The following is a 45,562-nucleotide window of genomic DNA, read 5'->3' as shown; positions in this document are numbered from 1 at the left end:
GCGCGTAACGCTCGAAGAAGGCTTCGCTGTTGTCGGGGGTGGGCGGCGTGGTGCCCGGGCCGCTTAGCGTGGCGGGCGGCGCATTGTTCTCGTCTAGCGTTTGCTGCTTGCGCTCGGTTTGTGCGAGCAAATCCATTAATGGATCAGGCGCGACAGCGGGGTACAGGTCGAACACCAGCCGGTATTTGTACGCGCCGACGGGCGGCAGCGTGAAAACCTGCGGCTTTACCGAGCCTTTCAGATCGAACACCATGCGCACGACGTGCGGCTGATACTGCCCGACGCGCACCGACTGAATCTGCGGATCGTTCGGCGTAATTTTCGACACCAGATCTTTCAGCGCCTGATCCAGATCGAGGCCACTCAGATCGACCACCAGCCGGTCCGGACTCTGCAGCAACTGCTGCGTGTTTTGCAAAGGCTGATCCGACTCGATCGTCACCCGCGTGTAATCGCGCGCCGGCCAGACCCGCACGCCCAGCACCGAGCTCGCCCATGCGAGACGCGGAGCGACAAGGCCGAGCACCAGCGTGGACGCGCCCGCGCGCAGAATCTGCCGGCGCCGCCAGTTATGCGTTGCGGTAGCCGCCGATTCGATCGAGCGGAACGGTTTGATCAACATCTTTCGAGACATGCCTTTCCTGATTCGCTATATGCCCGTGCGACGAGTACCCGGCCGTCGCCCCCGCTGTCCAGGTCGAGCGAGAAAACGAGATCCGGCACGCCGAGGAGCCGCCCGGCGCGCTGCGGCCATTCGACGAGGCAGATGGCGCCGTTGTCGAAGTACTCGCGAAAGCCCGCGTCGGCCCATTCGGCCGGATCGGTGAATCTGTACAGATCGAAATGATAGAGCACGAGTTCCCCGGCGGGCCGCTCGAGCACATAGGGTTCGACGAGTGTGTAAGTAGGACTGCGCACGCGGCCGGTGTGGCCGAGGCCACGCAAGGTCGCGCGCACGAGCGTGGTTTTGCCCGCGCCGAGGTCGCCGACGAGTTGTACTTGCAGTCCGTGGAATGCCTGATCATCCGCAGCGCCCGGCGCGCGTTGTTGCGCTTTTTGCTGCACTTCCTGCCGCGGGTTGTGCTGCAACGCGCGCACGCTTTCGATCGCCCGGGCGAAGCGCTCGCCGAATGCATGGGTGGCGGCCTCGTCCGCGAGCGCGAAGGAGCGTTCGAGCAGGACATCGGCGGGCGGTTGGATCGCGAGATCAGGATTGACGGGCATTCTCGTAAAATGGCGTGATGAACCGAAGTCCGGAGTCCCCTGTTTCCTGCACGCCTGCGTCTAACGACGATGTGCGTGCCGAGCGTCATTTCGATGAAGCGGCGCTGAATGCGCTCGCGCTCAACATCAAAAAGTGGGGCCGTGAACTGGGTTTCGGGGCGATCGGTATCAGCGACACCGATCTCTCCGCCGCCGAAGCGCCGCTTGCAGCATGGCTGGACGCGGGTTGCCACGGCGAGATGGATTATATGGCGAAACACGGTATGAAACGCGCGCGCCCCGCCGAGCTTGTGGCCGGCACGCGACGTGTGATTACCGCGCGCATCGCCTATTTGCCCGCTCAGACATTGAGTGGAAAGGCGCACGAAAGCGCTTTGCAGGACACGCCGCTCGCACCGCAAGACTGGCGCGCAGCCGAGCATGCGCGGCTCGCGGACCCGTCGGCTGCGGTGGTGTCGATCTATGCGCGGGGCCGCGATTATCACAAGGTGATGCGTAACCGTCTGCAACATCTGGCCGAGAAAATCGAGGCGGAGATCGGCGCGTTCGGCTACCGCGTATTTACCGATTCGGCGCCGGTGCTCGAAGTAGAACTGGCCCAGAAGGCCGGCATCGGCTGGCGCGGCAAGCACACGTTGCTGCTGCAGCGCGATGCCGGTTCGCTGTTTTTTCTCGGCGAAATCTATGTCGACGTGCCGTTGCCCACCGATGCCGAGACTTCGCCCAACGATGCGCCCGAAACACCGGGCTCGCATTGCGGCAGTTGCGCGCGCTGCATCGGCGCATGCCCGACGGGTGCGATCGTGGCGCCCTATAAGGTCGATGCACGCCTCTGTATTTCGTATCTGACGATCGAATTGAAGGGCAATATTCCCCTGGAAATGCGGCCGCTGATCGGTAATCGTGTGTATGGCTGCGACGATTGCCAGCTCGTCTGTCCGTGGAACAAATTTGCGCAGGCTGCGCCGGTCGTCGATTTTGACGTGCGGCACGGGCTCGATCGCGCGACGCTGGTCGAGCTGTTTGCATGGAGCGCGGAGGAGTTCGATACGCGGATGCAGGGGAGTGCGATTCGGCGCATCGGCTATGAGAGCTGGCTGCGCAATCTGGCGGTGGGGATGGGCAATGCGTTGCGGGCCTCGTCGGAAAGTTTGAGCGCGGATGCGCGCGAGGCGATTGTTCACGCGCTGAAGTTACGCGCCGAGGACCCTTCCGCCGTGGTGCGCGAGCATGTCGAGTGGGCGTTGGAAGCGGCGTAAAGTAGCGGCAATCACGGAGCAGGCAACCATGTTCAACGCAGTGATCGATGCACCGTTCGGCAAGGTCGGCATTCGCCTCGAAGGCGAGGCCGTGCGCGAAATCGTCTATCTGCCGGAGTCGATCCAGAGCGTCGCGCCGGACACGCCTCTGGCAAAGCAGGCCGTCGAGCAGATCGAGCGTTATTTCGAGCGCGCGTCCGCGAAGTTCGAATTGCCGCTGGCAGCGGTCGGCACCGCGTATCAGCGGCGCGTCTGGCAAGCGATCAGCGACATCCCGCCGGGCGTCGTACTGACCTATGGGCAACTGGCAAAACAGTTAGGTAGCGTCCCGCGTGCGGTCGGCCAGGCATGCGGCTCCAACTATTTCCCGATCGTGATCCCGTGTCATCGGGTGGTCAGTTCGAGCGGCATCGGCGGATTCGCGCATCACGCCGGAGATGGTTTCTTTCGCAACGTCAAACGCTGGCTTCTGGCGCATGAAGGCATTCCGTACGCATGAGCGATACCGTGACTGACGACGCGCCGAGCGCGTCACCTTTGTTTGTGGCGAGTTCGGCCTCGATCGATGCCTTCTGTGACGCGTTGTGGCTCGAGCACGGCTTGTCGCGCAACACGCTCGATGCGTACCGTCGCGATCTGCGGCTGTTCTGCGAATGGCTCGCGCACACCCGCAGCACGTCGCTCGATACCGCCAGCGAGGCCGATCTCAACGCCTATAGCGCGGCACGTCAGAAAGACAAATCCACCTCGGCGAACCGGCGGCTTTCGGTGTTTCGCCGCTACTACGGCTGGGCGGTGCGCGAGCATCGCACCCAGGTCGATCCGACAGTACGCGTGCGTTCCGCCAAGCAACCGCCGCGTTTTCCGTCGACGCTCACCGAAGCGCAAGTCGAAGCGCTGCTCGGTGCGCCGGATATCGACACGCCGCTGGGCCTGCGCGATCGCACCATGCTGGAATTGATGTACGCGAGCGGTTTGCGTGTCACCGAACTCGTCACGCTGAAGACGGTGGAAGTGGGCCTGAACGAAGGCGTAGTACGCGTGATGGGCAAGGGTTCGAAAGAGCGCCTGATTCCGTTCGGCGAAGAGGCGCACGGCTGGATCGAACGTTATCTGCGCGAAGCGCGTCCGGCTTTGCTAGGGGCGCGCGCGACGGATGCGCTGTTTGTCACGAGCCGCGCGGAGGGCATGACCCGCCAGCAGTTCTGGAACATCATCAAGCGTCACGCAGCAGCGGCCGATGTGCGCGCGCCGCTCTCCCCGCATACGCTGCGGCATGCGTTCGCCACGCACTTGCTGAACCATGGCGCCGATTTGCGTGTCGTGCAATTGCTGCTCGGTCATACGGATATCTCGACCACGCAGATCTATACGCACGTGGCGCGCGAACGGTTGAAGTCGCTGCATGCGCAGCATCATCCGCGGGGGTGATCTGCGTTTGCACGGGTACTCGCATTTGCCCGTGCCCTCTCGTACGCGTGATTGCGACTACCCCTGCCATGGCGTTTGTCCGGCAAGGCGAGGCCGAAGCCATTGCGGCTGCTTCGTTACATGAACTCGCGCAACCGGTGCTTGAGAAACTTGCCCGTCGACGCAGCCGGCAGCGCGGCGAGCACCTTCACTTCAGCAGGGCGCTTGTACGGCGCGAGACGCTCGCCACACCACGCGATCAGTTCAGCTGGCGACACTTTCGCGCCCGCGATCAATTCGACGAACGCGACCACTTCCTCGTTACCCTCCACGGCGCGCCCGATCACCGCCGACTGCACCACCTGCGGATGCGCGTTCAACACATCCTCGACTTCCGACGGATACACGTTGAAGCCCGAGCGAATGATCAACTCCTTGCTGCGCCCGACGATATGCAACGCGCCGTCCGCGTCTTGCCGCGCGAGATCGCCGGTCTTGAGCCAGCCGTCTTCGGTCACGGCGGCGCGGGTCTGCTCCGGGCTGCGGTAATAGCCCAGCATCACGTTCGGGCCACGCACCCACAGTTCGCCGATTTCTCCCGGTGCGGCATCCATGCCGTCGAGTCCGACGAATCGCACGTCAACGCCAGGAATGACCTCGCCGACCGAGCAATCGCTGCGCGGCGCATCGAGCATCGTGTGGGAAACGGTCGGGCTGCTCTCGGTCATGCCGTAGCCGTTGTGCAGCGGGAGGCCGTAGATGCTTTCGACGTGCGCCTTCAACGCGGCGTCGAGCGGCGAGCCGCCCGAATAGGCAAAGCGCAGATGCGGCGCGGACCATGTGTGGCCGTGCGTCTGCAGATGTTCGAGCAGTTTCGCGTGCATGGCCGGAACGCCCTGGAAGATCGACACGCGCTCTTCAGCGAGCGCACGGCGCACCGCTTCCGGCGCGAACCGCGGCGCGAGGCGCAAAGTCGCGCCGGCGTGCAGGCTGCCGAGGCAAACGGAGGCAAAGCCGTACACGTGCGAGATCGGTAGCACGGCGTACACGACGTCGTCCGGACCGACTTTGCGCAAGCGGCTCGACACGGCCGCGATGAAAAGCAGATTGCGGTGCGACAGCATCACGCCTTTCGGCGCGCCTGTGGTTCCCGTGGTGTAGATCAGCGCGGCGCATTGGCGATGATTAGCGGCTTCGACCGGTTCGGCTTTCGCGGTGATGTCGATCGTGTACGACCACGCGCCGATATCCGGCGCGATAGCAGGGGCTGTAACGGCTTGGAGTCGCTGCGCATGCTGTTGGGCGTCCGTGGAGCTTTCGACCGCGTACGCGACCACGCGAGGCTGCGCGTGCGCACGGATCGCGTCGAGTTCGGCGGCGGACAGGCGTGCATTCGACACCAGCGCCCACGCGTCGAGCTTCGCGGTCGCGAACAGCAGCACGATCTGCACGATGCTGTTCTCGGCCACGATCATCACGCGATCGCCGCCACGCACACCCCACTCGCGCAGCAGCGCGGCGGCGGCATCGACGGCCTCCAGAAGTTGCGCATTGGTGAGGCGGCGCGCATCCTCGATCAAGGCGACGTGCTGCGGATCGCGCGCGGCGGCGAGCGCCGGAATATCGGTAATACGTGCGGGCAGGCCGGCCAGCAGCGCGGGAATGTCGATCGTGGAACGGGTGGATGAATCGAGGCTCAACGCTGTCTCCTGTGTCGACCAGAGTTGGTGCTCTGCATGGGACCAGAGTAACGCGCTGAAGCGCGAACTCTGGTCCCATGCAAGATGAATGCTAAATGTGTGCCTGGCATACTATGCGCCGGAAGATTTGCGAACGATCGTGCCACAATGCCCGGACCCGCACAATTGGCGGTTCGGCAAATAGCCGTTGTGCAAAGTCGCCATTACAATGCGCCGATGAGCAAATCCAGACACGTCTCCGAAACGCCCGCGACGCAGTTTCTGCGCCGTCATGGCGTCACTTTCGGCGAACATCCTTACGATTACGTCGAGCACGGCGGCACCGAGGAATCGGCGCGCCAGCTCGGTGTGGGCGAACATCATGTCGTCAAGACGCTCGTGATGGAAGACGAGCACGCCAAGCCGCTGATCGTGTTGATGCACGGCGACCGTACCGTCAGCACCAAGAATCTGGCGCGGCAGATCGGCGTGAAGCGGGTCGAGCCGTGCAAGCCGGAGGTGGCGAACCGGCATTCGGGCTATCTGATCGGCGGTACGTCGCCGTTCGGTACGAAGAAGCAGATGCCGGTGTACGTCGAGTCGAGCGTCCTCGAGATGGACACGATCTGGTTGAACGGCGGGCGGCGCGGTTTTCTGGTCAGCATCGAGCCCAAGGTATTGACCGACTTGCTGGCGGCGAAGCCGGTTCAGTGCGCGAGCGTCGATTGATGTTTGCCTCAATGTTTCCCGGGCAGGTGGGTTCGGTAGAATGTGCGCCGCCTTGTTCCCTGTTGCGGTTGGGGTGTCGAGTTTCAGACCGCCGATCCTTATAAGAGTCCCAGATGCAAAACCTGATCGTTGCTGTCGTTGCCTACCTGATCGGCTCGGTGTCGTTTGCCGTGATCGTGAGCGCCGCGATGGGGCTGGAGGACCCGCGCTCGTACGGCTCGGGCAACCCGGGCGCCACCAACGTGCTGCGCAGCGGCAGCAAGAAGGCCGCAATACTCACCCTGATCGGCGACGCCTTCAAAGGATGGCTGCCGGTGTGGTTCGTGGTGCACTTCGGCGCGCGATTCGGCCTTGACGATACGTCGGTTGCGATTGCGTCCGTGGCCGTGTTTCTCGGCCATCTGTATCCGATCTTTTTCCGCTTCCAGGGCGGCAAGGGCGTGGCGACCGCGGCGGGCGTGCTGATCGCCATCAACCCGATCCTCGGCATCGCCACCTTGCTGACGTGGCTGATCGTGGCGTTCTTCACGCGCTATTCGTCGCTGGCGGCATTGGCCGCGGCGGTGTTCGCCCCGATCTTCGACGGCTTTCTGTTCGGGCCGCACATCATCGCGCTGGCGATCGTGGTGATGAGTTCGCTGCTGGTCTGGCGCCATCGCGGCAACATTGCCAAGCTGATGCGCGGCCAGGAAAGCCGCATCGGTGACAAGAAGAGAACCGATGCAGCGGCTGGCACGGCAGGCGGTAACGAACCTTGAGCGAGGGCCGGGGTGCCCTGGTACGTTCACGGCGTGTGCACTGAAGGCGCACTGCGTGTGCTGGTCGTTCGACACGCGCAGGGTGCTGCGTCTCAACGCAGCTAAGCGCCGGGCGCTGAGTCTCTGCGCGGCCCGTTGCCGAGAGTTCTGCACGCAGCGGTGCTGAGGCTCAACGCAGCAAAGCGCTTCGTGGTGAGCCCTATGCGACCCATTGCCGGGCGTCAACACGCGCCCGGTACTGAGCGTGTTGCGCGCTCAGTCGCGGAAGTTGTTGAAGTCGAGCGGGGTATCGGTCACGTCCTTGCGCAGCATCGCGATCACGCTTTGCAGATCGTCGCGCTTGCCGCCGGTGATGCGCACCGCGTCGCCCTGAATGCTTGCCTGGACCTTGATCTTGCTGTCCTTCACGAGGCGCACGATTTTCTTCGACAGATCGCCGGACACGCCTTTCTTGATCTTGATGACCTGCTTGACCTTGTCGCCGCCGATCTTCTCGATCTTGCCGTAGTCGAGAAAGCGCACGTCCACATTGCGCTTGGCCATTTTCGACAGCAGGACGTCTTTGACCTGTCCGAGCTTGAAGTCGTCGTCGGCGTAGGCGGTGATTTCGCTTTCCTTGTGCTCGACGCGCGCGTCTGACCCTTTGAAGTCGAAGCGGGTTGAAATTTCCTTGTTGGACTGCTCGATCGCGTTCTTGACTTCGATCATGTCTGCTTCGCAGACGACGTCAAACGATGGCATTGTTTTCTCCCAATAGTGCTGCGGTGCGTGGCGCGGCCGGTCGGCTGCTCACGGGGCACTCGCTATAATCACGAACCGGACGTCATTTTACCGACGCCACTCCCTTTTGCCTAAGGCTGCCGCGCATTGTCGGGGGGCCGGGGCCAGATGCCGATTCGTTCGTTGTTCCATTCTTCTCATTCTGATGTCCCAATCCAACTCCGTCACGTTCATTGCCGGCTATCCGCTCAAGGCGCATAACACCTTCGGTTTCGATGTTCGCGCGCAGTTTGCGTGCCGGATCGAGCGCGAGGCGCAACTGATGACTGCGGTGCGCGATCCGCGTGCCGCCGGCTTGCCGCGACTGGTGCTGGGCGGCGGCAGCAATGTCGTGCTGACAGGGGACTTCGCCGGACTGGTGCTGCTGGTGGCGCTACAAGGCCGCCGCATTGTGCGCGAGGACGATGACGCATGGTACGTCGAGGCGGCAGCCGGCGAGCCGTGGCATGACTTTGTCGCATGGACTTTGGCGCAAGGGCTGCCTGGGCTGGAGAACCTCGCGTTGATTCCGGGCACGGTGGGCGCGGCGCCGATTCAGAACATCGGCGCGTATGGGCTGGAGATGTGCGAGCGGTTTGCGTCGTTGCGGGCGGTCGAGCTGGAAACGGGCGCCGTGGTTGAACTCGATGCCGGCGCTTGCCGATTCGGCTACCGCGACAGTTTCTTCAAGCGGGAAGGGCGTGACCGTTTTGTGATTACGTCGGTCACTTTCCGCTTGCCGAAGGTTTGGCAGCCGCGGGCTGGTTATGCGGATCTTGCGCGTGAGTTGGCGGCGAGTGGACACGCCGATGCGCCGCCGAGCGCGCAGGCGATTTTCGACGCGGTGGTCGCGGTGCGGCGCGCCAAGCTGCCTGATCCGCTTCGGCTCGGTAACGCGGGGAGTTTCTTCAAGAATCCGGTTGTGGAGGCGACGCAGTTCGACGCGCTGAAGGTTAAGGAGCCCGAGGTCGTGTCTTACCTTCAACCGGACGGCCGGGTAAAGCTTGCGGCGGGCTGGTTGATCGACCGATGTGGCTGGAAAGGCCGCGCGATGGGTGCCGCGGCCGTGCATGAGCGGCAGGCACTCGTGCTGGTGAATCGCGGTGGAGCAAGCGGCGCGGAGGTGTTGGCGCTCGCGAAGGCGGTTCAGCAGGATGTGCTGGTGCGGTTTGGGGTGGAGTTGGAGGCTGAACCGGTTTGCCTGTGACCGCGTAAGTGGTTTGCAACAATGAAAAAAGGCGCCGGGAGTTTCCTCCCGGCGCCTTTTTCGCGTCTGCGCTTCAGTTTCAGCTACGCTGACTTGGCATTTTGGCTCCGGCCGCACCTTGCGGCGCTTAACTTCGCTTGCGCGAAGTTAGCCTTCACCGAAACGCACGTCCTCAGCTCCGCTGACGACGTGCGTTTTCAGCAATCCGCATACGCAGCGCGTTCAGCTTGATGAACCCGCCAGCGTCGGCCTGGTTGTATGCACCGCCGTCGTCGTCGAACGTGGCGATGGTCTTGTCGAACAGCGTTTCCTTCGAATCGCGCGCGACAACCGAGACGCTGCCCTTGTACAGCTTCACACGCACCCAGCCGTTGACCTTCTCTTGCGTGTGGTCGATCAGCACCTGGATTGCACGGCGCTCCGGGCTCCACCAGTAGCCGTTATAAATCAGCGCGGCGTAACGCGCCATCAGGTCGTCTTTCAGGTGGGCCACTTCGCGGTCGAGCGTAATCGACTCGATGCCACGGTGCGCCTTCAGCATGATCGTGCCGCCCGGCGTTTCATAGCAGCCGCGCGACTTCATGCCGACGTAACGGTTTTCAACCAGATCCAGACGGCCGATACCGTGCTTGCCGCCCAAACGGTTCAGTTCAGTCAGCATTTCCGCTGCCGACAGACGCTTGCCGTTGATCGCCACCGGGTCGCCGTGTTCGTATTCGATGTCGAGGTACTCAGCCTGGTCGGGCGCCTGTTCCGGCGACACCGTCCAGCGCCACATATCGGCTTCGGCTTCGGCCTTCGGGTCTTCCAGGTGACGGCCTTCGAACGAGATGTGCAGCAGGTTCGCGTCCATCGAATACGGCGCGCCACCTTGCTTGTGCTTCATTTCGATCGGAATGCCGGCTTTTTCGGCGTACGCGAGCAGCTTTTCGCGCGACAGCAGATCCCATTCGCGCCACGGTGCGATCACCTTGATGCCCGGTTCCAGCGCGTAGTAACCGAGTTCGAAGCGAACCTGGTCGTTGCCCTTGCCGGTTGCGCCGTGCGAGACCGCTTGCGCGCCGGTTGCGCGAGCGATTTCGATCTGACGCTTGGCGATCAGCGGACGCGCGATCGACGTGCCCAGCAGGTATTCGCCTTCATAGATCGTGTTGGCGCGGAACATCGGGAACACGTAGTCGCGCACGAATTCTTCGCGCAGGTCTTCGATGAAGATGTTGTCCTGCTTGATGCCGAGTTGCAGGGCTTTTTTGCGCGCCGGTTCCAGCTCTTCGCCCTGGCCGATGTCGGCCGTAAACGTGACGACTTCGGCGTCGTAGTTGTCCTGCAACCACTTCAGGATGACGGAGGTGTCGAGGCCGCCCGAATAGGCGAGCACGACTTTCTTGATATCGCTCATGGTGAACTCGTAGCTGGAGAAAGCTGGAAAACAAGGCGCACCGGCGGTTCCGGAGCGCGGAAAACCACTATTTTGACACTAAACCGCCGCTTGCCCGCGTTTTTGGGACAGTGCGGTGGGTGAGCCGGGTCCGCTTATAACCGTGGACGCCGGCTCGATGCGTGGCGCTAACGTGGTGCCTTGCCTCGTATTCAAGGCCCCGTCGCGTTTCACGCAGGTGTTGCGTAGCCGTTCGCTCAGTGATTGAGCTTGCCGAGCAGCAGATATTCCATCAACGCTTTTTGCACGTGCAGACGATTTTCCGCTTCGTCCCACACGACGCTTTGCGGGCCGTCGATCACTTCCGCGCTGACTTCCTCGCCGCGGTGGGCGGGCAGGCAGTGCATGAACAGGGCATCAGAATTGGCGCAGGCCATCATGTCAGCGTCTACGCACCAGTCTGCAAAGGCTTTCTTGCGTGCTTCGTTTTCCGCTTCGAAGCCCATGCTGGTCCACACATCCGTGGTAACCAGATCGGCGCCCGCGCAGGCTTCGTTCGGATCGTCGAATTCCTGATAGAACGGTGCGCTTTCCGCGGCGACCATGGCGGGGTCGAGCTTGTAGCCGGGTGGCGTGGACAGGCGCAGCTTGAAGCCGAGAATCTGGGCGGCTTCGATCCACGTGTACAGCATGTTGTTCGCGTCACCGACCCACGCCACCGTCTTGTCGCGAATCGGACCGCGATGCTCGAAGTACGTGAAGATGTCCGCCAGCACCTGGCACGGGTGATATTCGTTGGTCAGCCCGTTGATCACCGGCACGCGCGAATTCTCGGCGAAGCGCTGAAGGATGTCCTGGCCGAACGTGCGGATCATGATGATGTCGACCATGCGCGAGATCACTTGCGCTGCGTCTTCGATCGGTTCGCCGCGGCCGAGCTGCGTGTCGCGCGTGCTCATGAAAACGGCGTGGCCGCCCAGCTGGAAGATGCCGGCTTCGAACGACAGGCGCGTGCGCGTCGAGTTTTTCTCGAAGATCATCGCCAGCGTGCGGTCGTGCAGCGGGTGGTAGGTCTCGTAGTTCTTGAATTTGCGTTTCAGAATGCGCGCGCGTTCCAGTACGTACTCGTAGTCTTCCAGCGAGAAATCCTTGAACTGCAGGTAGTGGCGAATTTTCTTGGCGGTCATGAAACAAATACGGCGGTCTCACCCGGCAGGATTGCCGGACGGCGCCGCCGTCGTTTGTGGTAACTCAATGCAGCATAAAGGATTTTGCCTGGTTTGACGAGTCGGCCAAAAGGCTGGCCAAGCTGTCTGAAAGCCTTTCGCAACCCTCAAACGAGGCTTGTGTGCGCTGCGGAAAAAGGTCCGCTGCGCTATAATCTGCCGGTTATCCCTAAGCCCAGCAGGCCGGTATTGAGCTTGCGGGACACGGCTCGCGCGCTCCGGAAAGTTTCCTCGCGGTGCGCCGTCATGATGAGCGCCGAGGCGGCTTGTCCGGCCCTTTCTGGCGGCGCAGTTCGCCATTCAGGCGTGGTCGACGTGTTCAGGCATCCCAAAGCCGCTTTGCAGTCAGCTTTGCCGTCATCCCGCTGGGCAGTCACACAGGTATTCCTACATGGCCGAAGCAGCTCCAACCGAATATTTCATTCAGGGCATCACGTCGAACGGGAAAAAATTTCGGCCGAGCGACTGGTCGGAGCGGCTCGCAGGCGTGATGTCATGTTTCGGGCCCAGGGCGGGCGGCAGGGGGCCGAACGCTTATCTGCAGTACTCGTTGTACGTCCGGCCCACCTTGATCGGCGACCTCAAATGCGTGATTCTCGATTCGCGCTTGCGCGACATCGAGCCGATGGCCTTCGACTTCGTCCTGAACTTCGCGAAAGACAATGACCTCCTTGTGACCGAGGCGTGCGAATTGGAACTTGAGCATGCTACGCCGCAAGAAAAAAAGCACGTGCTGTAGCGCAAGCCAGTCAGAGTTGGATCGGCAAAAAGTAAAAAACCCGCAAGCAGCGGGTTTTTTTATGGCTGAGGCGAGGCCTCGGTCGGCATTCCGCCAATGACAAGCGCGACGCGACAAGTCGCGCGGTACGGTGCGGATCAGCCAGTTCCAAGCAAAAAAGCCCGCCGAAGCGAGCCTTTCTGTTGCAGCGGAAACAGGAGGTAGCCCACCGAAGCGGGCTGACCGAATTTACTGCGCTGCGGGCGCTTGCAGACCCTTGAGGGCTGCAGCGAGACGGCTCTTGTTGCGAGCTGCCTTGTTCTTGTGAACGATTTTCTTGTCGGCGATGATGTCGATGGTCTTCGACGATGCCTGGAAGATCTCAACGGCCTTAGCCTTGTCGCCGGCTTCGATTGCCTTGCGGACAGCCTTGATAGCCGTGCGGAACTTCGAGCGCAGTGCCGAGTTGTGCGAGTTAGCCTTGGCGGCCTGGCGGGCGCGCTTGCGTGCTTGTGCGGTGTTAGCCATGACGGTTCCTTATCCTGTTCCTGTTTCCAGTACCTGACCTTCAAGTGGTAGGTGCTGCTTTTAGATCGAACTCTTGGAAGCGATTGCCCAAGAGCGCAAAAAGTGTCGAAAAAATCGATCGGCCTACGCGAAGGCGGGCCCGTGTTCCGGTGTTTTTCGAGGCTGGTTGGCGCGCCGATACAGCTTGCGTGCCGCTTGAGCGATGCTCGCGCCCGGCTTGCGCCCGCTTACTGCGGCGTGCCCGAATCTGTGCCCGATTCTCATCCGGAAGCCATCCGAAAACCCGTCCGAAAATTGAGCGAGCTTCGAAACCGGCGATTATAGCAACAAAATCAGGCACGTGGCAACGGGGAATCGCCAATCCTGATAGGGCGGGCTGCCGCGCATCGCGCTGGATTCTGTCGGTTTCAGCGGTTCGCGAGTGTCTCGGTGCCGTCGCGACGGGTGAGTGGCCGAGGAGCGTGCGGCTCGCGGAGCCCAGGGCAAGCAACAAAAAACGGCCTGATCCGCCCATTCGACCGAACGTCTGCGCGACAAATCGGTCCGATTCGCGTTCCGGCTCGTCGTCCGCACCTGCGGCACCCGTATAATAAGCGCCCCATGAATCTATTCCGAGCCCTGCTGACGGTCAGCGGCTTCACGCTGCTGTCGCGCGTGACCGGACTGGCCCGCGAAACGCTGATCGCCCGCGCGTTCGGTGCCAGTCAATATACTGACGCGTTCTACGTCGCCTTCCGCATTCCGAACCTGCTGCGCCGCATCTCCGCCGAGGGGGCGTTCTCGCAGGCCTTCGTGCCGATCCTCGCCGAGTTCAAGAACCAGCAAGGACACGACGCCACCAAGGCGCTCGTCGACGCCACGTCGACCGTGCTTGCCTGGGCGCTCGCGATTCTCTCGCTGATCGGCGTGGTGGGGGCGTCGGGCGTGGTGTTCATTGTCGCGTCAGGGCTCGCGCATGAAGGCCAGGCGTACGCGCTCGCGGTCACGATGACGCGCATCATGTTCCCGTACATCATTTTCATCTCGCTGACGTCGCTGGCGTCCGGCGTGCTGAATACGTACAAGAACTTTTCGCTGCCTGCGTTCGCGCCGGTGCTGCTGAATGTCGCCTTCATCGCCGCGGCGGTGTTTGTCGCGCCGCGCCTGCAAACGCCGGTTTATGCGCTCGCGTGGGCGGTGATCGCCGGCGGTGTGCTGCAATTCATCGTGCAACTGCCGGGTCTGAAGAAGATCGACATGCTGCCGCGCATCGGCCTGAATCCGCTGAAGGCGCTCGCGCACCGCGGCGTGAAGCGGGTGCTGTCGAAGATGGTGCCGGCGATGTTCGCCGTGTCAGTCGCGCAGATCAGCCTGATCATCAACACCAATATTGCGTCGCGCATCGGTCCGGGCGCCGTCTCCTGGATCAACTACGCCGACCGGCTGATGGAGTTTCCGACCGCGCTGCTCGGCGTCGCGCTCGGCACGATCCTGCTGCCGAGCCTGTCGAAGGCGCACGTCGACGCCGACCCGCACGAGTATTCGTCGCTGCTCGACTGGGGTTTGCGCGTCACCTTCCTGCTGGCCGCGCCGAGCGCCGTCGCGCTGTTTTTCTTCGCCCAGCCGCTCACCGCGACGCTGTTTCACTACGGCAAGTTCGACGGCAACTCGGTGGTCATGGTTGGCCGTGCGCTGTCGGCCTACGGCATCGGCCTGATCGGTCTGATTCTCATCAAGATCCTCGCGCCCGGTTTTTACGCGAAGCAGGACATCAAGACGCCGGTGAAGATCGGCGTCGGCGTGCTGATCGTCACGCAGTTGAGCAACTACCTGTTCGTGCCGATTTTCGCGCATGCGGGCCTCACGCTGAGCGTCGGGCTTGGCGCTTGCGTCAATGCGCTGTTCCTGTTCCTCGGCCTGCGCAAGCGCGGCATCTACATGCCGTCGAAGGGCTGGCTGAAGTTCTTTGTGCAGTTGCTCGGCGCCTGCCTGGTGCTGGCCGGCACGATGCATTGGCTTGCGATCAGCTTCGACTGGATCGGTATGCATAGCCGGCCGGTCGACCGCATCGTGTTGTTGGGGGCGTGCCTCGTTCTGTTTGCCGCGCTATATTTCGGTATGCTTTGGCTGATGGGCTTCAAGTACGCGTATTTCAAAAGGCGAGTGAAGTGATCACGATGACGCGAGTTCTCGACTATTTCAGCACGCTGGTTGCCGAAGATGACAGCCTGCCGCTGACCGAGGCGGCGCTCTCGCTCGCGCAGGACGCTTATCCCGATCTCGATTTGCAAGGCACGCTGGCCGAGATCGACGAGTTGGTCGTGCGTTTGCAGCGCCGCATGCCGGACGATGCCGACATCAGGCAGAAGGTCGGCATTCTGAACCGGTTCTTCTTCCGTGAACTGGGTTTCGCCAGCAACCTCAACGATTATTACGATCCCGACAACAGCCATCTGAATGTGGTGCTCAAGCGGCGCCGCGGCATTCCGATTTCGCTGGCGGTGCTGTATCTGGAGATGGCCGAGCAGATCGGCATTCCGGCGCGCGGCGTGTCGTTTCCGGGCCACTTCCTGTTGCGCGTCACGACGCCGGATGGCGACGTCATGCTCGATCCGACCAGCGGGCATTCGTTGTCTGAATCGCAGATGGTGGACATGCTGGAGCCGTATGTGGCGTCGGCGGGCGAGTCGGTCAGCAGGGCGCTGCGCATGTTGCTGCAACCGGCCACGCGCCGCGAGATCATCGCTCGCATGCTGCGCAATCTGAAGTCCACTTATCTTCAGACGGAACGCTGGCAGCGTCTGCTGGCGGTGCAGCAGCGTCTCGTGATTTTGCTGCCCGACAGTATCGAAGAAGTGCGCGATCGCGGTTTCGCCTATGCGCGGCTCGATTATCTGCGCCCGGCGCTCGAGGATCTCGAACGATATCTCGGTGACCGGCCGGATGCCGAGGACGCGACGGTGGTGGAGTCGCAGTTGCATGAACTGCGTCAACGCACCCAGTACGACGACCGCGACTGAGAGCGCTTCCAGCCTGCCGGTCAAAACAGAACGCCTGCACATGACTCATGCGCAGGCGTTTTTTATTGGCACGGCCGCGTCAAGCGGCGCGCGGGATACATCGTTACTTCGGCTGCATCCGGATCGCGCCGTCGAGACGAATCACTTCGCCGTTGAGCATCGGATTGTCGAAGATCTGCTTAGCCAGCATCGCGTACTCTGCCGGTTTGCCGAGGCGCGGCGGGAACGGCACCATTGCACCGAGCGCGTCCTGCACTTCCTGCGGCATGCCGAGCAGCATCGGCGTTTCGAAGATGCCCGGTGCAATCGTCATGACACGGATCGCGTTGCGCGAGAGGTCGCGTGCGATCGGCAGCGTCATACCGACCACGCCGCTCTTGGACGCAGCATAAGCGGCCTGACCGATCTGGCCGTCAAACGCGGCCACCGATGCCGTGTTGATGATCACGCCACGCTCGCCATTCGCATTCGGCTCGTTCTTCGACATCGCCGCGGCGGCGAGCCGGATCATGTTGAAGGTGCCGATCAGATTGATGGAGATGGTGCGCGCGAACGACTCGAGCGGATGCGGGCCGTCCTTGCCGACCGTCTTGATGGCGGGCGCAACGCCCGCGCAATTGACGAGGCCGCGTAGCGTGCCGAGCTTCGTGGCGGCTTCGACGGCTTGCGTAGCGTCGTCTTCGCGGCTCACGTCGCACTTGACGAACACGCCGCCGAGTTCCTTCGCGAGCGCTTCACCTGCGTCGACATTCAGATCGGCGAGTACCACCTTGCCGCCGTTCTCGACGAAAAGGCGCGCTGTGGCCGCGCCGAGGCCCGATGCACCGCCGGTGATCAGGAATACGTTGTCACGAATCTCCATGTCTTCTCCTTTGCTTCAGTTCAGTAATGTCTAGATCGAATATTTTCTCGATGATCGATTGTAACGGCTGTGCTGCAATGCGGAAAGTGAAGTGGGGCAACGGCGCTATGGGGCGCCTGTCGGAGACCCACAGCGCCGCCAAACTGCTACGGATGGCTAATTAATACGAGTCTTGGCGGACAACGGAGATCGCGGGAACGTGCTCGCCACGCCACGTGGCGAGCAACAAAAAACCCGCCGGAATGGGCGGGTTTTTCGAGCGGCAAACGCAGAGGCGAGATTACTTCAACGCATCGAACGCGCGGTTGCGAATTTCGTCGACCGTGCCGAGGCCCAAAATGCGGCGATATTGGGGCGCCTGCAGCGGGGTCGACGGATCGCCGTTTTGCGCCCAGTTGTTGTAGTACTCGATCAGCGGCTTGGTTTGCGCAACGTACACGTCGAGGCGCTTTTTGACCGTTTCTTCCTTGTCGTCGTCACGCTGGATCAGCGGTTCGCCCGTCACGTCGTCGATACCGTCAACCTTCGGCGGGTTGAACTTGACGTGGTACGTACGGCCCGACGCCGCGTGCGAGCGGCGGCCGCTCATGCGCACGACGATCTCGTCGAACGGCACGTCGATTTCCAGCACGTAGTCGATCGCGACACCCGCCTGCTTCATGGCTTCAGCTTGCGGAATGGTGCGCGGGAAACCGTCGAACAGGTAACCGTTCGCGCAATCCGGCTGCTGCAGGCGTTCCTTCACCAGGTTGATGATCAGCTCGTCCGTGACCAGTTCGCCGGCATCCATGAAGCGCTTGGCTTCAAGGCCAAGCGGCGTGCCTGCCTTAACGGCCGCGCGCAGCATGTCACCGGTGGAAATTTGCGGAATGCCGAACTTTTCCTTGATGAAGGTGGCTTGAGTGCCTTTACCCGCGCCGGGCGCACCCAAAAGGATCAAACGCATGTGATATCTCCAGATCTATGTGAATTCTTTGGCGGCGCTGCAGCCATCCCACGATTCGTCGAGGGACCCGCATCGGCTGCCGTTTCGCGTCTCGCGCAGCACGTCGACAACGACGGCGCTGCAAGACAAATACGGCGCGACCGGGGCAAACCCTGACGCTCGCTCCTAATGGGAGGCGCGCACATCCGTCTGATTATGCCATGGGTTTTTACGCTCAAGCCCTGAATAAAGCCTGCACGCGCGCGAGATCGGCGGGCGTGTCGACGCCGGGCAGCGGCGCATTCTGAGTGACGAGCACCGCGATTCGCTCGCCGTGCCACATCGCACGCAGTTGTTCGAGCGCTTCGACCTGCTCGATCGGCGAGATCGGGAGACTCGGATAGGTGCGCAGGAATTGGGCGCGATACGCGTACAGGCCGATATGCCGATGGACGACTGTGGGGGCCGGTGGCGTGGGCATTGACGCCACGTCGGGCCAATGCGGCTGATACGCGTCGCGTGCCCACGGAATCGGCGCGCGCGAGAAGTACAGCGCGACGCCGCGCGCGTCGAGCACGACCTTGACGACGTTCGGATTGAAAATTTCCGCGGGGTCGGTGATCGGATGTGCGGCGGTGGCGATCGCGCATCCACGGCTCGAAGCCAGGTGCGACGCCACGCCGCACACGAGCGCCGGGTCGATCAGCGGCTCGTCGCCCTGAACGTTCACCACGATCGTGTCGTCGCTCCAGCCGAACTGCGCCGCAACTTCCGCGAGACGGTCGGTGCCCGACGGATGATCGGCGCGCGTCAGCACGGCGTCGAAACCGTGTTCGCGGGCCACCTCCAGCACCGCTTGCGCGTCGGAGGCGATCAGCACCTGCTGCGCGCCCGATTCGCGCGCGCGTTCGGCGACCCGCACCACCATCGGTTTGCCGCCGATGTCGGCGAGCGGCTTGTTGGGCAGACGCGTCGAGGCGAGCCGGGCCGGCACGACGGCGATGAACGGGGGAGTGGTGGCGTTAGCGTTGGTCATCGGAAGGACGGGCGGCGATGAAACCGGAAGAAAGCGCTCGCAAGTGCACCGCGGGCGTTGATGGGAAAGACGGCAAATGCAGCTGGCAAAGGCGGCAATTGCGGATCCGACACGCGGGGGCGCGCAGAACGCGCCCCCGCGTCGGGCAAAGCTGACTCAGGCGACGGAGCCCGGATTCAGATCGACCGGCGTGCCTTCCACGGTCTGACGCGCTTCGTCGACCAGCATCACGGGAATGCCGTCGCGGATCGGATAGGCAACCTTGTCCGCGTTGCAGATCAGTTCCTGTGCAGCACGGTCGTAGCTGAGCGGGCCCTTGCAGATCGGGCAGACGAGAATTTCAAGCAGGCGAGCGTCCACGGACTTTCTCCACAACTAAAGCGATGAGGCGATGATCGAGCGCGGCTTCGACAGGGACTACCCAGATGCGCGCGTCGTGCCAGGACCCTAATTTTACCGCATCCTTTTCGGTTATCAGGATGGCGTCCGCGTCGACGTCCGCAAAAGGATTGCGCTCGAACGCGTAGTGATCCGGCAAGGCGCGGGTGGCGGGCGTGAGACCGGCCGCGCGCAGCGTCGCGAAAAAACGCTCCGGCGCACCGATGCCGGCCGCAGCCAGCACGCGATCGCCGCTGAATTGCGCGAGCGGACGGCGCAGACTTGGGTTGCCGAGATGCCAGGCGTCGGCGGGCGCAAGTTGCAGCGCGAACGTGTTCGGCCAGGGGGGCAGCGTGCGGGCGTACGGGTCGTTGATCAGCGTCGCGTCGCGGTGGCGCGACAGTGGCTCACGCAGCGGGCCGGCCGGCAGCAGAAAACCATTGCCGCCGAGCCGGTGGTCGAACACCACGAGTTCGGCGTCGCGGGCAAGGCGGTAGTGCTGCAAGCCGTCGTCGCTGACGATCACGTCGACTTCGCGATGCGCGGCGCACAGCGCCTGCGCGGCCGCGACGCGATCCGGGCAGACCCACACCGGCGCGCCGGTGCGGCGCGCGATCAGCAGCGGTTCGTCGCCGCCGACGCCCACCGCCGACGTCGCGAGAACCGGCGTCGGTCCTTTGACGCGCGCGCCATAACCACGCGACACCACGCCAGGCTTGAAGCCGGCGGCGCGCAAGGCTTCGACCAGCGCGATGACGGTCGGTGTCTTGCCGGTGCCGCCGACGGTCACGTTGCCGACCACCACCACCGGCACGCCAATGCGCACGGATTTCAGCCAGCCGAACGAGAAGGCGGCGCGACGCGCGGCGGCAATCGCACCGAACACGCATGCGAAGGGCGTGAGAGCCCATGCAAGCCGGCCGCGCTGTTGCCACTCGCGCGCAAGGCGTGCTTCGAGACGGTGTTTCAGTCCGCTCATCGGCAAGCCGCAAGGACGGGCGACAGAGGCCGGGGCGGCGGCGCGGAAGCGCCAGGTGCAATACGCGGTGCAGGCATCAACGCGGTTCTCCGGACAATCGAAAAAAGTGAAGCGAACAGGTGAAGCGGCGGCTGTATGCGGCGCGCTCGCGCAGTGTGCCGCCAATGTGCCCTCATGGCGAGCGTTGCGGGGCGTTCGGCATGCCGTCGAACCCGCCACTCTAGCGCGCGGGCGTCCCGCCCGGCAAGTCGCGCGCCCCGCACGGCGCGGCGCGGCAGCGCTTCCAACGAGTCCCACGGCCTGTGGATAACTTTGTGGAGAACCTGCCAGTCGATGGGCTGAAAGGGCCGCGCGGAGCGCTCCGTATCGGCAATTGTTCTCTTTAATGAGATATAAACAGCATATAAATCAACGACATGCTTCCAATTCTCGCGGCCTGGCGGGGCGGTCTGGCGGCATTCGTCTAAAGGGTTCCGACATGTGGACACTTTTAACAATTCATCTGCTGTACTGGACGCCGATGGCCACTCGGTCTATCGTCTGTCCGGCCAGTCACCGATATTCCTCGCATGAATCCCGAAAGCCCTTTTTCTTCGTCGGCTACGCCCGGCGGTGAAGTTGTCGTCCCCGTTTCCGCGCTCAACCGTGCGATTGGCACGATGCTCGAACGCTCGTTTCCGCTCGTCTGGGTGGCCGGGGAAGTGTCGAACTTCACGCGTGCCGCGAGCGGCCATTGGTATTTCTCGATCAAGGACGCGCAGGCGCAGATGCGCTGCGTGATGTTCCGTGGTCGCGCGCAGTACGCCGAGTTCACGCCGCGCGAAGGCGATCGCATCGAAGTGCGTGCGCTGGTGACGATGTACGAGCCGCGCGGCGAACTGCAACTGAATGTGGAAGCGGTGCGCCGCACGGGGCAGGGGCGTCTTTACGAGGCCTTTCTCAAGCTGAAGGCGCAACTCGAAGCCGAGGGTCTCTTTGCCGCCGAACGCAAACGGGCTTTGCCGGCCCATCCACGCGCGATCGGCATCGTGACATCGCTCCAGGCCGCTGCATTGCGTGACGTCCTGACCACCTTGTCGCGTCGCGCGCCGCACATTCCGGTGATCGTCTATCCGGCACCGGTGCAGGGCGCGGGTGTCAGCGCCAAGCTGGCGGCGATGGTCGATGCCGCCAACGCGCGGCGCGAGGTCGATGTGCTGATCGTGTGTCGCGGCGGCGGCTCGATTGAAGACCTGTGGGCGTTCAACGAAGAAGTGCTGGCGCGCGCGATTGCTGAAAGCGCGATACCGGTGGTGAGCGGCGTGGGTCACGAAACCGATTTCACGATTGCCGACTTCGCCGCCGACGTGCGCGCACCGACGCCCACCGGCGCCGCCGAACTCGTCAGCCCGCAGCGCGTGCTGTTGCTGCGCGAGCTCGATCATCGGCATGCGACGCTTGCACGCGGTTTCGGCCGGATGATGGAGCGGCGCGCCCAACAACTCGACTGGCTCGCGCGCCGGCTCGTGTCGCCGGCTGAGCGGCTTGCGCGGCAGCGCACGCATCTGCAGCAATTGAGCGTGCGGCTGGCATCGGCGGGCGCGCGGCCCGTGCGCGACGCCCGAGCGCGGTTTTCGCTGCTGCAGATGCGCTGGCAGCGCTGGCGCCCTGATCTCGCCGCGCATCAGGCGCAACTCGGCAATCTCTCGCAGCGGCTGGACGCTGCATTGTTACGCCAGCATGAACGTCAGTCAGCGCGAATCGGCACGCTGGCCGCCCGGCTCGAGGTGCTGAGTCCGCAGCGTACGCTGGAGCGTGGTTATGCTGCCGTGCTCGATGCGCAGAGTGGCCGCGCGGTGCGTTCGCCGTCGTCGCTGAAACCGGGGCGGCGCCTCACGGTGCATCTTGCTGAAGGGGCCGCGGACATTGCCCTCGCCGATGTGCAACCGCGTCTGACCGACGGTTTCTGACACTTCGCCGACAGCGCGCCAAGGCGTATTTTTGACCTTCGGATGGGCCGGGCACACCCCGTGCGAATGCACTAATTACGCTATGTGTGCGGCATGTTTGCCGATGCCGGGCATAAAGTCCGTTGGTTTGCGGGGTTATTCCAACTCGCCTACAATCGAGTGTCCAAAAGCGTTATCCGCAGACTCCCCCACAACAGATACAGACACAAGGAAAGCACCATGGAACATACGCTCCCGCCGCTGCCGTTTGCAAAAAACGCACTCGTTCCGAACATGTCGGAAGAGACGCTCGAGTATCACTACGGCAAGCACCATCAGACCTATGTGACCAACCTGAACAATCTGATCAAGGGCACGGAGTTCGAGAACCTGTCGCTCGAAGAGATCGTCAAGAAGGCATCGGGCGGTGTTTTCAATAACGCTGCTCAAGTGTGGAACCACACCTTCTTCTGGAACAGCCTGTCGCCGCAAGGTGGCGGTGCACCGACCGGCGCACTGGCTGACGCGATCAACGCCAAGTGGGGTTCGTTCGAGAAGTTCAAGGAAGAATTCGCCAAGACCGCAGTCGGCACGTTCGGCTCGGGCTGGGCATGGCTGGTGAAGAAGGCTGACGGTTCGCTCGACCTGGTGTCGACGAGCAACGCTGCTACGCCGCTGACCACGGACGCGAAGGCACTGCTGACGATCGACGTGTGGGAACACGCGTACTACATCGACTACCGCAATGCACGTCCGAAGTTCGTTGAAGCGTACTGGAACATCGTCAACTGGGAATTCGCGTCGAAGAACTTCGCGTGAGATTGCTGGTTGCAGTGTGACGATATAGTTCGGAATTCCAACAAAATTGGAAATCCGAACTGATCGCTGCAATGAAGACTGGAACCTGTAGTAAAACGGAAAGCCCTCCTTCGCGGGGGCTTTTTGCTTTTCAGCGTTTGAAGAGTCGAAGAAGCCAGCCGTCGGTTGACGCGTGGTTCTCTGCTGACGCATGCCGCTGCACGCAACCTGTGTCAACGGGTCGTCGCTTCCCAAGTAGTCGTCGCATGAATCATCGGCCACGCAAATACATCAAATCTGAATTCACGATTTCCGTTATTGATCGGATATCCCTAGACTAGGCAAACGTTAATCAGGCTGCTGTTATGTCGATTGAATCACGCTCCGGGGCCGTCGCCACCCGATGACGCAATTCGGGAGCGCGGCCTCGATAGTTCGAACAACAACAAGGAGAGACTGGCATGACTAATCAGAATGCACGCCGCAGTGCGTTGAAGACGTTTGGCCTCGCTGCCGGTACCGCGCTTCTGAGCGCCACCGGGCAGTCGCAAGCGATGGCAGCCGAGGCAGCTTCATTGCTGCCCGGAGGGGCAGGCAATCTGGCCGAATTGACCCGGCGATTGGCCGCCGCCCCAAGGCGGCGTGACTTCAAAACGGTACCCATGATTCTCGAGCGTCCTGACCAATGGGATCATGAGGCGCTATCCACCGTTATTGGGTATCGAGGCAACCCGAAACAGGTTTGGGACAACACCGAGCTTGGCGGACCGTGGCTGAATCTGATGCGCAATTCCCTGAATGCGCAAATCTGGTCGTACAGGCATCCCGACTTCCTCGTGGTATCGGCAACGCATGGGTCGGCCCATTTGTCCTTGTTCGACCAGGCAGCGTGGGACAAGTACGGTCTCGCGAAAATGAGCGGCGACAAATTTGCGGGCAATACGTTGCTCGACAGCAAGCCGGCCGAGGCGATGGGTAATGGCGATCATGAAAGCGCCGAAGGCGCCTTTTCGTCGCACGACAACAGCATTCCTGCACTGTTGAAAAGAGGTGCGGTCTTTCTGTCGTGTCACAACGCCATCTGGGAAGTGGCGGAGAGACTGCTCGCCGCCAATGCGAATCCGGACAAGCTGCCGCTGGACGCGCTGGCAGCCGATCTGACCAACCATGTCATCCCGAGTGCGATCGTCACGCCCGGCGCGGTGGCAACCCTGGTGGAGCTCCAACAGGTCGGCTTTCACTACGCCAGTTAAGGATCAGTCATGGCACTCACTCGCGCTCACAACCCGTTGCATCGGGCTCGACGGTTCTTGCGGCTAACGCTTGCGGTCTCACTGTGCTGCGCTGCTGGGATCGCGTGTGCGTCGCCAGCTTCGACGGCGAGCGACGTTTTTCCACCGTGGCAGCATGGAGAGAATAACGACGCGCTTGATCGGGGACTCGAATTCACCGTCCCGCAGGTCGACGTGCTGGCCGATTTCCACGGCAACCTGTCTTCGCCAAAGCTCGTGCTGTTCGTGGGGGGCAACTATTTCTTCGCGATGGCGCCGCTTGTTGCGCAGTTCGAGAAAGAGAATCCTGAGTATCGCGGACGGATTTTCTGGGAAACTATTCCACCCGGTTTGCTGGTCAAGCAGATGAAGGCCGGCGGCACGATCACGGTCGGCAATATGACGTGGACGGTCAAGCCTGACGCTTATTTTGCCGGCTTGGCGAAAGTTAAGGACCTCATTGCAGACGGCACGCTAACCGGCCCCGCCGTTCCCTACGTGACGAATCAATTGACGATCATGGTTCGTCGCGACAACCCTCAGCACGTCATGTCGCTCAAAGATCTGGCGAGGCCCGAGTTGCGGCTCGCCATGCCCAATCCGGAATTTGAAGGTGTGTCGCGACAGATCAAGGCATCGCTGGTGAAAGCCGGCGGCGACGCGCTCGCCAAGGCGGTCTACGAGGATAAGGTGCAGGCCGGATCGACCGAGCTGACCCAGATACATCACCGGCAAACCGCGCTCTTTCTGATGCAGGATCGCGCCGATGCCGGCGTGGTCTGGAAATCCGAAGCCTTGTTTCAGGAAGAGATCGGGCATCCTCTTACCCATGTCGACATTCCCGACGCTGAAAACACGACCGCGATCTACGCCGGCGCACTGGTCAGCGGTGCACCGCACCCGCAAGCGGCTCGCAAGTGGCTTGCCTTCATTCACTCGGCCGCCGCGTTTCAGATCTTCCAGCGATACGGCTTCGGCAAGTACGAACCGGCGTCGACTTCGACTTCGACTAGTCAATAATGCGCTGTCGCGATTCGACGAGAACAGTCGAACGCGAGCTGGATACCGATGCCTGAGCGAGTGACAACTCGCGATAATTTGAAGGAGACGATGTGGACGAGTCGGTCGTGATAGTGCGGCGCAGATACCTGACCAGGCATCTGGCCATAGCGGGCACGGTGTTGGCGATGTCCAGTGCTCACGCGGATGACCTGAGTACCGGACAAACCATCGCGATGCAGGGCACGGCGAAGGGTGTCGCCGCGTGCATCAGTTGTCATGGCGCGAAGGGCGAAGGCAACGCAGCGGCAGGTTTCCCTCGCCTTGCTGGCGTGAGCGGGCCCTATCTGTCGGCCCAACTAGCGGCATTCGCGGACGGGACGCGCCAGAACCCGATCATGCAACCGATGGCGAAATTGTTGTCCGCACACGAGCGTGATGCTGTTGCGCAGTACTTCGCCGGGCTGCAGCCGCCCCCAGGCATAAAAGCGAGTGACAACGAGTCAGTCCAGCCCTCGGACGTTGGCGCATGGATCGCCACGCGCGGACGCTGGAACGAGGATCTGCCGGCCTGTGTGCAATGTCATGGACCGGGCGGAATCGGTGTGGGCGCTACGTTTCCGCCGCTGGCCGGCCAGCCGGCGTCTTATATAGCGAGCCAGCTGCACGGCTGGCAGAGCGGCACCCGGCCGCCTGGGCCCATGGCGTTGATGCCGGCCATCGCGAGCAAGCTCTCCGACACCGATATCACGGCTGTCGCCGCCTACTACGGCGGGACTGAAGCGCCAGCCGAAGGGGCGTCTGCGAGCAGGAGCAAGCAATGATCGATCGAACCTGGTTGTATCGCGGCGCGCTCACTGGCGTGTTGAGTGCGGTTGCCGGCTTGTGCCTCGCGGCCAGCGTCGATGTGCCGGCGTTGCCCGCTTCTTCCGCGCAAGCCCCTGCGTCGTCAGCGGTAAAGCCGTTCGCGCCCCCGACAGAATCGAGCATGCCGACAGACGGCTTCGGCAAATCGGTCAAACTGGGCGAGCAAATCTTTACGCATACCCAAACGTTCGCCGGGAAGTACGTCGGTAACACCCTGAACTGTGCCAGCTGTCACCTCGATGCGGGTCGCAAGGCGGATTCGAGTCCGCTGTGGGGCGCGTATCCTTTGTATCCGGCTTATCGGAGCAAGAACGGACATGTGAACTCGTTCGCCGAGCGCCTCCAGGGATGCTTCCAATACAGCATGAACGGCAAGGCGCCACCGCTTGGCGATCCGGTGCTTGTGGCCTTGGAGTCGTACGCTTACTGGCTCGCGAAAGGTGCACCTGTTGGCGAAAAACTGCCGGGGCAAGGCTATCCCAAACTTCCTGCGCCCGCGCAAAAAGCGGACTACGCGAGAGGGGGCGCCATCTACGCGCAGCACTGTGCGCTATGTCACGGTGCCGATGGGCAGGGACAGTCGAGCGAGGGGCAAACCGTCTTCCCGCCGCTGTGGGGAGCTCATTCCTTCAATTGGGGGGCCGGAATGGGCGACATTCAGAATGCAGCCGGTTTCATCAAGGCGAATATGCCGCTGGGCCTGGCTGGCACGCTGACGGACCAGCAAGCGTGGGATGTGGCGACGTTTATGGACAGCCATGAACGTCCACAAGATCCTCGCTTTGTGGGTTCAGTTGAAGCGACGCGAGCAAAGTTCCATGACTCGCCGTACTCGATGTACGGTCAAGCTGTTAATGGGCAGGTTTTGGGAGCGTCCGGGTCCCGATGACGTAATGCGTTGCCGCGAGCCGAGCCGCGCCTCGCTCGCGGCAGCGGCGTCGCATTTGCGCGTCAAATGTTTCTCAACCTCTGCCTATTATTACTTACGGGTTACTGAATATTTCTTTCTACTGGCAAGCTTCGTCGGCCTTCCGCATTCCGGGTACGGTCTTACCGAAAGCTTCGGGTTCTGCCATCGAAAGACTCACCGTCGTCATTCTCCTCATCTGAGCACGGCGCGCACCGCGCCGGCTATGAGCAGGGCGCCTGCCATGCTTGCTGAAACCTGGCTTACAACCTCGCACCCAGCAAAGCTTCCACGGTGTTTCGCCGCCGGACTGGAAGCGCGTAACCCCATCACCATACGTTCCACCGGGTGAGGCCTGGTAAACATCGGTAAGGACTGGCTCGCTATTGTTCGCTGGCATTCGTCCCCCTCGCGCAGCCGACGATTCGCCTCGCGCGATGACATCACCAACAGGTGATGCGGACTACGGTCCGGGCCCGAGCGTCTTCGATGAAATAAATAGCAGGCCACCCGCGGGGCACGATGGATACCACTCAGTCTCTGGAACGCGCGACCGCGCACCATCTCGCAGGCGAGTTCGGCCACGCCCGCGAGTTGTACGAACGTGCGCTCGCGATCGCACCCGACGACGCGAACGTGATGTTCCGCCTCGGCGTGCTCGACATGCAAGGGGCGGCGTACGATGCCGCGCTCGACTGGCTCGAAAGGGCGCTGAGGCACGCGCCTGAGAACGCGCGATACCACTTCGTTCGCGGGCAAGTGTTTGCCGCCGCCCAGCGGTTTACCGAAGCAATCGACGCCTATCTGCAAGCACTGTCATTCGAAGCCAATTCCACCGACACGCTGTTCGCATTGGCCGCGGCGCTGCAATCGGTCGGCGAATCCGCTGCTGCGATCGAGACCTATACGTCGCTGCTGGCGCTTGAACCGGCCCACGTCGACGCACTGAATAACCTGGGAAACTGCTACCGGCAACAGGGCGACGTGCATGAGGCGGAAGCCGCGTACCGCCGCGCGATCGCAGCGCAACCCGGTGACGCCAACGCGCTGACGAATCTCGGCACGCTGCTCGAGGCGGCCGGCCGTCTGGACGAAGCCGTGACCTTGCTCGAAGCAGCGGTGCGCGTCGCGCCCGACTCGCCGTGTGGCCTGGTGAATCTTGGCGTCGCGCTCCACCGGCGCGGCGAATTCGAATCAGGCGCTGCGCTGTTGACGCGCGCCCTTGAGATGGACCCTTCTTTCCCCGAAGCCGCTTACAACTTCGCCAATGCGCTGCATGCGCTCGGCAGGCGGCGCGAAGCGGTGAACTACTATCAGCGGGCGATCGAGCAGACGCCGACGCACGCCGACGCATACAACAATCTGGGTATCGTCTATCAGGAATCGGGATCGCGCGAGGACGCCGCGCAAGCATTCAGCGCTGCGATCCGCCTGCGCCCGGGTTTCGTTGCCGCGCTCAACAACGCCGCTACCCTGATGCGCACGCTTGGCCGCATCGCCGAGGCGGAGTCTCATCTGCGCGAGGCGCTCGCTGTCGATCCGCATCACTCGGTCACGCACAACAATCTCGGCAATGTGCTGAAAGACCAGGGGCGCCTCGAAGACGGCATCGACGCTTATCGCCGCGCGCTCACTTGCGATCCGGAGAACGTCGTCGCGCACAGCAACCTGGCGTATGCGTTGACCTTTCAGGCGGAGCAACCCCAGCCGCTGCTGGACGAATGCCGTCGGTGGTCGGCGCGGCATGAAGCGCCTTATAGCGGCACACGTAAGCCGTATTCGAACGATGCGACACCTGCCCGCCGTTTGCGCATCGGCTACGTGTCACCCGACTTTCGCGAACACTGTCAGACGCTGTTCACGCTGCCGCTGCTGTCGCATCACGATCACGAACAGTTCGAAGTCTTCTGTTATGCGAGCGTCACCCGGCCGGACGGTTTGACGCAGCGCGTGGTCAGTCATGCCGACGTATGGCGCGACGTGCGTGAACTCAGCGACGAGCGGCTTGCGCAGAGGATCCGCGACGACCGCATCGACATTCTCATCGATCTGACCATGCACATGGCCGATGGCCGTCCGCTGCTGTTCGCGCGCAAGCCCGCGCCGGTGCAGATTGCGTGGCTGGCCTATCCAGGGACGACCGGCATTGACGCGATCGATTACCGGTTGACCGACCCATGGCTCGACCCCGCCGGCACCGACGCGCAGTACAGCGAACAGTCGATTCGCCTGCCGGATTCATTCTGGTGCTATGACCCGTTGACCGATACGCCGGAGGTCAACGCGTTGCCCGCGCTGTCGAACGGATATCCGACGTTCGGTTGCCTGAACAACCCGTGCAAGCTGAGCGACGCAACGTTCAAACTATGGGGTGGCGTGATGCGCGAGGTGGCGGACGCCCGGCTCCTGCTGATGGCCCCGGACGGCGCGGCCCGTGCGAGTCTGATCGAGCGGCTCGGGCAACAGGGGATCGGCGCCGAGCGGGTCTCCTTTACCCCGTTCCAGCCGCGCGCGGACTATCTGCGCACGTATCACCAGATCGATGCCGGGCTCGATACGTTTCCGTACAACGGCCATACGACGAGTCTCGACTCGTACTGGATGGGTGTGCCGGTCATCACGCGGGTCGGCGACACGTCGGTGGGACGCGCGGGGCTGAGCCAGTTGGAGAACCTGGGCTTGCGCGAACTCGCGGCGGACAGCGACGCACAGTTTGTCGAGACGGCGGTCCAGTTGGTGCGCGACCTGCCACGGCTGAGCGAGATGCGTGGGAGCCTGCGGGCACGGCTCGCTGCCTCGCCGTTGATGGACGGTGCGCGCTTCGCGCGCCATGTCGAGGCTGTTTATCGCAATGTCTGGCTAGCGTGGTGCGAAGCGGGCTCACGTAGCGCGCCCGTCAGACGCGTCAGCGCTACCCCTGTGCATTGACGCGCGAACCTTCACCCGCCGCACCGCCTGGGCATGCAAGCTTTGTCACAGTTCGTAACTGCGGCGAGGTCGGCGGACCGGCGTTGCGCACGGATTTAGACCCAAGGCGCGCTCACTCACGCGCTCATTCACTGACTCACTTAAGGCTGAGTCGACGCGGCGCCGGTCGTATCGGAATCCGCTGACATCTGCTTATGCCGATGGCCGCGCCCGCCGCCGGTGGACGCAACCGAACTCGCCGGCGCGGGTGGGGGCGGCGGATGATTGATGTACTGGAAATTCTGCGCAATCGAGGCGCTGGGAAATGCCGTTGTCGAAGGGTGGATCAGAACACTGCTCGGGACGGTCGTATCCGACTGCGCGAAAACAGGCGATATGCAGGCAGCAGAAGCCGCCGCCACTGCGAAAACAAGCCGGTTCATCGAGTCATCCTCTGTTTCTTTGACGGGTGCGGCCCGAGCCGATGGGTGAGCGCAGGTCCGGTCGAGTTGCCGTGCGACGTGAGGCCGGGCCCTTTTTTGGCAACCCGATCGCGTGGCGTTGGAGGCAATCAGTTTAGGACGCGAGACGTGAAATCAGATTGCCGCTTCGCTTACAAGCGTTACCCGATATAACGCCGTGGAGCGAGTGATCGAGGCCCTATTCCTGCATTGCGCGGGACAGTGCGCGGCTCATTGCGCAGATGTAAGCGAAAAACTTTCTGTAACGATGTTGTAACCATGAGCGCTGCCGATTGGCCTAACGTTTGAATTCCAATGTCTTTGAAGCGTACGAACATGATCTCCAGCACCAAATCGATAGGCATCGCCATACCGGCTGCCGTCGTCGCGCTCGCGCTCGGCGGTTGCGCGGTGATGCCGCCGAGCGGTCCGAGTGTGGTCGCACTGCCGCGCAGCGGCGAGCCGCTCGGGCAGTTCCAGCAGGACGACTATGCGTGCCGCGACTACGCGAACCGCTCGACGGATCCGAACGGGACCGCCGCGCAAGCGGCAACCACGAACAGCGTGAACAGCGCGGCGCTGGGTACGCTTGGCGGCGCCGCTGTCGGCGCACTGATCGGTGCGGCGGCGGGCAATGCCGGCGCGGGCGCGGCAATCGGCGCGGGCAGCGGGCTGTTGATTGGCGGCGCGAACGGGGCGAATGGCGCGCAGTATTCTGCGGCAGGCCTGCAAGCGCGCTATGACGGTGCCTACGCGCAGTGCATGACCTCGAAAGGCAATACGATCTCGCAACCGCCGCAACCGGCTTACTATGCACCGCAGCCGTACTACTATGCGCCGCCGCCGAGGTACTATGCGCCGCCTCCGGTGATTTACGCGCCTTACCCGTATTACTGAGGTTGATCGGCGGCCTCGCTTCGCCGAAACGAACCGTTGCGGTTTTAGCTCGATCGCGGCGCCGCTGACCGGAAATGGAAAAGCCCCTGTCTGTTACGAGCAGGGGCTTTTTCGTTGCTGCTGGGTTTGTGCTGCCGCGCGCAGATTGCTACGGGCGACACCTAAAGCATTCAGCGCACATCACGCGACGCGAGACGCTTACTCCGCGTCGCTCGTAGCCGCCGTCTTACGCGGACGGCGAGTACGTGGCGCGGCTTTGCGCGCGGCCTTTTTTGCCGGCACGTGGGCTTCTTCCGCGCTGACGGACGCCGCCGGTGCTTCAGCAGGCACCGCGATCTCCGGTACCTCATCGATCGTTCGCGGTGTGGTCTTCTTCGCTTTCTTCGCGGCTGTTTTGCGCGGTGCGCGTTCCTTGCGGCGCTTGGGTTGAGCGGCGCTCTCTTCCTGCACCTCTTCGTTGCCTGAGCTGACCGGTTCAGCGGCAAAGATCTCCGCTTCCGCCCAAGCCGCTTCCGGCTGTTCGAAAATGGGCTCGCTGGCTGACGGCGCTTGCGTCTGCACGTCCTCTGCGTGAGCTTGTGCGTGACGGCCGTGCCCGACTGCCGCACGTGCTTCCTGAGTGGCTTCCTGCTGGCCGCCACGGCCGGGCTTGCGGTTGCTACGGCCTCTGCGGCGCGACTCGTGCTTGCCGCCCGATTCGGCGATCACCGTTTCGGCAACCTGTGCCTCATACAACTGTTCGGCCGATTCGCCAGATTCGGCCGGCTCATTCACGTTGTCGGCAGCCACACTCGCAGCATTGCTTCGATAGACGTACGCGCCCGACTTTTCGTCGCGGCCAAATTCCAGCAATCCGCGCGCGTGCGCCTCTTCCAGCAGATTGCCGAATGCGCGAAAACCGTAGTACGTTTCGTTGAAATCCGGCTTGCGGCGCTTGATCGCGTTCTTCAGTACCGACGCCCAGATCTTGCCGCTGTCGCCGCGCTCGGACGCGAGCGCGTCGAACGTCTGCACCGCGATCTCGACCGCTTTGGTGCGGCGCTTTTCGAGGTCTTCCTTGCTGCGCGACTTTTCCTCGTCAGGCGTCCGTTTGGCCGTTTGCTGCGCGGCCGGTTGCGGGCGGGTCGACTCGCGTTTGGCTACCGTGCGCTGACTTTCGCGTACCAGGTCGTCGTAAAAGAAGAATTCGTCGCAGTTCGCGATTAGCAGATCGGAGGTGGATTGCTGCACACCGACGCCGATCACCTGCTTGTTGTTCTCGCGCAGCTTCGACACGAGCGGCGAAAAGTCCGAGTCGCCACTGATGATGACGAAAGTATTGACGTGCGATTTCGTGTAGCAGAGGTCGAGTGCGTCGACCACGAGCCGGATGTCGGCTGAATTCTTGCCCGATTGGCGCACGTGCGGAATCTCGATCAGCTCGAAATTGGCCTCGTGCATCGCGCCCTTGAAACTCTTGTAGCGGTCCCAGTCGCAATACGCTTTCTTCACGACAATGCTGCCCTTGAGCAGCAGACGTTCGAGCACCAGTTTGATGTCGAACTTGTCGTACTTCGCGTCGCGCACGCCGAGCGCAACGTTTTCGAAGTCGCAGAATAGCGCCATGCTGACGGTTTCGTTGGATGACGCCATGAATATCTCCATTGAAGCGATCGTCAAATTCGACGAATCGCGACCATGATAGCGATTCCTACGGAGGTGATCAGCTTTTGTGTTTCTGGCGCACCGATAGGGCCGGCAAAAGCCGTCCGGGGCGAGGACTTTTCTGGCGGTGCGCGGGGCGGCGGTTTGCACCCTTAACCGGGAAGAAATAGCGGCGCGCTCGTGCGCGCTCTGCAGACCCAGCAGGGCGCATGCTCAAGCGCGCGGTGCGGCCATGTCGCGCTACATGTCCCGGTGACGAGCCGGCTCGTTTAGGTCGCTTAGCGCCGCGCGTGTTTCCAGCACCTCGTCGACGAGGCCATACGTCTTGGCGTCGCGAGCCGACATGAAGTTGTCGCGGTCGGTGTCGCGGACGATCTCTTCGATACTGCGCCCCGTGCACTCGGCCATCATCGCGTTGAGGCGTTGGCGCTGGTAGAGCACCTCTCTCGCCTGGATTTCGACGTCGGCCGCTGTGCCCTGGCTGCCGCCCGACGGCTGGTGAATCATGATGCGCGCGTTCGGCAGCGCGTACCGTTTGCCACGCTGGCCGGCGGTCAGCAAAAATGTCCCCATGCTGGCGGCAAAACCCGTGCACAAGGTCGACACCTCCGGCTTGATGAACTGCATCGTGTCGTAGATGGCGAGGCCGTCGTACACCGAGCCGCCCGGCGAATTGATGTAAAAAGAAATATCCTTGTCGGGATTCTCGGATTCCAGAAACAGCAATTGGGCGACGATCACACTGGCTGACTGTTCGTTCACTGGACCGACCAGAAAGACGATGCGCTCGCGCAGCAGACGCGAATAGATGTCGTAGGCGCGCTCGCCGCGGCCGGACTGTTCGATCACGGTGGGCACGAGGCCCAGGCCGGTGACGGAGGGATAGCTGGAATGCATGTTTGCCTCGTTTTAGGCGGCGCGTTGCCGGTAGCCGGGAGCGGTGGCCGATTCGAACAACCGCGCACCCGTTGCGGTTGTTGTGCCTATGACGAGGGGGAGGGCAGCGACGTGACAGGAATATTTTTTCGTTGGACTGTCACATCGGCGGGAGACTGAACGTCAAGCTGAAAAGGATGCAGATCTGGAGGGCAACACATGACGGAACAAGGAATCGACAAGGCATCCAGCTTCGAGGCCGTGCGCGCCCGCCTGCTCGCGCTGGCGTACCGGATGCTCGGCAGCCGCGCCGAAGCGGAAGACGTGGTGCAGGACGTCTGGCTCAAATGGCATCTCGCCGATACGCAAGCGGTGCAGACGCCGGCGGCGTGGCTGACCACGATCACCACGCGCGCGGCCATCGACCGGCTGCGTCACGTGCAGCGTGAACGCGCGTCACAGGCCGCCGGCTGGCTGCCGGAGCCCTGGCTCGACGAGGTGGCGCCGTCGGCGGAGGAACTGGCCTTGCGCGCGGCGGAGATGTCCTACGGTGTGATGCTCCTGCTCGAGCGTCTGAAACCGGATGAGCGGGCGGCATTCGTGCTGCACGAAGCGTTCGATTGCGACTACGCGGAGATTGCGAAAATCCTCGACCGAACGCCGGCGGGTTGTCGTCAGATCGTCCATCGGGCCAAGGCGCGTTTGCAGCGCGCGGGTGCGCCGCTGGAACGTCCGGATCCCGCTGCGCATGCGCGGATCGTGGAGCGCTTGCGCACAGCGCTGGAAGCGCAGGATCAGGCGGGCTTGCTGCGTCTCTTCAGCGACGCGCCGGAAGTCGTCAGCGACGCGCCGGTGTGCACGCAAGAACTGGCGCCCGTGACCTGGATGGAGACGGTGACAGCGCTCGCTCATCAGGCGAGCCATGCAGAGGTGGTGTCGGTCGAAGGCGCAATGTGTATTGCGTTGCTCTTCGAAGGCGAGGTTGTCGGGGTAATCGACGTGTCCACGCAAAGTCTTGCGGACGGTTCGGTGAAGATCGTCTCGTTGCGCGCGGTCACCAGTGCGGCGCGTTTGCAGGCAGCGAACCGCTTGCTGGGTCGCGCGGCCGTCATGAAGCTGCTCGCGCGGATTCAGCAGAACACCCTTGCCTCAATTACGATGCGCAGCGACTTCCCAGTTGATGTCGACGCATAGCACCTGCGTGCCGTGCGGCGTATGCGCGGCGATCGAGGCCGTCACGCACAGGTGCGCTTCGTTGATCGACAGGTAGGGCGGCGTGAGGTGCACCTGGCCGGGCACGCGCATGGCCTGAATGAAGTACGGCCGGCGCTCCCAGCTTGCGCCTTCCGAATGCAGCAGCGGCCGGAAGCGCTTGGCGCGTTGCGACGCGCGCCCTGGCGGCAGCACGTTGTCGCCGATTTGCCGGCCCGAGCCGTCGAGCACGAAGCAGCGTGCCGTCTCGCCGAGCGTGAGCAGCGGCGTGGTCGCCTGGGTAACCGATTCCCCGGCCACGAGTTGGGCCGCCGCCGTTTCCAGCGCCGTGACATAGGGTGCGAGCCGCGCAGACTGTGCGCGTCCGCGCGCAGCGACCCGTTCGCGTAGCGCCGCGGAGAGCGAGTCCATCAAGCCGGCCGCCGCTTGCGGTTTCACCGGCTCGACGCTCGGGCCTGCGAAGAATGCACCCTGCACGAAGTCGACGTTGCATTCCAGCGCGATCAGCGCGTCGCGCTCAGTACTCAGGCCGCCCATCAGCACCAGTTGCCCGGATTCGTGCAGCAGCGAGACGAGGCCTGGCAGCACGCGTTCGATATGCGAGTGCTCGCTCGCTTGCGCGAGGATGCAGCGGTCGAGTGTGACGATGTCCGGACGCAGATTCCACACGCGGTCGATATTCGAATGCTTCGCGCCGAAGCCGTCCAGGGCGATCAAGAAGCCGGATTTGCGCAGTGCGTCGACGATTTCGGCGAAGCGCGTGGTTTCACCGCCTGCCTGTTCGGACACTTCCAGCACCACCCGTTGCGGCGGCAGGCCCAGCGCCTTGAGGCCGGCGAGCAGTGCGTCGCCATAACTGGTGTCCATCAGCGCCGCCGGGTGCAGGCTCAGGAAAAGCCATTCGTCGTGGCTGTCGAATGCATTGAAATTGCCCAGATGCAGCGATTCGGCGAGCCGTCCGAGTTCCAGCAGGTCGCCGCGCCGCGCCGCCTGCGTGAAAACCTCATGCGACGGCACCTGCCGCGCATGTTCATCGTGTGCGCGCAGCGAAGCGTGATAACCGATCGCGCGCCGGTGCGACACCGAGAAAACCGGCTGGAACACGCTGAAAACCGTGTAGCCGCCGTACAGGACGGTGCGCCGGGAGCCTTCGTCGCCGGCCATCGGACGCGGCGGCTGGAAGCCGGGAGGATCGAGTTCGATCATGCTCATCATGTCAGTCGTGTGGAAGTGGCGGCGCGCTTGCATGCTCGACGCGAGTGGGCACGCGCAAAATGTGAGTTTACAGGATAGGTGAGCAAGAACTATGCGCGCGCGGAAACACACTGCGCGCGCCCGGTTACCCCGGTCAATACGGCGATTGTGCGCCAGCGCGGGCGCGAAGGCGATGATTAGCACTTCCGTGGTGCGGCCCGCGCCCCGTTGCGGGTCGGCGACGGTGGGTCACGGCGACGTCGCCGCGGCCACCGCGAGTCACCGCGAAGTTCGCGGCCAGGTCACCGCGAAATAACCGCAGCCCTGCAAAAAACTCAGGTCCGCTCTGAAGGATCGGTCTTTTTGGCCGGCGTGCGGATGTCCGGCGACAATTGCGCGAAGATCCACGACGAGCCCGCGGTGATGATGCCGACACACAGGAACGTCGCATGGAACGCGGGCAGCGAGTTGGCGGCGGTCACGCGCGGCAGGAGGCCGGTGAAGGTCGCGAGCAACGCGCCGGCCACCGTCACGCCGAGACTCATCGACAGCATCTGCACCAGCGAGAACAGACTGTTGCCGCTGCTCGCACCGCCGGTGCCGAGGTCCTTGAGCGTCAACGTGTTCATTGCGGTGAACTGCATCGAGTTGACGCCGCCGAAGAGCGCCAGTTGCACGAGCCGCAGCCACAGTGGCTGGCTGGCGGTGGTGAGCGCGAAGCTTGCCATGGCCAGGCCCACCAGCACGGTGTTGACGATCAGCACGCGCCGGTAGCTGTACTTGACGATCAGCGTCGTGACGAGGCGCTTGGCCGCCATGCCCGCGGCCGCCACCGGCAGCATCATCATGCCGGCTTCGAAGGCGCTATAGCCGAGACTCACCTGCAATAGCAGCGGGATCAGATACGGCATCGCGCCGCTGCCGATCCGCGCGAACAGATTGCCGAGCAGACCGACGCTGAAGGTGTGGATCTTGAACAGGTCGAGCGAGAAAATCGGCTCGGGCTCGCGCACGGCGTGCAAACCATAGGCGACGAAGCAGGCGAGGCTCAATATCAGCAGCACCAGCACCGTGGCGTGCTGAATGCCAAACTCGGTGCGGCCGTCGAGCGCGAACGAAATCGCCACCATGCCGAAAATCAGCAGCAGATAACCTTTCAGATCGAACTTGCCGGTGTGTTCGTTGCGGCTATCCGGCATGAAGATAAACGTGGCGATGCAACCCACTATGCCCACCGGCACGTTGATCAGGAAAATCCAGTGCCACGACGCGATCTTCACGAGCCAGCCGCCGAGCGTCGGTCCGATCAGCGGTCCGATCAACCCTGGAATTGCCACGAACGACAAGGCGGGTAAATAGCGCTCCGCCGGGAAGGTGCGCAGCACCGCGAGCCGTCCGACTGGCAGCAGCATCGCACCGCCCACGCCTTGCACGATGCGGAAGATCACCAGTTGATTCAGCGTATGCGCGTTCGCGCATAGCAACGAACCGACCGCGAATACGAGGATCGCGCTGAAGAACACGAGCCGGGTGCCAAGTTTGTCGGCGAGCCAGCCTGACACCGGGATCATCACAGCCATCGTCAGCGAATAGGCGATCACCACCGATTGCATGCGCAAGGGCAACTCGCCGAGGCTCGTCGCCATCGCGGGGAGCGCGGTGTTGACGATGGTCGAGTCGAGCGTCTGCATGAAGAAGCCGGTGGCGACGAGCCACAGCATCACGGTGAGCGACCGGGCCGAGGGGGCCGCAGGGGCCGACGCGGCGGGGGCGGAAGCAGGCTGGGTCGGCGGCGTGGACATGGGGGGCGGCTAGGCGCGCAGGGACGGGCTGAGACTCGCTATTCTAGGGAAAAGCGAGTCCCGGCGCAGCGGGCACGCATCAGGCGCGAAGCCAGGATGAGCCGCTCAGACCGAAGCAGGCAACGCCGCAGCAGCATGGAAGAACGCCTGGGCACGCGGCTCATTGCCGAATGCCGCGTGAATCCTGATCCACGGGCTGACTTCCATGTTCGGCCGGAAATAGCTGCCGGGCAGCACCATCACGCCGAGCGGTGCGCCGCATGCCACCAACCGTTCGGCGTTGTCGATATGCGGCACGCGCGCCCACACGAACTTGCCGCCGACGGGCTTTTCGAACACCTCCCAGCCGGCGTCTTCGAGTGTCTGGATGGTCGAGCCGAGCGCGTCGCGCATGCGACGGCGCAGCCGCTCCAGATATTTGCGGTACGCGCCGCGCTCCAGCAGCGACACGGCGACCGCCTCGGCAAAGCGCGAAGCGCCGAGGCTTGTCAGCATCTTGATGTCGACCAGATCCTTGATGATCGCGTGATTCGCCACCACGCAGCCGATCCGCAACGACGACGACAGTGTCTTCGACAATCCGCCCACGTAGATCACATGTTCGAGCTGATCGAGCGTCGCGAGACGGTCGGTGATGTCGGTCTGGAAGTCGGCGTAGATGTCGTCCTCGACGATCGTGAAGCCGTGTTGGCGTGCCAGTTGCAGCAGCCGGAACGCCACTGGCGGCGCGACCGTGGTGCCGGTCGGATTGTGGAACACCGTGTTGATGAACATCAGCTTCGGCCGATGCAGTTGCAACTGTGCCTGCAACACGTCGAGATCGGGGCCGTTGCGGGTGCGTGGAATGCCGATCAGCTTCACGCCGTGCAGCTTCAGGAGGCCGTTCAGGTTGTAGTAGCCCGGGTCCTCCACGAGGATCGTGTCGCCGGCTTTGAGCATGTAGCGCATCAGCAGATCGAGCGCCTGGCTTGCGCCGTTGGTGATCAGAATCTGCGAGGCGTCCACGTGAATGCCCAACTGGCCGATGCGGCCTTGCAGATGTTCGCGCAAGGTCAGGTTGCCGAGCGGGGTCGCGTAATCGACCATGCTCGCCGTGTCGGTCCGCGACACGTGGCGGATCGCTTGCGCGAGGCTATCCACGTCGCGCCAGGCATCGGGAATGAAGCCGCTGCCGAGCTTGAGCATCTCTCCTGGGTGGTTGAACTGCTGGAGGAGGTGCCCTGATTCGTCCTCGGCGCGGCGCGGGTCCGACGTGCCCTGGCAATGCGTGCTTGCCGGCTGACGGTCGGCCACGTAGAAGCCCGAGCCGTGGCGCGAGTCGACATAGCCGAGCGACACCAGCCGGTCGTAAGCCTCGATCACCGGAAAACGGCTCACGCCGTAGTCGGCTGCGAACTGACGGATCGACGGCAGCTTTGAGCCGGGGTGAGCCGTGCGCGCACGAATCCAGGCGGTGACGCCCGTGACGATCTGCTCGGTGAGCGGTACGCCGTTATCCCGATCGAGTTGGATTTCGAGTTTCATGCGGTTCGTTTCCTTCCCCGTGCAAGCTGGAGCACCGAGCCAACCGTCGGCTCATCGCGCGCTGCACGCGCGTTCGTGAAGCGCGATTGCCGCCAACTGTCCGTTTTTTCGACTGAACAGTTCCGACGGAAGTGTTCGGAACTGTGCATGGGTATCTGATGATCGCACGTCAATAATCACTACAACAGGAAAGTTCTTTGAAGGAGAAAAGCGATGCGTGAAGTCCGTATTTTCGAAATGGAACATGACGAGCCCGCGGCGGCCTGGCGTGTTGCGCGTCCGTCGATCTTCAAGGCGATCTCGGGCGAGATCTGGGTGACCGTCGAAGGCGAGCGTGGGGATCACTGGCTGGCAACGGGGCAATCGATCGAGTTGCCGCGCGGTGCGGTGGCGTGGGTCAGCGCAGGACGGGCCGGTGCGCGTTTTGCGCTGGCTAGCGGTTCGGAACGCGCTGCAACGCGGCTACTGCACGGCTTGCCGGTGTTGAGCTGGCTGCCGCGCTGGTTGGGCGTGGCGTAACCCGCGCCTCAACCGGGTGCCTCGTACTCCCCGATATAGCGCGCGCGTGGCCGGATCAACCGGCCGTCGCGCGTCTGCTCCATGGCATGGGCGATCCAGCCGACCACCCGGCCGACCGCGAACAGCGTGAAGGCGGCGCCGGCCGGCAGGCCGAGTACCCGTTCGATGGCCACCAGCGCAAAGTCGACGTTCGGCTCTGCGCCGGTCGTGTCGTGCACCGTGCGCGCGAGCGCATGCATTTCACCGAGTGGCGAGCGGGCCGGCGCGCAGTCGGCGAGCATCCCGAGCAGCAGACGCGCGCGCGGGTCGCCGTCCGGATACAGCAGATGGCCGAAGCCCGACAACACCGGTCCATGCGTACCGTGTTCGAGGCGAGCGAGCCGGTTCGCCAGGTAGCGATCGAGATCGGGTGCGCGCGATGCTTCATCGAGCAGCGCGGCAATGCGTACGGTCTCGCCACCGTGCCGCGGTCCGGACAACGCGGCCAGACCACCTGCCACTGCGCCGAACAGATGCGTCCCCGTCGACGTGATGCAGCGCACCGTGAAGGTCGACGCATTCAGTTCATGATCCGCGCATGCCACCAGCGCCGCGCGCAGCAGCCCTGCCTGCTGACGGTTGCGCACATTCCACGCTGAAGCCAACTGCTTGTATAGCGGTTCGTTCGACGGCGCCGCCGAGATCATCGCGGCGGCCAGCAAGCGCATGACCGCGCAGGCGGTATCGAGCTGCGCATCTCGACCGAGCGCCCATACCCGCGGCATTTGCGCCGCGGCGGCAGGCAGCAGCACGAGCGCACGGTCGAGCGGCGTGCTGTCGCCCCAGAGCTTGAGCCACGCCGCCCACTGAGCGGCGGCGAACGGGATGGCCGGTGCATCGGCGATACGCTTCGCACTGCATTCCCACAACAATGCCGCGACATCCTCCAGTGAGGCCGTGCGCGCCAGTTCCATGGCGTCGTGGCCGCGATACAGCAGGCGGCCGTCGGCCACCAGCGTGATTGAAGATTCGAGCACCGGCACGCCCCAGTCGAGCACCTTTTGCGCGACCTTGCCGGCGCGCTTGCCGTCTTCCTTGCGCCGGGCGAGCCGCCGCACTTCGCCGGCGTCGTAGAGCCGGTGCTTGCCTTGGGCATCCGGCGACGAACTCAGCATGCCGCGGCTGACATATGCATACAGTGTGGGCAGGCTGATGCCGAGCGCGGCGGCGGCTTCGGCAGCGGTCAGGGAGTGGGAGGGTGGCATGGAAACGCGTAGAAACCGAAGAAATCAATATATATTGATTATCATAATCAAGATTGATTGTGGCAGGGTGGAATTCTAGACTCGGTTCACTTTCTTCCCGTTTCGAGATGAAACGACATGAACACCATGACGCCTGAACTCGCTCTCAAACATATCTGGACGACTGCGGAATGCGACCCGACTGCGCTGAGGTCCGTTTCGTTTGCCGGCACCGATCCGGGCTTGCCGTCGGTCTATCGGGTCGGCACGCTGGCCTCGGCGACCATCGCCGCGACCGGCCTGGCGGCCGCCGAATACCACCGCTTGCGCACTGGGCAGCGGCAACACGTCACGGTGGAGATGCGGCGCGCGCTGGCCTCGTTTCGCAGCGAGCGCTATCTGCGTATCGATGAGGGTCCGCCGCCCGCCTTGCGCGATCCGGTGATGGGTTTCTACGCGACGCGAGACGGCCGCTGGATTCAACTGCACACGAACTTTCCCCATCATCTCGAAGGGGTGCTGAAGGTGCTCGGCTGCGCGAACGATCGCGCGGCGGTGGCCGAGGCGATTCGCGGCTGGGATGGCGGGACGCTTGACCAGACGCTCGCCGACGCCGGCTTGTGCGCCGCCCTGATTCGCACGCCCGACGAGTGGGCGGCGCTCGATCAGGCGAAAGCGATTGCGAGGTTGCCGTTGTTCGAGATCGAGCGTATCGGCGACGCGCCGGTCGAGCTACCGCGGCGCGGCGACGCGAACCGGCCGCTGGCGGCCGTGCGGGTGCTGGATTTGTCACGCATCATCGCCGGACCAGTGGCGGGGCGCGCGCTCGCGCAGCATGGCGCCGAGGTGTTGATGGTCAACGGTCCGCACTTGCCGAACATTGCGCCGCTGGTGATCGACAACGGGCGAGGCAAACGCTCGGCGGTTGTCGATTTGCGCGATGCGGATGGGCGGGAAACGCTACGTGGGCTAGCCGGCGGCGCCGATGTGTTTTTGCAGGCGTATCGGCCGGGCGCTCTGACGGCACGCGGGTTTGGTCCCGAGGAACTGGCGCGGGTGCGGCCGGGGATCGTCTATGTCTCGGTTTGCGCTTATGGGCACAAGGGACCTTGGGCCGGGCGGCGCGGCTTCGATAGTCTGGTGCAGTCCGCGAGTGGGATTGCTTTTACTGAGCGCCAGGCAGCGGGATGGGATGAGCCGAAGCATTTACCTTGTCAGGCGTTGGATCACGCCACGGGGTATCTGGCCGCTTTCGGCGCGATGGCTGCATTGGCGCGGCGTGCCACCGAAGGCGGGAGCTGGCACGTGCGGGTATCGCTCGCGCAGACCGGGCGGTGGCTGCAGTCGTTTGGATTGCTTCCCGACGGCTGGCAGGCGCCCGACGTTTCGCTCGACGATGTGCGGGATTGTTTGGGAACCGTGCAGTCTGAATTCGGGCGAGTTCTGGGCGTTCTGCCGGCCGAGCGTCTGGAGGAGACGCCCGCGTACTTTGCCTTGCCACCGGCCCAGATAGGGGCGCATGCGGCGAAATGGGTGTGAAGACTGCTTACCCGTACGGCGTCTGGTTGCTTGCGTACGGCACCTGTTCGCAGGCGCCGCGAACAGGCACTGGGTGGGCAGAAAACTACTTCCTCAACTCCGCCACAAAATCATAGTAATCGTTCCGGCAGTAGGTGTCGGTCAGTTCGATCGCCCGCTGATCCGACGTGTACCCAACGCGTGTAATCAGCAACAGTGCCTCGTTCGGGGCAATGCTCATCTGCTGCGCGATCTCTTCGTTCGCATTCACTGCACGAAAATGCTGCAGCGCGCGCACGATCGTCAGTCCGCGATTTTCCAGGTACGTGTACAAGGAATCGCCAATTGCCTGAGGATCGGGAATCACTGCGGCGGGGAAGGTGGAATTCTCCACGGCCATCACAATGCCGTCGGCGAGGCGCAAGCGGCGCAGCCGGGTCACGGCAGCCGCAGGCGACAAGCCCAGTTGAATCACCTCATCGCGGTTAGCCGGCGAAATTTCCCGCGACAACCACTTCGAACTCGGCGTAAAACCGCGTCGCCGCAGCATTTCACTGAAACTCGATAGACGCGACAGCGGATCTTCATAGCGCGGCGTGATGAAGCTGCCAGCGCCTTGGGTTCGGCGGATCAATCCCTGTTCTACCAGTAGCGCAATGGCTTTGCGCGAGGTGATCCGCGATACGCCGAGCGCTTCGGACAGCACGCGCTCGGAGGGCAGCGCCTCGCCCGCGTTCCAACGGTTTTCGTGAATCGCAGTGCCGAGCTTGCGAGCGAGTTGCAGGTACAACGGCGTGTCGTTTTCCGGGTCCGGGCGCAGGTCGCGCCAGCGGTCTTCCGAGGCAGAGGTCATGGGGCTCACGCAAGAAGGGCAAGCGGCAATTCTAAGACATCGGCGCGCTGTGTTATAGCGGGCTTTTGCCTGGTGCCCGATCCGATGCCCGTGCAACCGCTAAACTCGTCCCCATGGTTTCCGTAGCATTCGCCTGCGCCGCCGCATCGACGTACTCGCATGACCCTACGCGCATTTCAATCCATAAACGCACTTCAAGGAGTAAGCATGACCACCGATATCGCAAGCGTAAGCCTGCCAGACGGCGAGCGCATTCCGAAACTGGGGCAGGGCACCTGGGAGATGGGCGAACATCCGGCGCGGCGCGCCGCGGAACTCGCCGCGCTGCGCTGCGGCATCGACCTGGGCATGACGCTGATCGACACGGCGGAAATGTACGGCGACGGCGCCACCGAATCGCTCGTCGGTGAAGCGCTGGTGGGACTGCGCGATCAGGTATTTCTCGTCAGCAAGGTGTATCCCCATAACGCCAGCCGGCAAGGCGTGGTCGCGGCCTGCGAGCAGAGCCTCAAGCGCCTGAAAACCGATTGGCTCGATTTGTATCTGCTGCACTGGCGTGGCTCGGTGCCGCTCGCGGAAACCGTCGAGGCATTCGAGACATTGCGCAGCGCGGGCAAGATTCGCCACTGGGGCGTCAGCAACTTCGATACCGACGACATGGAAGAACTCGTCGCCACGCCGGGCGGCAAGGCATGCGCGACCAATCAGATTCTCTACAACGTCGCACGCCGTGGGTCGGAATTCGACCTGTTGCCGTGGCTCGCCGCGCGCAAGATGCCGGCGATGGCATACAGCCCGGTCGATCACGCGCGCCTGCCGAAGCGCTCGCCGCTCAACGACATCGCCGACGCACGTGGCGTTTCAGTGTTTCAGGTGGCGCTAGCGTGGGTGCTGCAAAAGCCCGGCGTGTTCGCGATTCCGAAAGCGGGCCGCATCGAGCATGTGCGCGACAACCATCGAGCGTCGCAACTGCAACTCGACGTTCGTGAACTTGCTGCCATCGACACTTATTTCACACCGCCTCGCAGCAAGCGGCCACTCGAAATGCTGTAAGCGCAGTGGCGGCCGTTAGCGTTTTGCGGCCGGCCTTGCAGCCGGCCTTTTAGTCGGCGCGTTTGCGCCACCGCGGCTCACTGCGCCGGCGGCATTAATTGCAACCGTGGTGCATGTGCACGGAACCCAGAACGGCGACTTCAGCTGGCGTGTGCTTGAGCGAATCTTCGTTGACCTGGGCTGCGTCGGCGACGAAGTCGTCGACGATCGACGACACCTGCGTATTGCGCAAACACAGCGACACCCGCTGCGTTTCGTTGGGCGGCAGCGACGCGCGCTGACCGAGGAACAACACACCGTACTGATAGCCGTGGATGATGCCGCGGATCGCGCCGACGCATTGACCTTGCGCGACGTTGTCGTTTTTCTGTTTGCAGGTTTGCGCAAGCGAATAGGCGGAGAAGGTGGGGTCGACCGGCGGGGCGGCTTGCGACAGGGTCTGTGGCTCCGGCTGGGCCGACGTAGCCGGTGTTTGCGCGGGGGTTTGCGCCGCCGTTTGCGCATTAGCGAGCGATGCGAGGCCCAGAGCGGCGACCATCAGCAGACCGGTGGTCATACGCGCCATGGAGTGGGGGACGTTTCGTTGCATGTTGTGATGTCCTCATATCGAACGTTGAATCTGATATGAGGCAATCGCTTCGGTTTGGTTCCGGCCACGCACGATGCGATCGATTGTTTTGGTTTTGACCGTGTGCGGGAGCCACCTGTTAACGATTCGCGACGGTTTGCGCCGTTTTGCCGAGTCGCTGGTAGGCGCTGTCGACGCTGACCGGCCTCGGGCGGTGACGCTCGACCGGGGGATCGAGACATCACCGCCGTTGCCGGGGGACTGCGGACGGGATACCGAAGTATGTCGTTAGCGACGAGTAGGGCGCGGGGGCCCCCTACCCGGGAAGCAGGCGACTAGTGCCCGTTTCCTCCGCCATTGCCACCACCGTTACCGCCGCTACCCTTGCCTCCGTGACCGCCGCCGGGGCCTCCGCCAAAGCCGCCGCCGAACCCGCCACCGAAGCCTCCGCCAAAACCACCACCGGGGCCACTGCCGCAACCGCAGC

Annotated in this window: 42 protein-coding genes; 21 read left to right on the top strand and 21 right to left on the bottom strand. The window is 63.0% G+C overall.

Annotated elements, in window-relative coordinates:
- Window positions 1-634, bottom strand: a 634-nt coding sequence (locus tag GNZ12_RS05390) for an AMIN domain-containing protein (protein ID WP_172309382.1), incomplete at its 3' end; no start/stop codon positions are given.
- Entirely contained in the window at window positions 616-1,224 is a 609-nt protein-coding gene (gene tsaE, locus GNZ12_RS05385) for a tRNA (adenosine(37)-N6)-threonylcarbamoyltransferase complex ATPase subunit type 1 TsaE (protein WP_172309381.1), read from the bottom strand. The genes tsaE and GNZ12_RS05390, both read right to left, overlap by 19 nt.
- Window positions 1,225-1,241: 17 nt before the next feature.
- Here tsaE and queG point away from each other — a divergent pair, with 17 nt between their 5' ends.
- The 3 genes from queG to xerD are packed head-to-tail and all read left to right on the top strand — an operon-like array spanning window position 1,242 to window position 3,914.
- Window positions 1,242-2,483: a tRNA epoxyqueuosine(34) reductase QueG gene (queG, locus tag GNZ12_RS05380; RefSeq protein ID WP_172309380.1), complete on the top strand. Its 1,242-nt coding sequence runs from the start codon at window positions 1,242-1,244 to the stop codon at window positions 2,481-2,483.
- 28 nt (window positions 2,484-2,511) lie between these two features.
- Window positions 2,512-2,982: a methylated-DNA--[protein]-cysteine S-methyltransferase gene (locus GNZ12_RS05375; RefSeq protein ID WP_172309379.1), complete on the top strand. Its 471-nt coding sequence runs from the start codon at window positions 2,512-2,514 to the stop codon at window positions 2,980-2,982.
- Window positions 2,979-3,914 carry a site-specific tyrosine recombinase XerD gene (gene xerD / locus GNZ12_RS05370; RefSeq protein ID WP_172309378.1) on the top strand — a complete coding sequence of 312 codons (936 nt, stop codon included), beginning with the start codon at window positions 2,979-2,981 and terminating at the stop codon, window positions 3,912-3,914. The genes GNZ12_RS05375 and xerD overlap by 4 nt, the downstream gene beginning before the upstream one ends.
- 116 nt (window positions 3,915-4,030) lie before the next feature.
- Here the strand turns inward: xerD and GNZ12_RS05365 are convergent, their stop codons facing one another.
- On the bottom strand, window positions 4,031-5,593 hold the full coding sequence (locus tag GNZ12_RS05365) for a class I adenylate-forming enzyme family protein (protein WP_172309377.1): 1,563 nt from the start codon (window positions 5,591-5,593) through the stop codon (window positions 4,031-4,033).
- A gap of 216 nt (window positions 5,594-5,809) precedes the next feature.
- On the opposite strand from GNZ12_RS05365, the gene ybaK reads away from it, so the two are divergent.
- Both ybaK and plsY read left to right on the top strand, forming a co-directional pair.
- Window positions 5,810-6,301: a Cys-tRNA(Pro) deacylase gene (gene ybaK, locus GNZ12_RS05360; RefSeq protein WP_172309376.1), complete on the top strand. Its 492-nt coding sequence runs from the start codon at window positions 5,810-5,812 to the stop codon at window positions 6,299-6,301.
- A 113-nt stretch (window positions 6,302-6,414) separates the two neighbouring features.
- Entirely contained in the window at window positions 6,415-7,059 is a 645-nt protein-coding gene (gene plsY, locus GNZ12_RS05355; RefSeq protein WP_172309375.1) for a glycerol-3-phosphate 1-O-acyltransferase PlsY, read from the top strand.
- Between the two features lie 255 nt (window positions 7,060-7,314).
- Here the strand turns inward: plsY and GNZ12_RS05350 are convergent, their stop codons facing one another.
- Window positions 7,315-7,800 (bottom strand): YajQ family cyclic di-GMP-binding protein, encoded by a 486-nt coding sequence (locus tag GNZ12_RS05350; RefSeq protein ID WP_028197943.1) that lies wholly within the window; start codon window positions 7,798-7,800, stop codon window positions 7,315-7,317.
- 184 nt (window positions 7,801-7,984) lie between these two features.
- Here GNZ12_RS05350 and murB point away from each other — a divergent pair, with 184 nt between their 5' ends.
- The gene (murB, locus tag GNZ12_RS05345; RefSeq protein WP_172309374.1) at window positions 7,985-9,025 is read left to right on the top strand and encodes a UDP-N-acetylmuramate dehydrogenase; all 1,041 of its coding nucleotides are present in this window, start codon (window positions 7,985-7,987) and stop codon (window positions 9,023-9,025) included.
- 172 nt (window positions 9,026-9,197) lie between these two features.
- Here murB and GNZ12_RS05340 read toward each other — a convergent pair whose 3' ends face one another.
- Window positions 9,198-10,424: an argininosuccinate synthase gene (locus GNZ12_RS05340; RefSeq protein WP_172309373.1), complete on the bottom strand. Its 1,227-nt coding sequence runs from the start codon at window positions 10,422-10,424 to the stop codon at window positions 9,198-9,200.
- Window positions 10,425-10,660: 236 nt separating this feature from the next.
- Complete coding sequence (argF, locus tag GNZ12_RS05335) at window positions 10,661-11,590, bottom strand: ornithine carbamoyltransferase (RefSeq protein WP_159004249.1); 930 nt, start codon at window positions 11,588-11,590, stop codon at window positions 10,661-10,663.
- 430 nt (window positions 11,591-12,020) lie between these two features.
- Here argF and GNZ12_RS05330 point away from each other — a divergent pair, with 430 nt between their 5' ends.
- Complete coding sequence (locus GNZ12_RS05330; RefSeq protein WP_172309372.1) at window positions 12,021-12,368, top strand: DUF3579 domain-containing protein; 348 nt, start codon at window positions 12,021-12,023, stop codon at window positions 12,366-12,368.
- A gap of 228 nt (window positions 12,369-12,596) precedes the next feature.
- Here the strand turns inward: GNZ12_RS05330 and rpsT are convergent, their stop codons facing one another.
- Complete coding sequence (gene rpsT, locus GNZ12_RS05325; protein WP_074282377.1) at window positions 12,597-12,875, bottom strand: 30S ribosomal protein S20; 279 nt, start codon at window positions 12,873-12,875, stop codon at window positions 12,597-12,599.
- Between the two features lie 600 nt (window positions 12,876-13,475).
- Here rpsT and murJ point away from each other — a divergent pair.
- A complete protein-coding gene (gene murJ, locus GNZ12_RS05320) occupies window positions 13,476-15,026 on the top strand; it encodes a murein biosynthesis integral membrane protein MurJ (protein WP_172309371.1) in 1,551 nt (516 codons plus the stop codon).
- Window positions 15,027-15,031: 5 nt separating this feature from the next.
- Window positions 15,032-15,874, top strand: a complete 843-nt coding sequence (locus GNZ12_RS05315; protein WP_172309370.1) for a SirB1 family protein — start codon at window positions 15,032-15,034, stop codon at window positions 15,872-15,874.
- Window positions 15,875-15,977: 103 nt separating this feature from the next.
- On the opposite strand, the gene GNZ12_RS05310 is transcribed toward GNZ12_RS05315, so the two are convergent.
- From GNZ12_RS05310 to lpxK, 5 genes are all read right to left on the bottom strand, one after another.
- Window positions 15,978-16,736: a 3-hydroxyacyl-CoA dehydrogenase gene (locus tag GNZ12_RS05310; protein ID WP_172309369.1), complete on the bottom strand. Its 759-nt coding sequence runs from the start codon at window positions 16,734-16,736 to the stop codon at window positions 15,978-15,980.
- A gap of 280 nt (window positions 16,737-17,016) precedes the next feature.
- On the bottom strand, window positions 17,017-17,682 hold the full coding sequence (adk, locus tag GNZ12_RS05305; protein ID WP_172161567.1) for an adenylate kinase: 666 nt from the start codon (window positions 17,680-17,682) through the stop codon (window positions 17,017-17,019).
- A 214-nt stretch (window positions 17,683-17,896) separates the two neighbouring features.
- Entirely contained in the window at window positions 17,897-18,697 is an 801-nt protein-coding gene (gene kdsB, locus GNZ12_RS05300; RefSeq protein ID WP_172309368.1) for a 3-deoxy-manno-octulosonate cytidylyltransferase, read from the bottom strand.
- Between the two features lie 156 nt (window positions 18,698-18,853).
- Window positions 18,854-19,057, bottom strand: a complete 204-nt coding sequence (locus GNZ12_RS05295; RefSeq protein WP_172309367.1) for a Trm112 family protein — start codon at window positions 19,055-19,057, stop codon at window positions 18,854-18,856.
- On the bottom strand, window positions 19,038-20,054 hold the full coding sequence (gene lpxK / locus GNZ12_RS05290; RefSeq protein WP_172309366.1) for a tetraacyldisaccharide 4'-kinase: 1,017 nt from the start codon (window positions 20,052-20,054) through the stop codon (window positions 19,038-19,040). The genes GNZ12_RS05295 and lpxK overlap by 20 nt, the downstream gene beginning before the upstream one ends.
- Window positions 20,055-20,623: 569 nt before the next feature.
- On the opposite strand from lpxK, the gene xseA reads away from it, so the two are divergent.
- From xseA to GNZ12_RS05255, 7 genes are all read left to right on the top strand, one after another.
- Window positions 20,624-22,003, top strand: a complete 1,380-nt coding sequence (xseA, locus tag GNZ12_RS05285; RefSeq protein ID WP_172309365.1) for an exodeoxyribonuclease VII large subunit — start codon at window positions 20,624-20,626, stop codon at window positions 22,001-22,003.
- A gap of 219 nt (window positions 22,004-22,222) precedes the next feature.
- Window positions 22,223-22,801 carry a superoxide dismutase [Fe] gene (gene sodB / locus GNZ12_RS05280; protein WP_172309364.1) on the top strand — a complete coding sequence of 193 codons (579 nt, stop codon included), beginning with the start codon at window positions 22,223-22,225 and terminating at the stop codon, window positions 22,799-22,801.
- A gap of 440 nt (window positions 22,802-23,241) precedes the next feature.
- Window positions 23,242-24,033, top strand: a complete 792-nt coding sequence (gene tetH / locus GNZ12_RS05275; protein WP_172309363.1) for a thiosulfate dehydrogenase — start codon at window positions 23,242-23,244, stop codon at window positions 24,031-24,033.
- A gap of 9 nt (window positions 24,034-24,042) precedes the next feature.
- Window positions 24,043-25,071, top strand: coding sequence for a substrate-binding domain-containing protein (locus GNZ12_RS05270; RefSeq protein ID WP_172309362.1), 1,029 nt, complete (start codon window positions 24,043-24,045; stop codon window positions 25,069-25,071).
- Window positions 25,072-25,163: 92 nt separating this feature from the next.
- Window positions 25,164-25,874: a c-type cytochrome gene (locus GNZ12_RS05265; protein ID WP_328805953.1), complete on the top strand. Its 711-nt coding sequence runs from the start codon at window positions 25,164-25,166 to the stop codon at window positions 25,872-25,874.
- Window positions 25,871-26,806, top strand: a complete 936-nt coding sequence (locus GNZ12_RS05260) for a c-type cytochrome (protein ID WP_172309361.1) — start codon at window positions 25,871-25,873, stop codon at window positions 26,804-26,806. The genes GNZ12_RS05265 and GNZ12_RS05260 overlap by 4 nt, the downstream gene beginning before the upstream one ends.
- 540 nt (window positions 26,807-27,346) lie before the next feature.
- Window positions 27,347-29,752 carry a tetratricopeptide repeat protein gene (locus tag GNZ12_RS05255; protein ID WP_172309360.1) on the top strand — a complete coding sequence of 802 codons (2,406 nt, stop codon included), beginning with the start codon at window positions 27,347-27,349 and terminating at the stop codon, window positions 29,750-29,752.
- A gap of 140 nt (window positions 29,753-29,892) precedes the next feature.
- Here GNZ12_RS05255 and GNZ12_RS05250 read toward each other — a convergent pair whose 3' ends face one another.
- Window positions 29,893-30,174: a hypothetical protein gene (locus tag GNZ12_RS05250; RefSeq protein ID WP_172309359.1), complete on the bottom strand. Its 282-nt coding sequence runs from the start codon at window positions 30,172-30,174 to the stop codon at window positions 29,893-29,895.
- 354 nt (window positions 30,175-30,528) lie between these two features.
- On the opposite strand from GNZ12_RS05250, the gene GNZ12_RS05245 reads away from it, so the two are divergent.
- Window positions 30,529-31,089 (top strand): glycine zipper family protein, encoded by a 561-nt coding sequence (locus tag GNZ12_RS05245; RefSeq protein WP_172309358.1) that lies wholly within the window; start codon window positions 30,529-30,531, stop codon window positions 31,087-31,089.
- 198 nt (window positions 31,090-31,287) lie between these two features.
- Here GNZ12_RS05245 and GNZ12_RS05240 read toward each other — a convergent pair whose 3' ends face one another.
- Window positions 31,288-32,721 (bottom strand): NYN domain-containing protein, encoded by a 1,434-nt coding sequence (locus GNZ12_RS05240; RefSeq protein WP_172309357.1) that lies wholly within the window; start codon window positions 32,719-32,721, stop codon window positions 31,288-31,290.
- 252 nt (window positions 32,722-32,973) lie between these two features.
- Complete coding sequence (clpP, locus tag GNZ12_RS05235; protein ID WP_172309356.1) at window positions 32,974-33,630, bottom strand: ATP-dependent Clp endopeptidase proteolytic subunit ClpP; 657 nt, start codon at window positions 33,628-33,630, stop codon at window positions 32,974-32,976.
- A 198-nt stretch (window positions 33,631-33,828) separates the two neighbouring features.
- Here clpP and GNZ12_RS05230 point away from each other — a divergent pair, with 198 nt between their 5' ends.
- Window positions 33,829-34,803, top strand: coding sequence for a sigma-70 family RNA polymerase sigma factor (locus tag GNZ12_RS05230; protein WP_172309355.1), 975 nt, complete (start codon window positions 33,829-33,831; stop codon window positions 34,801-34,803).
- Here the strand turns inward: GNZ12_RS05230 and GNZ12_RS05225 are convergent.
- The 3 genes from GNZ12_RS05225 to GNZ12_RS05215 all read right to left on the bottom strand — a co-directional run bounded on the left by GNZ12_RS05225 (window position 34,759) and on the right by GNZ12_RS05215 (window position 39,341).
- On the bottom strand, window positions 34,759-36,033 hold the full coding sequence (locus tag GNZ12_RS05225) for an EAL domain-containing protein (RefSeq protein ID WP_172309384.1): 1,275 nt from the start codon (window positions 36,031-36,033) through the stop codon (window positions 34,759-34,761). The genes GNZ12_RS05230 and GNZ12_RS05225 overlap by 45 nt on opposite strands.
- A 317-nt stretch (window positions 36,034-36,350) precedes the next feature.
- Window positions 36,351-37,817 (bottom strand): multidrug transporter subunit MdtD, encoded by a 1,467-nt coding sequence (gene mdtD / locus GNZ12_RS05220; RefSeq protein ID WP_172309354.1) that lies wholly within the window; start codon window positions 37,815-37,817, stop codon window positions 36,351-36,353.
- A gap of 105 nt (window positions 37,818-37,922) precedes the next feature.
- Complete coding sequence (locus GNZ12_RS05215) at window positions 37,923-39,341, bottom strand: aminotransferase-like domain-containing protein (protein WP_172309353.1); 1,419 nt, start codon at window positions 39,339-39,341, stop codon at window positions 37,923-37,925.
- A gap of 213 nt (window positions 39,342-39,554) precedes the next feature.
- Here GNZ12_RS05215 and GNZ12_RS05210 point away from each other — a divergent pair, with 213 nt between their 5' ends.
- Window positions 39,555-39,860, top strand: a complete 306-nt coding sequence (locus tag GNZ12_RS05210) for a DUF2917 domain-containing protein (RefSeq protein WP_172309352.1) — start codon at window positions 39,555-39,557, stop codon at window positions 39,858-39,860.
- Between the two features lie 8 nt (window positions 39,861-39,868).
- Here the strand turns inward: GNZ12_RS05210 and GNZ12_RS05205 are convergent, their stop codons facing one another.
- The gene (locus GNZ12_RS05205) at window positions 39,869-41,104 is read right to left on the bottom strand and encodes a citrate/2-methylcitrate synthase (protein ID WP_172309351.1); all 1,236 of its coding nucleotides are present in this window, start codon (window positions 41,102-41,104) and stop codon (window positions 39,869-39,871) included.
- A 126-nt stretch (window positions 41,105-41,230) separates the two neighbouring features.
- On the opposite strand from GNZ12_RS05205, the gene GNZ12_RS05200 reads away from it, so the two are divergent.
- A complete protein-coding gene (locus GNZ12_RS05200) occupies window positions 41,231-42,622 on the top strand; it encodes a CoA transferase (RefSeq protein WP_172309383.1) in 1,392 nt (463 codons plus the stop codon).
- An 85-nt stretch (window positions 42,623-42,707) separates the two neighbouring features.
- Here GNZ12_RS05200 and GNZ12_RS05195 read toward each other — a convergent pair whose 3' ends face one another.
- On the bottom strand, window positions 42,708-43,454 hold the full coding sequence (locus tag GNZ12_RS05195; RefSeq protein WP_172309350.1) for a GntR family transcriptional regulator: 747 nt from the start codon (window positions 43,452-43,454) through the stop codon (window positions 42,708-42,710).
- 207 nt (window positions 43,455-43,661) lie between these two features.
- On the opposite strand from GNZ12_RS05195, the gene GNZ12_RS05190 reads away from it, so the two are divergent.
- Entirely contained in the window at window positions 43,662-44,507 is an 846-nt protein-coding gene (locus tag GNZ12_RS05190) for an aldo/keto reductase (RefSeq protein WP_172309349.1), read from the top strand.
- 94 nt (window positions 44,508-44,601) lie between these two features.
- Here the strand turns inward: GNZ12_RS05190 and GNZ12_RS05185 are convergent, their stop codons facing one another.
- A complete protein-coding gene (locus GNZ12_RS05185) occupies window positions 44,602-45,096 on the bottom strand; it encodes a hypothetical protein (protein ID WP_172309348.1) in 495 nt (164 codons plus the stop codon).
- Window positions 45,097-45,562 lie beyond the last annotated feature (466 nt).

It is taken from the genome of Paraburkholderia solitsugae, assembly GCF_013177695.1.
Classification (GTDB): domain Bacteria; phylum Pseudomonadota; class Gammaproteobacteria; order Burkholderiales; family Burkholderiaceae; genus Paraburkholderia; species Paraburkholderia solitsugae.
Note: the sequence above shows the minus strand (reverse complement) of the source record. Positions and strands in the feature narration are given on the sequence as shown.

What these genes read in the sequence shown, in the direction of transcription:
- tsaE (WP_172309381.1), bottom strand. Translation starts at nt 1,224, where the DNA reads ATGCCCGTCAATCCTGATCTCGCGATCCAACCGCCCGCCGATGTCCTG.
- GNZ12_RS05200 (WP_172309383.1), top strand. Translation starts at nt 41,231, where the DNA reads ATGACGCCTGAACTCGCTCTCAAACATATCTGGACGACTGCGGAATGC.
- GNZ12_RS05215 (WP_172309353.1), bottom strand. Translation starts at nt 39,341, where the DNA reads ATGAAACTCGAAATCCAACTCGATCGGGATAACGGCGTACCGCTCACC.
- GNZ12_RS05225 (WP_172309384.1), bottom strand. Translation starts at nt 36,033, where the DNA reads ATGAGCATGATCGAACTCGATCCTCCCGGCTTCCAGCCGCCGCGTCCG.
- GNZ12_RS05340 (WP_172309373.1), bottom strand. Translation starts at nt 10,424, where the DNA reads ATGAGCGATATCAAGAAAGTCGTGCTCGCCTATTCGGGCGGCCTCGAC.
- GNZ12_RS05190 (WP_172309349.1), top strand. Translation starts at nt 43,662, where the DNA reads ATGACCACCGATATCGCAAGCGTAAGCCTGCCAGACGGCGAGCGCATT.
- GNZ12_RS05230 (WP_172309355.1), top strand. Translation starts at nt 33,829, where the DNA reads ATGACGGAACAAGGAATCGACAAGGCATCCAGCTTCGAGGCCGTGCGC.
- GNZ12_RS05250 (WP_172309359.1), bottom strand. Translation starts at nt 30,174, where the DNA reads ATGAACCGGCTTGTTTTCGCAGTGGCGGCGGCTTCTGCTGCCTGCATA.
- GNZ12_RS05310 (WP_172309369.1), bottom strand. Translation starts at nt 16,736, where the DNA reads ATGGAGATTCGTGACAACGTATTCCTGATCACCGGCGGTGCATCGGGC.
- GNZ12_RS05350 (WP_028197943.1), bottom strand. Translation starts at nt 7,800, where the DNA reads ATGCCATCGTTTGACGTCGTCTGCGAAGCAGACATGATCGAAGTCAAG.
- tetH (WP_172309363.1), top strand. Translation starts at nt 23,242, where the DNA reads ATGACTAATCAGAATGCACGCCGCAGTGCGTTGAAGACGTTTGGCCTC.
- GNZ12_RS05260 (WP_172309361.1), top strand. Translation starts at nt 25,871, where the DNA reads ATGATCGATCGAACCTGGTTGTATCGCGGCGCGCTCACTGGCGTGTTG.
- mdtD (WP_172309354.1), bottom strand. Translation starts at nt 37,817, where the DNA reads ATGTCCACGCCGCCGACCCAGCCTGCTTCCGCCCCCGCCGCGTCGGCC.
- sodB (WP_172309364.1), top strand. Translation starts at nt 22,223, where the DNA reads ATGGAACATACGCTCCCGCCGCTGCCGTTTGCAAAAAACGCACTCGTT.
- GNZ12_RS05270 (WP_172309362.1), top strand. Translation starts at nt 24,043, where the DNA reads ATGGCACTCACTCGCGCTCACAACCCGTTGCATCGGGCTCGACGGTTC.
- clpP (WP_172309356.1), bottom strand. Translation starts at nt 33,630, where the DNA reads ATGCATTCCAGCTATCCCTCCGTCACCGGCCTGGGCCTCGTGCCCACC.
- GNZ12_RS05210 (WP_172309352.1), top strand. Translation starts at nt 39,555, where the DNA reads ATGCGTGAAGTCCGTATTTTCGAAATGGAACATGACGAGCCCGCGGCG.
- argF (WP_159004249.1), bottom strand. Translation starts at nt 11,590, where the DNA reads ATGACCGCCAAGAAAATTCGCCACTACCTGCAGTTCAAGGATTTCTCG.
- queG (WP_172309380.1), top strand. Translation starts at nt 1,242, where the DNA reads ATGAACCGAAGTCCGGAGTCCCCTGTTTCCTGCACGCCTGCGTCTAAC.
- rpsT (WP_074282377.1), bottom strand. Translation starts at nt 12,875, where the DNA reads ATGGCTAACACCGCACAAGCACGCAAGCGCGCCCGCCAGGCCGCCAAG.
- GNZ12_RS05375 (WP_172309379.1), top strand. Translation starts at nt 2,512, where the DNA reads ATGTTCAACGCAGTGATCGATGCACCGTTCGGCAAGGTCGGCATTCGC.
- murB (WP_172309374.1), top strand. Translation starts at nt 7,985, where the DNA reads ATGTCCCAATCCAACTCCGTCACGTTCATTGCCGGCTATCCGCTCAAG.
- xerD (WP_172309378.1), top strand. Translation starts at nt 2,979, where the DNA reads ATGAGCGATACCGTGACTGACGACGCGCCGAGCGCGTCACCTTTGTTT.
- kdsB (WP_172309368.1), bottom strand. Translation starts at nt 18,697, where the DNA reads ATGACCAACGCTAACGCCACCACTCCCCCGTTCATCGCCGTCGTGCCG.
- ybaK (WP_172309376.1), top strand. Translation starts at nt 5,810, where the DNA reads ATGAGCAAATCCAGACACGTCTCCGAAACGCCCGCGACGCAGTTTCTG.
- GNZ12_RS05245 (WP_172309358.1), top strand. Translation starts at nt 30,529, where the DNA reads ATGATCTCCAGCACCAAATCGATAGGCATCGCCATACCGGCTGCCGTC.
- xseA (WP_172309365.1), top strand. Translation starts at nt 20,624, where the DNA reads ATGAATCCCGAAAGCCCTTTTTCTTCGTCGGCTACGCCCGGCGGTGAA.
- GNZ12_RS05255 (WP_172309360.1), top strand. Translation starts at nt 27,347, where the DNA reads ATGGATACCACTCAGTCTCTGGAACGCGCGACCGCGCACCATCTCGCA.
- GNZ12_RS05185 (WP_172309348.1), bottom strand. Translation starts at nt 45,096, where the DNA reads ATGCAACGAAACGTCCCCCACTCCATGGCGCGTATGACCACCGGTCTG.
- lpxK (WP_172309366.1), bottom strand. Translation starts at nt 20,054, where the DNA reads ATGAGCGGACTGAAACACCGTCTCGAAGCACGCCTTGCGCGCGAGTGG.
- GNZ12_RS05315 (WP_172309370.1), top strand. Translation starts at nt 15,032, where the DNA reads ATGACGCGAGTTCTCGACTATTTCAGCACGCTGGTTGCCGAAGATGAC.
- adk (WP_172161567.1), bottom strand. Translation starts at nt 17,682, where the DNA reads ATGCGTTTGATCCTTTTGGGTGCGCCCGGCGCGGGTAAAGGCACTCAA.
- murJ (WP_172309371.1), top strand. Translation starts at nt 13,476, where the DNA reads ATGAATCTATTCCGAGCCCTGCTGACGGTCAGCGGCTTCACGCTGCTG.
- GNZ12_RS05240 (WP_172309357.1), bottom strand. Translation starts at nt 32,721, where the DNA reads ATGGCGTCATCCAACGAAACCGTCAGCATGGCGCTATTCTGCGACTTC.
- GNZ12_RS05205 (WP_172309351.1), bottom strand. Translation starts at nt 41,104, where the DNA reads ATGCCACCCTCCCACTCCCTGACCGCTGCCGAAGCCGCCGCCGCGCTC.
- GNZ12_RS05195 (WP_172309350.1), bottom strand. Translation starts at nt 43,454, where the DNA reads ATGACCTCTGCCTCGGAAGACCGCTGGCGCGACCTGCGCCCGGACCCG.
- plsY (WP_172309375.1), top strand. Translation starts at nt 6,415, where the DNA reads ATGCAAAACCTGATCGTTGCTGTCGTTGCCTACCTGATCGGCTCGGTG.
- GNZ12_RS05330 (WP_172309372.1), top strand. Translation starts at nt 12,021, where the DNA reads ATGGCCGAAGCAGCTCCAACCGAATATTTCATTCAGGGCATCACGTCG.